Genomic DNA, 57,671 nt, shown 5'->3' with positions numbered 1-57,671 from the left:
ATCTGAAACAAGTAGACATATTTTTCACAAAAATCGATTTCTTCTTTTAAGGTCTTCGTCTTTTCTTGCGTCGTGTTGTTCCGTAGCAGTGCCGAAAAGGCATAGACGACATCCGCCAGCTCTTCTTGGTTGCGGCTCAAGGCATACATTCGAATGTATTCTAAGGTGTTATAGAGAAAATGCGGATTGATCTGGGCTTGCAATGCCCGCATGTCGGCATCCCGTTGTTTGATCTCCAGTGTGTAAATATCTTTGATGTACTCGTTGATACTGTAGGTCATGTGATTGATGGCTTCTGCGATTTCTTTCAGTTCTTGTTGGACATTGGCGGTATCGATCCGTTTGTTAAAATTCCCTTGGCTGACTTCTTTCGTCGCATAGACGATCTGCTCTACTTGCGATGTATAGCGCTTAAAGGTGCGATGAAGCACCCATAGGACCAACAAGAGAATCCCGATTCCAAAACTAAAGATCCATATGGCACTGGAAAAAATATCCCGCCAAATCACCCTTTTTGACAACAAAACCAGGGACACTTCTCCGCTGACAGTGGTTTGTTTTTTGATATAAAAGTCTTTCGAAAGAGTGTCGTGAATGGTTCCGTGAGCAACCGCCTGATCAATTTTGGCTAAAGTTTCCTTGCTGAGGTTCGTGGCATCCTTGTAAAGGCGCTGACCATTTGAGGTATACAAAAAACTATTGATTCCATGAACTTGGTTGTCTTCTTGTCGATTGGCTAAAACATCGTCTGAACGAAAGATCACGTAGACTTGGCCTAAGGGCTGGGCATAATTACTTGGTTGGGCGATCGAACGAACAAAAAACAGACGATTTTTTAAATCAATCTGTTTGCCGCTGTGTTTTTCTCCGTAAGGTGTATCCGGCGTTGCCACTAGTGTCTCATTGCTTTCATCCAACTGAATGATGATCTCTTCGATACTAGGATGATTACGAATCAAACGATAGAGAATATTTGGTAAGTAAACACTTTGTCCCGTCTGGCGAAAAATATCATTACTATAGGAAAAATAATCTGGCAATGAAAGCTGCAAATAGTTGCGTAAAGATTCAAAGGCGGTATCTGAACTAGTAAATTCGCCAAGTACCGTTGAAACAACGGTATTTTGGTCTTGTACATAAGCATCCAGCTGCATGCTTGTGCTCTCCACTAAACGTTCACTCGTAGTAAAACGATCCGCTCCGGTATAAGCGGTCAGGACCAGCATAATAATGATGGAGATGATCACCAAGAGCACACTGTACAGCTGCATCAACTGATTGATCAAAAAATCATGTTTGAACAAACGAAAACGCCACTTAGTCATGTGCCAAATCCCGATCAATGACGTTTTTTTCCTGACTGATCGCCACATGGCACCATAAAATCAGTAAGCTGAATGTTCCAAAGAGCAAAAGCCCTTTCATCATCCAAGTAAAAACTAGAATACTAGCGATCCCAACCAGTAATTTTAGAAAGGTCGCCATATGAAGAAACAGACACACAAAGGACAATTTCAGGTTATTCCACAAGGAAATCTCATAAGACGTGTCAAAAACTACACTTAACAGGTACAGTAAAACACTCAATCCACTGACCACAACTAAAACAAAAGAGATCATCAACCAAATCAAGCCTTGGATCTGGGTAGCTAAATACAGGTTATACACTAAGAACCCTGTCAGTAGGAAAAACAGATAAAACTGCTTGTTGGCCTTGACAAAGACGTTGCGCCAAATGCGCCATGCGCTGCGAAAGCTTTGATTCTCATAATTTAGTCCATCTTCGTGGATCAAAGCACTGATGGTATGAAACGCTGGACCGATCCCTAAGATTCCACCACCGGCAAACGTCAATACGACAAAAAACAAATTCAACTTCACGATCGCCCAAATCAAGCGAAAGCCCTTGACCAACCCGCTATTTGCTGTTTCTTCCATTTAAAATTCCTCCCTTATTTGTTCCCTACCGAAAATGTAGCATGATTCCAGCTTCCTACTCAAGCTACCTGAGAATCTTTTAATGCTATGTACGTTTTAGATGCAACATGCTTGAGATTTAAAAGCGAAAAAATAAAAGTTGCGTTTTTTGAATAAAATCCCTCTATTCACTTAAAAGAAAAAGCAGCCAGAAGCTAGACGTGGGAACCATTGGTCCTGATGCGTTTAGCCTCCGGCTTGCTTGATCTATTGATTTGTGAGAACCACCTGTTGCTTATTCTTGGCTTGCACGGTACTCATCAAATTGTTTTTGCATTTCATCGCGGACCTTCTCCCAGCCAGCGGTTTTTAATTCTTCGTTTAGTTTCGGAACATTTTCTTCTGGATCGATCGTTCCGGTTGCTAAACTTGCTTTGTAACGGTTCATGACATTGGCGATATTCGTGATTTCTGTTTTCACATTATCAGTCTTGAAGTTGAACCCTAAGATTGGTGATGCTTCCGCGTTAGCAATGTTTTCATCACGCTCTTTGATCATATCGTCTGTGATGGATTCTTGTGTATAAAGGATCATGTTGTTCCCAGTGTTCCAAGCAGCCATGCGGGTATTTGGCAAGTAGCCATCAAGGAGGCGGATTTTGTTGTCTTGGCCTTCGATTTTTTCCCAGGCTTCGCCTTCAACACCCCAAACCAATCCATTCAACAATTCAGGATCGCTGTTCAACAAGCCCAACACTTCCACTGCTTTTTCTTTGTTTTTCGAAACATTCGCTACAACAAAGTTTGCCATTTGCGCTTGTCCGGTTGATTTTAATTGTTTCGTGATTGGACGTGAAACCAATTCATGACCTGCGGCATTGCTTAAGATCGTATCGCCGTAATCCATTGGTCCTTGAGTTTCTTCACGCATGAACCATGTGTTGCCTTCTAATGGGTAACCAGTTGTATTGGTGGCTGCATCGGTTGGGATCAAACCTTCGTTGTACCATTTGTGCATCAATTTCAAGTTTTCCATTTGTTCATCATCTTCGTATTGATTGATGATCTTCGTTGTATCGCCATCCAATTTAACAGCAAATGGGTAATCTTTCCCAATCACATAATCATAGTTTCCAGAAACATTAAAGGTTTGTCCGATCGCAAACGGTGCGATGTTTGGTTCTTCTTCTTTAAACTTCTTCAACACGTCTTCGGCATCTGCATAAGATTCGATCCCGCTGATATCCAAATCATATTTGTCTAAATATTGTTTATTGAAGGTCAAGACTTGTTGGGCATAAATATTGCCATTGACTGGAAAGGCATATAATTTTCCGTCGATCGTATTGCCTTTGATATAAGATTCGTCTAATTGATCATACGCTTCTTTGGCATATTTTGGTGCTAACTCCGTCAAATCTGCATACGCGCCTTTTTGCGCATTCGCAACGTAATTTGAGGCAAAGGAAATATCGTAGTTTTCACCCGATGAAATGATGGTGCTCATTTTTTGATCCCAGTCTCCCCAGCCGATGTACTGCAGATCGATGCGAGCGTTGGTTTTTTCTTCAATGCGTTTATTAGCGATCTCCATTAATTGATCAAAGTTTTCTGGCTTGTCCCCGACTTGATACATCAATAAAGTCGTTACGCCGTCTGCATTGTTCTCTGAATCGGATGTTGCGCCGTTCGACCCACAGGCAGCCATTCCCAAAGTTGCCGCTGCGGCCATCCCAGCAAAAGCTGTTTTTTTCCACAAATTCATTTTTGTTTCCTCCCTATACTTATTTGATTATTCTTTGACGCCACCAATTGTCAGACCACCGACAAAATACCGTTGGAAGAATGGATAGGTGATCGCAATCGGTAAGGTTGCAACAACAACGATTGCCATGCGAGCAGTTTCGCTTGGCAAAGCGGCCAAACCGCCTTGGATCTGGGCAGCCATGCCGGAGCTTTTGGCTAGATAGTCCAAGTTGCTTTGAATCCGCATCAAAAGTGCTTGTAACGGCACTAAAGAGTCTTTTTGAATATACAACAATGCATTGAACCAGTCGTTCCAATAGCCAAGAGCGGCAAATAGACTGATCGTTGCGATCCCTGGAACCGCTAACGGCAACACGATGGACAGAAAAATCTTCATTTCGCTGGCACCGTCGATCCGCGCAGATTCTATAATACTATCTGGTACCGTCTTTTTAAAGAAGGTCCGCATAACAAGGATATTAAAAGGCCCTAAGGCAAGGGGTAAGATCAATGCCCAAATCGTGTCTTTCAATTGGATCAAGTTGACCATCACTAAGTAATTGGCAACCATCCCTGGCGCAAATAACATGGTGATCAAAGCGAAGATCGTAAAGAACCGACGGAATGGAAAATTTGAGCGAGAGATGACATAGGCATATAGCGAAGTCATCGTTGCATTGACGAAGGTACCAAAAACAGTGATAAAAATAGATACGCCAAATGCTTGGAAAATTTTGCTGCTCATTTGTCCGCTAAACAGGTAGGTATATGCTGCGAACGAAAATTCTTGTGGCCAAAAGCGATAGCCGTTTTCTGCCAAAGAGGTTTCACTGGTCAATGAGATCGCAATCACAAAGAGAAACGGCAAGACACAGGAAATCGCGAACAGACCGATCACGATATTAAAAATCAGGTTGACCGTTGGGTTAAAGGAGCGGATCTCGACTTTCGTTACTTTTTTCTTCATTTATCCATCCTCCTTAGAATAATGCTGAATCTGGTTCTAGTTTACGAACAACCAAATTCGCTGTTAGTAATAATAATGCCCCAACAACTGATTGATAAAGGCCGGCAGCTGCGGTCATCCCGAAGTCGCCTGTGGCAGTCAGTCCATTATAAATGTACGTATCTAAAACGGAGGTGACTTGGTACAACGCCCCAGAGTTTCGTGGGACTTGATAGAAAAGTCCGAAGTCGGCACGGAAGATCCCACCGATGTTCAAAATCAACAAGACGGAAATCATTGGAATCAGTTGTGGCAACGTCACATTTTTGATCTGCTGCCATTTGCTGGCACCATCGACCATCGCGGCTTCGTAATACGTTTGATCGATCCCGACCACTGACGCATAATAGATGATGCTGTTGTAACCTAAGCTCTTCCAGACATTCATAAAGACGAAAATAAACGGCCACCATTTCGGATCAGCATACCAGTTGATTCCTTCACCGCCCATACCCGTGATCCATTGGTTGATGATCCCTTTGTCTGGACTCAAAAAGGCATAGACAAAGTACGAAATAACCACCCAAGAAAGGAAGTACGGCAACAGTGACATCGTGTGATAAACTTTTACCAAACGCTTATTGCGTAGCTCACTCATTATAATGGCAAAGGCAATCGCAAAGAATAGGTTGAATGCTAAAAATACGATATTGTAGAGTAACGTATTTCTAGTGATCAGCCAAGCATCATTGGATGCAAATAAAAATTTAAAGTTATCAAAGCCGACCCACGGGCTTTGTTTCAAACTGGCAAAAAAGCCGTCTGGTGAAATGTGGAAATCTTTGAACGCCACCACATTTGCGAATACAGGTATATAGAAAAAAAAGATAAACCAGACAACACCTGGTAAAGCCATCAATATTAACGCTTTGTATTGCCAGACATTCCTCCAAAACCCCTTTTTCTTCACATCTCATCATCTCCTTCATGCTACTAGAATAACGCTTTCATCCCTAAAAAATAAGGAACAAACTAAAGATAAAATGAAACAAATTAAAGGTCTTTGTTTATATTTTGTTTTTATTCTCTAAAAACCAGAAAAACGTCCTACCTTTTGCAAGATAGGACGCTTCATTGAGTTGTTTTTTATGAATGTTCAGTCGACAAAGCCGTTTTGCTGAATCACTTCACGGAACCACTCACCTGACTTTTTGATGGTGCGTTTTTGGGTAGCCAAATCAACGGCAATAAACCCGTAACGATTTTTGAATTCATTCAGCCAAGACCAATTGTCCATGCAAGTCCACATGTGATACCCGCGGCACCGGCTGCCTTCTTGGATTGCTTGGTGAACATACCGCAAATGATCTTTGATAAAGGTGATGCGGTACTCATCTTGGATCTGACCGCTGGCATCGATAAAGCGTGTTTCATCTTCGACCCCCATGCCGTTTTCTGAAATATAACAGGGGATATTGCCATAGTTGTCTCGTAGGTTGATCAAGGTATCATAGATGCCTCGTTCATAGATCTCCCAGCCTCGATGGGGATTGATTTTCTTTTCTGGCCAATCATAAACATCGAAGTAATCTTCTGGCATTGGTGTGTCCGCTGTTTTGGCAGAACGCTTTTGCTGCACCCGCCTTGGCTGATAATAGTTGACCCCCAAGAGATCGACCGTGTTTTCTTTAATGATCTGTAAATCTTCGGCTCTGGTTTCTGGCATGATCGCCAACTCGTTTAAGACAGTGATCAATTCTTCCGGAAAGGTGCCCTTGACGGCAGGATCTAAGAAGGAACGGTTGAAAAAGGCATCTGCCAGTTGCGCCGCTTGGCCATCTTTTTCGTCGTTCGGATCTTTCGGATAAGTCGGTGTCAAATTCAAGATGATGCCGATTTCGCCTGGTTGCTGAGACTGACGGAAGCGTTGGATCGCTAAGGCGCTGGCGAGTGCTTCATGGTAGCCAACTTGCACCGCGTGAGCCAAATTGATTTCTGCTGGGTAATGCTGCTGATACAAATACCCCATCTCCACTGGCACGATCGGTTCATTTTGCGTGAACCAATGGCGGACTTGATCACCGAACAATTCAAAACACAAAGCGGCATAATCTGCAAATGCTGTGACAGTCTCGCGATTGAGCCAGCCGCCTTCTTTTTGCAGTGCCATCGGCATATCAAAATGATACAAATTGATGAAAGGCTCGATGCCATTTTCGATCAAAGTGGCGAAGTACTCGCGATAAAATGCCACCGCTTGTTGATTGACCGCCCCTCTTCCTTCTGGCAGCAAGCGACTCCACTGGATCGAGGTTCGAAAAGAATTAAAGCCGATCTCTTTCATCAACGCCACATCTTCTGGGTAACGCTGCAGCAGTTGGACGGTATCTTTGGGTCCCCGTTTTTGATAAAAACGTTCTGGCTCCGTTGCGTACCAATAGTCCCAAATCGAATCGCCTTTGCCATCATCGGCCATTCGTCCTTCAGTTTGTGGACCGCTGGCGGCGGCCCCCCACCAAAAATCTTTAGGAAAATGCAGGTTAGTCATGGGCAGTCACCTGCTCTTTGCCTAACAAGAGACAGCCGATGATGCCGCTTTTGTTCGGCAAGCCCCAAGTGACGATGTAGTCTTCCACTGGTGGTGTCTCCATATAGCCTGCCATTTGTTTCAGGAAGGCTTGTTGGATTTGAGCGAGTAAATGCGGCTGATTCATGACCCCACCGCCTAAAATGATTTTCTCAGGTGCTAAAGTCAACGTGATATTGACCAGCGCTTGCCCTAGATAAAAGGCCTGCAACCCCCAAATCTCGTGATCTTGCGGCAAGTCTTGTCCTTTGATCCCCGTGCGTCCTTCCAAAGAAGGCCCTGCGGCTAATCCTTCCAGACAGTCGCCGTGATAGGGGCAAGTACCCGCATACGTATCTTCACTGTGGCGTTTGACATAGGTATGACCGATTTCTGGATGACCGATCCCTTCGAAAATCTTTCCTTCACGAACGACCCCGGCGCCAATGCCGGTTCCTACCGTCAAATAGACACAGCTGTCTTTGCCTTGCGCCGCCCCTTGGCGTAATTCTCCATAAGCGGCAGCATTGACATCTGTTGTCCAAGCAAATGCTGTCTCTGGGTAGCGCTTCTTTAACGCACCGAGAAAATCGAACTGCTGCCAGCCCTTTTTCGGCGTGGCTAGTATGTGGCCATAGGTCGCTTGGGTTGGATCGATCCCGATCGGACCAAAGGAACCGACCCCTAATGACACGAGATCGTAGGGATCGAAAAAGGCAAAGATCGCCGCTAACGTTTCCTCTGGTGTTTTCGTTGGGATCGACTCTTGGGCGATGATCGTCAGCTGGTCATCGGCAACGGCACAAATCATTTTTGTGCCGCCGGCTTCAATTCCTCCGTAAACCATCATTTCTCACTCCTTTACTCCAATGGTACGAATTTCATATGGGCGTAATTGCTCATTGACGCTCGATGCTTGTTCTTCCTCTAAAAGATTCAACAGACAAAGTGCCGCCTGCTCTTTTTGCACGTGAAAGGCAGTGGCTTGATCCGCCAAATTATAGCCCCGCAAAACGATTTGTTGGTCTTGGCGATTGCGTTTTAAGGCGGTGATAGCTACCGTCGATCCATGAGCTTCCATGTATTGGTTGCTGCTGGCTAGCTTGCCTTGGTGCTTGTCGGTCTGGCTTGCCGTCCAAGGAACTTGGGCAGCTTGTGCTTGGCGATACGTTTCATAACGTTCTTCAGGAGCCCCATGACAGGCTACGCCGTATTCAAAGGTGTGGCTGCCTAAGCATTGCGCTTCTGGTGTTGGGAAGTAGCCCCAATCGCCTAGTTCTCCCGTACAGCGCAACAAGGTCAAGCAGATCTGATCCTTCACGATTTCATATTCGTTCAAACCAAAATTAGAAACCGTCATGCCGCTAGTTTCATCATGCAAGTTGACAAAGGCGTGCTGATGCTGCGGATTTGTTGGGTTTTCCCAATGACTGGAAACCTGATTTGGCCGTTTTACGACTTCATAAATGCTGTCAGCTTCATGGAAATCCGTGGTGATCCCTGTTGGGAATAACACCCGCAGTCGGTGATCTTTGCTTTGGTTGTTGACGGTGGTTTTAAATGCCAGGCGGTTGCTGGTTCGTTCTAAACGAATCTCCGTCTCGATCTTGAAAGCAACCAATTCTTGACTCCGCTGTGCCTTACGGAAACGGAAATCGACGACAGCTTTTTGTTCTTCTAACAAACGGTCATCTGCTGAAACAGGAATCTGTAATTCTTGCGTCAGTCGCACGACTCCCACCAGCGGATCGTTTTGTTCGATCGTCACGTGATACGGAAATTGCGTCGATAAGATTGCTTGATCTCCTTCTGGTTGTTTGAAGATGTACTCATTGGCGATATCCCCCACATCCTCGAAAACCAGTAAATTGCGATAGGTTTTTTGGGTTGCTTTGTCTGTAATCGTCAAGCTGCCGTTTTCAGTAATGACGGCTTCCAAATGTGCGTTGGCAAGTTTATGCCCTCCTTCTGAAACGATCGGTGCGCTCTCTACTGGCATAGCGGCTTTTTCCACTAGGGCAAAGGTCTGCCATGAAAATTCCGGCAACTGGTTTGCTTCTACTTGGACCGTGACAAAGCGTTTCATGAAAGGAATCCGAAAGGCATCTTTAGGCAATTCATAGTCAAAAAGCACCTCTTCTTCACTGATGATCGCAGCAACAGGGTTCCCCTGTTCATCGATCACCGAATAAGAACCTTTTGGCTTCGCCAACAATTCGTGGTAAAGCTTGCTTGGCAATCCTTCACGGAATGTTTTACGCTCAAGTTCGATCACCACTTCCACTAAACCAGAACGAGTGCTGCCAGTGGTGTTGAAGACCACGAAGGGGCGACTCTCCTCAGGAAACTGGCTCGTGTCGATGGCGGCTACTAAATTGCGTAACGCTTCATCTGCCACAAACTTGCCGATTTCATTGGCTTTTTCAAACCGCGGCATCATTTCTCGGTGTACTTCGTCCACTGAACAGCCGCAGATGCTGTCGTGGGGATGATTTTGCATCAGGGTTTTCCACGCATGATCCAACATATCGTGAGGATAGCTGCCGCTTGCTTCATAAGCCATAGTTGCTAATGGCTCCGCAACATTTTCTAATTGGCGGGAAACCTTTGTATTCCATTGTTTTAAATAGACTCGGGAAGAGGCGGTATTGGCTAAAGTATACCAACCATCGGTTTCTTGACTGGTCAATTCACCTGTAACAGTTCCTAGGTCATCTGGCAGATCTGCTTGCACTGCTTCAAGGTATTCGGTAAAGCTGGCGTGCTTGAATTCATACTCTGGGAAAAGCTCGTTGGCTGTACGAATCGCTGCCGAAATGTCTTTTTGGACAGGTTGATGATCGACCCCATTCATCATTAAGTAATGATTGGTGGCACCAAACTTTTCTACATCTTGCAGTTTTTGTGTCCAAAAAGCTTTGGCTTCTGCTTTATCCACTGGAATCTCATTGCCATTGGAGTACCAGTTGGCAAAGAGTAGACCAAAGATTTGACTGCCATCTGGACCTTCCCAATGCATTTCAGAATATTGGGAAGTAAATTGATCATCGGGTAAAACTTCGTTGTCAAAGCCGATCGGTTTGACGCCACGCCCAAATGCAGCACTTTCAAGATTGGCTTGCAGCATCATTTGCGGGGTTTGCCCCATATTACCGAAAGTATCTGGGAAATACCCCAACATAACGGGGGTACCCCACTTTTTGCTTTCTGCCATTCCAATCAGCATGTTACGGGTGTTTGATTCAGCACTGATCAAAAAGTCATCTTGCAAAATATAAAACGGACCGATCTGTAATTTTCCTTGTTGGATGGCCGCTTTGACCGCTTCGCGTTTTTCAGGTCGCACTTCTAAATAGTCATCCAAGATGATCGTCTGTCCATCTAGATGGAAGCTGTGGAACTCAGGGTCATTTTCAATTAATTCTAAAAGATCATCCATCAATTCCACTAGCCGCATGTGATGCTGTTCGTAAGGCATGTACCATTCTCGATCCCAGTGGCTGTGTGAGATGATATAAACTTGTTTCTTCATTGATTTTTACTCCTCGCTGTTTGCGTCGTTGGACTGCTTTTTGTGTCACTCGAATGGTGGTGAGTAGTGCTGCTTATTTTTCCACTCGGATATCGAAATAATCCATGACCAATTCACAAAACATCATGTTCGCCCACGAGAACCATTCTCTCGTGTATTGCGAAGGATCATCGACATCGAACCCTTCATGCATCAAATTGGTACCCGCATCTGTCGCCACTAACTGATCCAAAATTCGTTTCTTTTCTTCTTTGTCAGTGGTGGTCATACCTTCCATTGCCATGGCGATCGGCCACACATAATTTTCTGGCGTATGAGAGCTGCCAATGCCTTTGGCGTATTTGCCTTCATAGAAATACGGATTTTCACTGCTCAACAACGTTTTACGGGTCTGAAGATAAAGAGGATCTTCCATGCTGCCATACCCCAAGTAAGGAGCGGCGATCAAATTCGGCACATTGCTGTCATCCATCAGGGTGCTATTGCCGAATCCATCCACTTCATAGGCGTAAACTTCTTCGCCAGCTTGGTTTTTGGTCAACCCATGCTCTTTGATGCCCGCTTCGATGTCTGCTTGTAATTTTTTTGCTTGTGTCACGATCGCTGCATCTTCTAAAACCGTCGTAAAGATTTCTTGGATATAGCCTAAGACCACCACCGCAAACATATTGGAGGGAATCAAATAGCCGTATTTGCAGGCATCATCACTTGGTCGAAAGCCTGACCAAGTCAAGCCAACGGGTTTCACCGGTGCTCCTTTGCCGTCATGAGTCAAGGTATCTTCTTTTCGCCAGGTATCCCGTTCAAAGCGATACGGGGATTCCGCATGGTTTTGTTCTGTCACAAACACCTCCAAGGCTTTTTTGATGCCTGTTACAAAATCATCATTGAACTGATCGGTTCTGCCTGTGTTTTTATATAGCAGATAGGCCAGTTGGATCGGATAACACAAAGAGTCGATCTCATATTTGCGTTCCCAGATCCAATCGTTCATTTCTGTATCGTCTGTTTGGTGGCCAGCGCCATTGGCTGATTCGTTAAAAGCATTTGCATAAGGATCGATCGTAATATAGTAGAATTGCTTCTTGACTAACCCGCTGATCATGCTTGCTAAGTCTTCGTCTTCTTTGGCGATCACCAAATACGGACGAACTTGCGCAGTGGAATCTCGCAGCCACATCGCTGGAATATCCCCCGTCAGTAAAAAGGTCGTGCCATCCTCATGACGCTTGACCGTCGTTAATAGTGTATTGGCAAAAGCTGCGTTAAAATTTTTCGCCCAATCGGCATGCGTTTCTCCGCATAGATCCGTAATCGTTTCCATAAATGTTGCTACTGAAGTTGGTATTTCTTTATAAACCATTCCATCACCTTCCCTGATTTGATATATCAATTTACGAACCTAGTATATCATGAATCATGTGAATGTCTAGCGCTTTTTCAAAATAATTAAAGGGTTTTCATTTTTGTTGGTTTATGGTATGCTAACAAATATGATATATCAAAAGGGGTTTTCTTATGAAACAACCATTATATAAAAAAATTTACGCGGAACTTCACGAAGCCATCATTGAAGGCCGTTTGGCTCCGGGCAGTCGTGTCCCTACTGAAAAAGAACTATCTGAACAATACCAAGTCAGTCGGATCACCTCTAAAAGAGCCTTGACGGAACTGGAACAAAATCAGCTGATCTATCGCGTGCAAGGCAGCGGCAGCTTTGTCCGGGAATTGAAGGAAAAAAAAGCGACTGGACGAATTTTGTTTGTCTTGCCCTTCGCCAATGATCTTTCTTTAGGAAACTTTACCGAAGGCATTTACCCAGTGATGCAAGAACACGGCTTTGAACTATTGATGACACCAGTGGATTATTTGGAAAAAACGACGGCAGCTGAGCTGATGCAAGAATTCGACGGCCTGATCTATTACGCCAGCAATACGTTTTCTTACTATGACTTGCTGTTCGAATGTGCTGAAAAACACTTTCCTATCGTGACCTTAGATAAAAAGTTGCATGAGTTTGAATTTCCAGCGGTCATGCCAGATAACTTTCAAGGTGGACAGCTAGCTACGGAGCATTTACTTGCGTTGGGGCATCAACGGATCGCTTATATTTTTGGTGATACCCATCATCCACAATCCGTCCGTCAGCGTTATCTAGGCTACATCGATGCACTGAAAAAAGCCCAAAGAACCTTTCGCACCAAGTTAGACGACGCGACTGCCAGCATCGCAAATGCGCTTGACTACCTGGAAGAACATCAGGTCACGGCAGCCGTCTGTGAAAATGATTTGATCGCCATCGAATTGATGCGGGCATTGCGCCAAACAGATCTGCATGTCCCTACCAACATTTCCCTGGTTGGTTTCGATAATATCCAAGCCGCTGCCCTCGTTGATCCAGCCCTAACGACCATCGGGCAGAATTTTGCGGAGATGGGGCGCTTGGCAGGAAAGCAAGTGATTGAGAAAATCAACGCTGCGAAGGCAGCAACCCCAGTACCAACGGAGACGACCACCCATTTAGTGGCGGTTTCTTTGATCAAAAGAGAATCAACCCAATTAAAGGAGTGAACCAAGTGAACGTATCAATGATCGACACACGACACGGAACAGACAACCAATATAGTTTTTCCCATGGCAACTGCCTGCCTTATACAGGGGTTCCTTTTGGCATGAACTACTTTGCCCCGCAAACCAGTGATCAACGCGGCAGTTGGTGGTTTCATCCAGAAGATCGAACCTTTCAGGGCTTTCGCATCACCCATCAGCCTAGCCCTTGGATGGGGGATTTCAGCCATCTGACGATGCTGCCGATAAACGGCACGCTTTCTGAAAATACCCTTTTCCATGCGCAAAGCTCGTATCGTCCTGAAGAAAGCACCTTTAATCCAGCCTTTCTTAGAATCAAGACGCAGCGGTATTTAACAACAACGACTTTGATCCCCAGCATGTATGGCGGTGTGCTGACTATTGAAAACTGTGGGGATCAGCCAGGTCTTGGCTTGTCGCTGCCGGGTGACTATGTCTTAGAACAGTTGGACGAACAGACAGTGGCTGGTCAATTGATCGTATTTTCCGGGTGCGAAGATGAACGCTTCACCTTCCATTTCGTCTATCGTTTTGAAACACCCATCACGGCGATCGAAGGTGCCTTGACAGGCAAAGAAGCCTTCGTCGTTCTCCGCTTTGATGATTGCCAAACACAGACGATCCGTTTTGCGACCTCGTTTCTCAGTCGCGAACAAGCTTGTTTGAACTTGCAACGGGAACAGCAATGGGCTCCTGCCGATTATCTGGCTTCTGTCCAACAGCAATGGAATCATTTTTTGCAAAAAATCGAGATCGAGCATCACGATCAAACACAAGTTTCTACTTTTTATCATAATTTTTATCGCTTATTCTTGTTTCCTCAAACCTTCTTCGAAATCGATCAAGAGGGCCGCAAAATGCACTGGGATACCTTGGCAAAAGCGATCAAACCAGGACCACTGTATACAAACAACGGCTTTTGGGATACGTATAAAACTGTCTACCCGCTCTTTTCACTCTTGGCTGTCGAACAATTGGAAGACATGCTGGAAGGCTTTTTGAACAGTTATCGCGAAAGCGGCTTTTTACCAAAATGGCTATCACCTGATGAGCGGGGGTTGATGCCCGGTACGCTGATCGATGCCGTGATCGCTGATGCCGCAGTAAAAGGTATCCGTCCCGATTTGATGCCCGAATTTTTAGCAGCGATGAAAAAAGGCGCCACCGTCCAAAGTGAAAATCCCAATTATGGTCGGCGTGGCACAACGGACTATTTGACTTACGGGTATGTGCCATTGACGCATCATGAATCGGTCAATCACACCCTTGATTATTGTTACAGTGATTTTTGTATCTCACAAGTCGCGCAACAGCTGGGTGACGAGCAAGCAGACTATTATCAGCAGCAATCGCAAAATTACCGCAACATTTTCGATCAGGAGACCGGCTTTATGCGGGCAAAAGATCCCGATGGCGCTTTTCGTCCAGAGTTTAGTGACACACGCTGGGGCTTGGATTATGCAGAAGGCAGTGCGTGGCAAAGCAGTTTTGCTGTTTACCATGATTTCGCTGGTTTGATCGCCGAACATGGCGGCAAAGCGGCCTTTGAAGCAAAACTGATCGACTTGTGCAATCAAGAACCTCGCTATACGACAGAAGGCTACGGCTTTGAGATCCATGAAATGAGTGAGATGGCCGCACTCGATTTTGGTCAGCTGGCGATCTCCAATCAGCCAAGCTTCCACTATCCGTATCTATTCAGCTATTTGGGCAAACCAGAAATGGCACAGCCCTTGATCAAGCAGCTATTGACACAATGCTTCAACGACTCGCCCAAAGGCTTTCCTGGCGATGAAGACAACGGTAGCATGGCTGGTTGGTACATCTTCAACTCCTTGGGCTTTTATCCAGTCACACCAGGGACGGGGGAATATGTCATCGGCATGCCATTATTTGATCAAGCAACCCTGCATCTTGCTTCAGGCAAAGACTTAGTGATCAAGAGCACGCCCAATGCGCCGCAACAGCTCTTCGTGGATAAAATTAAATTGAACGAAGAACCCTTCGAGCGATTGTTTTTCACCCACCAAGAATTGACTGCCGGTGGTACATTGAACTTCCAGCTAGGTATCGTCCCTCGCAGCAAAGAGTGGTCAGCCGATGCCTATCCTTATAGCGTCAGTCAACCACATGCATAACGAAAAAACCGCTCCTTAGCAACAGGCAGCAGTCTACTTTCAGTCAAATGAAAGGACGCGCTGTCCCTGCTAGGGAGCGGTTTTTTTATTGGTTCATTTGTAGCGGTAACAGACGTTCGATAGTTTTCAGCACACCATTTTCATCGTTTGATTTGGTCACAAACGCTGCCGCTGCCTTGACTTCCTCAAAGGCATTGCTCATGGCGAAACTAAACGTGCCAGCTGCCATCAACTCCAAATCGTTCAAGCCATCACCGAAAACCATTGTCTCCTCTGGTGTGACGTGCAGCAATTCTTGCAAGTGTGCCACAGTCGTTCCTTTGTGGACGCCTTGATTGGTGATATCGATCCAAGCGGCTTCCGAAGCCACGATGTAGGCGTCGTTTGTAAACTCGCTTAACTGTTGAACATGCTCAAAGCAACGTAGTTTTGGATCAAAAATAGTGAGCTTCACAAAATCTTCTGTGATGGTTTGATAATCCGCCACCGTTTTGACCACCCGATAAGAGCCACGCACTTTCTGGGCATCTGCTTCATTGGTCGTTTCAGCAATGTACGCCGCAGTCGGTGTACAGGCGATGATCACATGATCTTGTGCAATCGCAGCGAGCTTCGCAATGATCCGCCGCCCTAATTCGTTTGGCAGCAGTGATTCAAAGATGTATTCGCCTTGATGTTTGATGCGGGTCGCGCTATCCCCAAGAATCCAAACATCCGCTGCTGCTTCACCAAACAGTTCTTCCACTCGTTCACACTGTTTGCCGGTACACGCCGCAAAAGCAACCCCCGCTTCTTTCATTTGTTGGCTGACTTGTTGATAATAAGGCCGATCAAAACTGCCTTGGCTGTTCAAAAATGTGCCGTCTAAATCTGTGATGACTAATTTGATCATACGTTTCTCTTCCCCTCTACCTCGTGTCCTCTTTATTCCAAATCACTTAATTAACGTTATTAATTAAGTATACTTATTTTCAAATTTTCCGTCAAGTCAGTCTTTTAAAAACTTTACATCGTTTCATCCCGTCGGTATACTTAATTAAATCACTTCATTAAGGAGAACACCTATGGCTTCTACCACTCATTCCATTCGCCAGCAAAACAAACAGCTGGTTTTAAAAACCTTATTTCAAAACGGGGCATTATTCGCCTCCGATTTAGTAAAGAAAACCGGCATCAGCATGGTCACCACTAACTCATTATTAAAAGAATTGTTGGCAGAGGAAGAAATCACTAAAGGTCCGCTGGAGCAAAAAGAGCTAGGGCGGCCTGCTGTGACCTATCAGCTCAACCAAGACCGAGGCCATTCTCTTTTGCTTAGCTTTATTGATCACGATGGTTCCTTGGCTCTTTGGTCCATGCTGATCGACCTCAAGGGGAAGGTTTTGGCAAAACACGACCAGCCGTTTCCTGATGTTGCCCCTCATCGCTTTCAAGAATGTGTAACGAACGAGCTAGCATTATTTCCCTCTGTGGAACAGATCGCCCTCTTTTTACCAGGAAAAATCAGTGGAGGAACCGTGACTTCCAGCTGGTATGAAAAATTCAATGGCTGGCAGCTGGCAGCTCTCGTGGCAGAGGTCACTGCCCTGCCCTTCTACTGTCAAAACGATGCCCATATTTTAACGATCGGCTATTGCATCGCCCAACAGATCTCTTTGCAGCAAACCATCGTCGGCATGTACAATCCCGAAAAAAGCATGCCTGGTATCACGCTCCTGGTCAATGGTGCACTTTTAGAAGGAAAAGATGCCCTAGCAGGAGAGGCAAAATTTTTGCCCGGCTACTTGGATCAAGGGGCACCGCAAGACCGCAGGGCTTTGGTCCAGCGTCTGACAAGCTTACTGCCATTTTATAATGCAGCTTTTGCCCCCCACTGTATTATTTTAGCCAGCAGTGATGCAGTAAAAACCGATCTCTTAGACGCGATCCAAAAAAATCCATTGCTGCAGCAACAACCCAATCAGCCTGCTTTTCATTATATCGATGCCATCGAGGAAGCCATGGTGCTAGGCATGCACTGGCTGATCTTCCGCAAGACACCTTTTGACTTAGCCCGTTGATGACACAAAGACCATAGAATAATTGAGGCGGTGTGATATGAAAATAGCTATCATTGGTGCTGGTCCTCGTGGACTTTCACTTTCAGAACGACTGATCGCTCATAGCAAACAAAACAAACAAGCCATCGACTTGCTGCTGTTTGATCCCTTTCTTCCTGGGGCAGTTTGGCGCACGGACCAATCGGCGGATCTGCTATTGAATTCTGTAACCAGTCAAGTCACCCTTTTCACGGATGACACATTAAGCACCGGCGGTCCCGTGGTCAAAGGACCTACCTTATACGAATGGGCAGTGACAGAAGGGAAACATTTCGCAGCCACGCATGCTCCTGAGCTCGTTACGGAATGCACAGCACTTGATTCACTTGATCCTAACGGGCATTGCTCGCGGGCGTTATATGGCCTCTATCAGCAGTGGTTTTATCAGCAGCTATTAAAAGAGCTGCCTGAATCCATTACCGTCAACCATCTGTCAGACAGGGTCAGCTCCTTGACCCCTCTTTCCAAAAATCGCTACCAGTTGACGACGGCTCACCAAACATTCCTTGTTGATGCCGTCGTCTTAGCTACAGGCCATTCACAGACCCAGCTGTCATCAGGGGAACAACAATTGGCGAATGCTGCCGAAAAAAATGGCTGGTTTTATGCACCGCCAGCCAATGCGGCAGATACGGATCTAACGGCTGTAAAAGCCGGAAAACCTGTGATTTTACGGGGACTAGGACTTGCCTTTTACGATTACGTCACCCGCTTGACCAGCGGTCGGGGCGGCACCTTCGTCAAAGTCAATGAATCCCTCGTTTATCAACCTTCTGGTGAAGAACCGCAAATCATCGCCGGTTCTCGTCGGGGTATCCCGTATCATCCTCGTGGCCGCAACCAAAAAACACCAACGCAGCAGCGAAAGCCCGTTTTTTTGACCCCTGAACGCCTCGCTGCTTGGCAAGCAGCCAAAACGGTTGCTGGCAAGACCCTGCTCTTCTATTTAAAAAAAGAGGCAGAACTCGTCTATTATCAGACGCTGCTTTTAGAAAAACAACGGCTGGACAAAAATCAGCTTGCCGCTTTTACCACCGCCTTTGTTGCCATGGAAGAATCTGAAGACTTGCTAAAAAAATGGCAGCTTCCTACGACGGAGTGGTGGTCATGGCAACAACTAGCCGATCCCTTTGCTCAGAAAAAGCAGCAGTCGTTGCAAGACTTTTTCATTGCGCTATTACGTACCCAAATCCAAGATGCCGAAAAAGGCAATCTGACAGGACCTATCAGCAGTGCCTTGGAAGTCTTCAAAGATCTGCGGGACCCGATTCGGTTTGTTCTCGATCATCAGCTAATGCCAGCACAAGACCTGAAAACACTCTTTTGGCAGTCTTTCGTTCCCTTGAACAGCTTTTTATCGATCGGTCCGCCAGTTCAGCGCCTGCAAGAACTGGTGGCATTGATGGAAGCCGGAGTGGTGACCTTACTAGGTCCTGACATGACTGTTGAGATCGAGGAGGCTTATTGTACGTATTCAAAGCGATTTCCCGACACACGCTATCACGCGACGCAACTAATTGAGGCCCGCATTCCATCGACAGCGATTCGTCGAACCAACAATTCCTTGTTGCGGCAACTGCTAAACGATCGGATCATTCACCCGCACCAGTTGCCGATCCCCAATGAGGAGCCTTTTGAGACGGGGGCTATCGCCATCGATCCAGAGACCAATCAGGTCCTTGGACCAGATGAACGCCCCTACACTACCCTCTATTGTTTTGGGATTCCCACAGAAGGCATCCACTGGCTGACGGCTGCCACTGCTCAGCCGGGAACTGATGCTTGGAATTTACGGCAGGCAGATCAGATCGCCGCTGAGCTTTTGCGCGCATCCCTTTAACAAATGGGTCCATCATTTCCATGAAAAGCAGACACCTGATGAACCATTTGGGGGTCTGCTTTTGTTACGTCTTCCGTCACACTGATTTTTCTTCATTATTTAGAATATTCTTGAAATTTTCTTTAATTGTTACACGAAAATTGCGACAGTTCTAGAAAACCGTTACAATAGAAGAAAAGAACGCAAGGAGGTTGTTTCATGACCGCTGAATTACAAAAAATTGATGCCTTGATCGCAGAAGTGGAAAAAGTGATTTTAGGCAAACGAGATGTGATCCAATTTACCGTAGCTGCGCTGCTTGCTGGCGGGCACGTTTTATTCGAAGATATTCCCGGTGTCGGGAAAACAATGTTGGTCAAGTCGTTAGCAAAAGCCATTCAGAGTGACTACAAACGGGTACAGTTTACCCCTGACCTTTTGCCTAACGATATATTAGGTGTCTCGATTTTTAATTCCCAAAGCCATCAGTTCGAGTTTCGTCCTGGTCCGATCTTCACCTCCGTCCTCTTGGCAGATGAGATCAACCGCACCACACCAAGGACGCAAGCCTCACTCTTAGAAGCCATGTCAGAAAATCATGTCACCATCGACAATCAAACGTACCCATTGAGCCCCCACTTTTTTGTGTTAGCTACCCAAAATCCAATCGAATATGAAGGAACGTATCCCTTGCCCGAAGCCCAATTGGATCGTTTTTTGTTCCGCCTGCATATCGGTTACCCAGATTTTCAAGATGAGCTCGCCCTTTTGACTGGAAAACGACAGCAAAGCTTGGATCAGATTCAAACTATTTTACATGCTGATGAAGTGACTGCTTTAAAAGCGATGGTCGATGACGTATATGTCGATGAGCAAGTCGCCCGTTATGCATTGCAGCTGGTGCAAGCAAGTCGACAGCACAATGCCATTGACCTTGGTATCAGTCCACGTGGTGGGATCGCCTTCTTAAAAGGCGCTAAAGCTCTAGCGTTGACGGAAGGCCGCACCTTTGTCACGCCGCAAGACTTGCAGCGAATTTTACCAGCAGTCTTCGGTCATCGTTTATTACTGAAAGGCGGCGTTCATGCTAGCACGGAGACCCTTTCAGATTTGATGAAACAGATGATCCAGCGGGTGCCTGTCCCAACGAGGAAATAGCGATGAAAAAAAAGAAAATTGAACGCCTGCTGCGCATCCTGCTGTTTGGTGCTGTTTATTTTTTGCTGCTGGCTTATTGTGTGATCTTCAATAATAATGCTGGCTGGAGCCTTTGGTTTTTACTGACTCTGTTATTGTTGCTTGACGCAGTATTCTTGCTGCCCTCCCTCAAGAAGGTCCAAATCATTTTAGAAGAATCGATCCAAGCTGAAACACACACAGCGATCACCTTACCGCTGCAAGTCTTCAAGTATCGCCCGACGCTGCTGCCGCTGGTCGATTTCACCTTACAGTTTGACGATCGTTTCAAGGAAAGTCATCACAGCGCCTTTTATCGAGGCAATCTGATCCGGCTCCAGCTGCCTTGGACCCCAAAGGAGCGCGGCAGCTATGAAGAATTGTCCGTTCAACTGTCCAGCCATGATCTCTTTGGCTTTTTTGAAAAAAGCTACGCTGCAGTTGCGAACCAAACGATTTTGATCCTGCCTAAATTGACGCCTGAAGCCGTTACCCTACTGCCTTTTATTAAACAGCAAGTCCGCAGCCAAAGCCACGGGGAACCCAATTTTTCTATTCGACAGTTTCGTCAATACCAGTTAGGGGATTCCTTAAAAAATATCGATTGGAAATTATCCAGCAAACAACAGGAATTGATCTATCGCGAACGAGAACACGAAGAAGAACAAGACATCTTTCTGCTCTTTTGGGGAGAAGATCAGCCTGCTTTTGAAGAGACTTTGACACTGTTTTATTCGCTCCACCATTTCTCGCAAAATCAACGACTTTTTCAGCCGCTCTTGATTGGTGACGGATTAACTTCTCCTTACCAAACGGATGCCGCTGCCTATGCCCAGATCCTTCCCTTCGAGAAAGTTCCTGAAGGGGTACCGCTTTTGACTGGCAGCCATCTTATCTTCATTACCCCGGTTTTCACCCCACAACTGGAAAACTACCTCAGTCAGTTGGAAGCAAAAAACAGCTGCCAAGTGTTTACCTACGCTGATTTAATGAGGCAGTTGAATGAACTTGAGGAGGCGGTAGGATGAGATTTATTAAGAAAGCGCTGATTGGTCTTCTGACCTTTCTCAGTCTATCACTGGTGATCTTGCCGTTTATCGCAGTTTATGACCTTGGCAATCAGTTCACCCTTTTAACTTATGCCTTTAGTGTCTGTTTGATTTTGACCGTCGTGCCGAAAGTCCGTTACAGTTTGCCTTTGCTGGCAGCCGCTTGGCTGATGGTCTTGTATTGGATCTTTCCTTATGGGACTGCCTTTTCTTTTGATTGGCTGCTGCGTTTTTGGCTGGACCTGCACCGTGCCTTTCAAGAGATCCTCAGCGGTGAAGTCGGCTATATCACCGAACTGGCGGCGGTGACATTGATCGTTAGTTGGGTCTTGTTTTTAGCGATCTTACCGATCGCTTATCAACGCTTTTTCTTGATTTACGCTACCATGATCGGCTACTTGCTAACAGTCGTGATTTTTAACCAATTTGATCTGACGTGGCATTTGATCGGTATTTTTCTTTGTGCCTTGGCTTCTTCACTGATCCAGCGCAGCGCCTTTCAATCCAGTCAAATGATCGCCCCCTGGTTCGCCGTGATGCTATTGATTGGTGGATTAGCCGTCACTGCTGTCTACTTGCCGCAAACGAGCCTGCGGGATCAGTTGGCAGCCCGTTCCACGCCTATACGGACAAATCTGAATCAGCTGGGTTTTTATCAATTTATTGAAGAACATGGCACCCCCACTGGTTCTCGCACAGGATTCAGTGAAAACGACCGTCAATTAGGCGGACCACTACTGGATGATGCGACGATTTTATTTGAAGCGCAACAAGAAACCCCACATTACTGGCGGGTGGAAAGCAAAGATTTTTATTCTGGTAAGGGCTGGATCAGTACGAGCCGCGAAGAGGCTCGCTTAGAGGCAGAGGGCGTCACGATCGCGGATCAAAGCTATCAGCAAGCCTATCTTGAAAACGAATCCGTTCGGGTCCAATTTCAAAACCATGGAGACTATGTCCCATTGCCCTATGGGCGCAGCACGTTGTCCCTTGAAAACGGTGCTCGCGGTTTTCAAATCAGCGATGCCATCCAGCGGGTCGATCTCATTGATCCACTCCCCGACACCACCTTGACCTTCGATTGGGACCATCCAGATTTTGCCGCAGAAAATCTCCAAAATCTGCCTTTGATCTATCCGGATTCTCCGATCGATTATATCCAGTTACCCGATTCTTTGCCGCAGCGGGTACGTGATCTCGCTGCTGAGATCACCACTGACAGCAACAGTCTGTTTGATCAAGTCACGGCGGTTGAAAGCTATTTGAAAGATCCACTCGTATTCCGCTATTCCAAGACCGATGCCGTCGTGCCTGCAGAAGAGCAAGATTACGTTGATCAATTTTTATTTGAGTCACAAGTCGGCTACTGCGACAATTTTTCCACGGCAATGGTCGTGCTACTACGGAGTTTAGAGATCCCTGCTCGCTGGGCTAAAGGCTTTTCTCCTGGATCCCCCGTGACAGAAAACGGCATCACTACTTATACTGTCCGTAACTTGAATGCCCACTCATGGGTGGAAGTCTACTTTGACGGATACGGCTGGGTGCCTTTTGAACCGACACCTAGTTTCCAAAATCCAGATCGTCCCGTGTTGACGCAAGAATCTACTAGCTCCGAAGAAACACCGACCGTTAGCAGCGAGACAACACCAACGAGCAATACGGAAACAGAAAGTAGTGAAACCACGACCAGCAGTTCTGCAACAGCCGCGGTTACCGATGATGTTTGGTTGACTGAGGAGCTGAAACAAACGCTGCGCAATGGCTTCTTTGGAGGCTTAGCTATCTTAGGACTTGGCCTGCTTTTCTATTTCCGCCATTCGTTTTTCCGTATTCATTTATGGTTGATCTGCCGCTTTAACAAACAGCCGCTAGTTGCTGCCTATCCTTTGTTTTTACGACAAACGACGAAAGTTCTGTACCGTAACGAGGCGGAGCCGTTGATCGATTATGCCCAACGACTCGAAGCCTTCTATCCACTGTTCCATGGTGATTTTATCCGCTTGACGCAGCAATACGAAGCCTATCTTTACAGCCAAGAACAGTCGGCTGGTCAAGAAGCCTTCTTAAAGCAAGTCGCTGCCCAAATCAGTCAGCTGAAAAAACTCAACTAAGCAGTGAGGAGAAACGACAAAAAAACGTATCGATCAAAGGATCGATACGTTTTTTGCTTTAGGCGTTTCCTTGACGTTTTTGAACGGCAATAATAATCAGTTTCGTGATTTCCATCAAAACAACTGCCACAGCAGCCATTGCGATACATAGACCGACATGGCCTAAAGTGAAAGTTGCTGGAATCGCAAAGACTTCACGGATTCCCGGAATCAAGGTAATGCTGTATAGTCCACCACAAACGACGATCGCCAACCATACCATTTTATTGGCAAAAAGGCCAGCTTGCCAAGCAGTCTCAGTGTTTGAGCGTGCTGGCAATGTTTGCAATGTTCGGCTCCAGATAAGTGTTGAGAAGGCCATCGCTACACCTAATTCTGGTGATTGGCTCATCCCTAACCATTGTGCCAAAATCACGACAGCGGCAATCAAAATACCGCGATACGTTACTGAGATCAATGTTTTTCCAGTGAAGATACCAGCATTTGGATCTCTTGGCTGGCGCTGCATGATGGTTGGTTCGGCTTTTTCCATTCCAAGAGCAATCGCTGGTAATGAGTCGTTGACTAAGTTGATAAAGAGCAGCTGCAAGGCAGTAAATGGATTGTCCCAACCCATCACTAAGGCAAAGACGATCGCAATGATCGCACCTAAGTTTCCAGCAAACAAATACGAAATGGCTTTTTTGATGTTGTCAAAGACGTTTCGGCCAACTTCTACAGCACGAATAATCGAGGCAAAGTTGTCATCCGTCAAGACCATCGCCGCTGCATCTTTGGCAACGTCCGTTCCGGTTCCCATTGCGATCCCGATATCCGCTTGTTTCAAGGCGGGTGCATCATTGACCCCATCTCCGGTCATGGCAGAAATCTTGCCTTTGTCTTGCCAAGCCCGCACGATACGGATTTTGTTTTCCGGCGAAACACGAGCATAGACTGTGATTTTGTCTAATTGATCCGCTAGTTCGGTTTCAGAAAGAGCATCCAATTCCGTACCAGTCAAGGCTAAATCGCCCTCGGCTGAAATACCGATCTCTTGTGCGATCGCCACGGCTGTCGTTTTGTGGTCCCCTGTGATCATCACTGTTTTGATACCAGCAGATTTAGCATCCGCTACGGCTTGTTTGACTTCTTTACGAGGAGGATCGATCATTGCCATCAAACCAACCAAAATCAGCTCGTTTTCATCCTCTAGTGTCAATTCTCGTGATTGGGCATCGGTCAATGGACGGTAAGCAAACGCCAAGACTCGTAATGCCCGTTTTGAGAATTCTTCGTTTTGATGCTGCAACTTATTTCTGATTTCATCTGTTAAAGGCACGACTTGATCATCGATCAAGACTTTAGTACTGCGGCCAAAGACGATGTCTGGACCACCTTTGGTCAACAATAAATGTTCGCCATCGATCTCATGTAAGGTGGACATCAATTTACGATCAGAATCGAAAGGCAATTCTTGCAAACGAGGAAACTGTTGACGAATCGCCCGATATGGCTGATTTAGTTTCTCACTGTAATCCAGAAACGCAATTTCAGTAGGGTCTCCTAGCTTCGCCCCATCTTCACTGATGGCAGCATCATTTGCCAAGACACTGATTTCTACCAAGCGTTTTTCAGGCAATGTCCAGGTAGTTGGCTCATCGGGGAACGTGCCCGTTTGCCCATTTGGTAGATAGTAGTCAACAACGGTCATTTTGTTTTGGGTCAAGGTCCCTGTCTTATCGGTACAAACGATACTCGTTGAACCCAATGTTTCAACCGCTGGTAGTTTTCGAATGATGGCATGACGCTTCGCCATTTGTTTTGTTCCGATGGAAAGGACGATCGTCACGATCGATTGCAAGGCTTCTGGGATCGCTGCAACGGCTACGGCTACCGCAAACATAAAGGCGTTGACTAAATCTTCCGTCATATCACCTGTACCGTCACCTAAGAACAGCCGTGCTACTTGAACCCCTAAAATAATCAATGAAAGGACCAAGATCGCCAAGCTCAGTTTCTTACTGAAGCTGTCTAGTCCTCTTTGCAATGGCGTTTTGTGTTCAACCGTACTTTCCAATAAGCCCGCCACTTGACCGATTTCCGTCACATTACCAGTTGCGGTTACGATAAACCGACCACGCCCATAAGTGACGATCGTTCCACTGAAGACCATGTTGTCACGGTCGCCGATCGGTGCGGTACGATCGATCACACCTAATTCTTTTTCCGCTGGCGTTGATTCCCCAGTCAGCATTCCTTCATCGACCTTCAAAGAACCCTCTTCGATCAATCGACCATCTGCTGGTACATAGTCCCCAGCTTCTAAAATAACGATGTCGCCGACAACCAATTCTTTCGCTAGCACACTTTGTTCTTTGCCATCCCGAATGACGTTAGCATCTGGTGCCGACAGGCTTTTCAAAGCGTCTAACGACCCTTCGGCTTTTTTCGTTTGAATCACACTGACGACGGAATTCAACAAGAGTACTGCGAAGATAACGATCGACTCAACGTGGGCACCCATAACCATTTGGATGATTGCCACGATCAGCAAGACGATCACCATCGCATCTTTGAAGGTATCTAAGAATAAGGCAAAGCTAGATTTCTTAGGTGCTTCCTTCAGCTGGTTCAGGCCATTTTCTAAGCGCTTGGCTGCCTCTTGCTGCGTCAACCCCTCTGGACTGCTCTGGACCTCTGCCATAATTTCCGAGATTTCTTTTTGATACATTTCTTTCGCCAATTTTTTTGCCCCTTTTAATTTTATTTTCCTTAGGCACTCTGCTAGAAAAAAAGAGACCTAAGACAAGTATACGCTTGTCTTAGGTCTCACCATTTCAAATAATACCAGAAAGCTGTCGCCAGCTTACTTACTGTTGATATTATCGCAGCTTGCGCCACCGGTTACTCCCCTAAGGAATAATAATAAGAATGTATCATTATCATAACGGAAACTGTTATGCTTGGCAACTATAAAACATCAATTTGAAAATTTTTTGAAAACATTCTTTTAGTTCCCATTCCTTTTTTTCTGTTACACTAAGGAAGAAAGAAATTTGTACGTTACAGGAGGAAAAACGATGGATCTTTTTGATACTTTTACCCACCACAGCTCTGTCAGAGATTTTCAACCCCGGCCACTATCAAAGGAACTCAAGCAAAAACTAGTAACGGTGGCCCAGAGCGGTTCCAGTTCGAACTTTGTTCAAGCCTATTCGATCATTGAGGTCAGTGATCCCGAAAAGCTGGCTGAGATTGAAAAGCTCGCGGGTGCCCCAAACTATATCACTCGAACCGGAGTCTTCTACCTTTTTATCGCCGACTTACATAAGCATCAGCAGCTGCTGACCCAAGCAGGATTGCCGGATACCCACTTAACCACGATGGAACCATTTATTGTGTCAGTCGTTGATACGACCATCGCTGCCCAAAATATGGTAGCTTACGCTGAAGCGCAAGACTTAGGAATTTGCTACATCGGCGGCATCCGCAATGATTTGCCTCGTATCGCAGAGCTCGTCGGCTTACCAAAATTGACGTTTCCGTTATTCGGCTTGACGATCGGTTATCCGCAACACAGAAATGAGCCGAAAGTCCGCTTGCCCCAAGAAGCGATCGTAAGTGTCGATCAGTATCAACCGCTGACGCAGGAGCAAACAGCCCAGTACAACCAAGCGACAGAAGCCTATTATGCACAGCGCAGCCGCAATCAACAGCAAACCAATTGGCAAACGAAAATGACGGAATTTTTCCGTGAACCGCGACGTCCAGATGTCGCTGCCTTTATGAAGCAACAAGGCTTCTCAGACCACTTCGGCGAATGAGGACACTAATCACCACGGGAAAATAAAAAACGATCGCTGGCAAGGAATCTTGTCAGGATCGTTTTTTTTCTTAGTGTAAAAATCAGGTTCAGGCGGCTCTTGTATCTTTGTCATGGTAATTAACGTGTGGCTTCTTGTGCGGCTTCGTTGACGGCAACTGCCTGCTCACATGTTTCCATTAATGCTGCTAACGCTTTATCTAACACTGCTTCATTTTCGGAGGTTCGCTGACTGATTTGCGTCATAGGCTGCGCCGCAAGATCCAGCAAATAGGTAGGGATTGCTTCTTTTTCAGCAAAAGTGCCCTTGATCAGCGGCTGGTAGACAGACTCGCCACAGGGGCCGGTTTTGATAAAGGCTAGTTCGAACTGCGCCTTCCCTGACAAACGCAACCGATAGACCCCTTCTTTGGTCAGCAGTTTTTCATCGGCAAAGCGTGCCTGTAATCGTGCGAAACGTTCGTAATCCATAGTATCTGCTCCTTTTTGATTTCTTCTTTTCTCTAGTGTAGCAAATTTCTTGTTAGCAAAACATCTCTTTCATAGAGAACGCCCCCTTTTTCCTCGTTTGGTGATTTTCCACTTTACAAACAGAACAAACGTTCGTATAATTCAAGTGAGGTGAATGCGTATGCCCGCTGCAAAAATCGCTTATGCAAAACAAGAAACCTATGCATTTGAAAAACACTATTATGAATTGGTAAACTTTCCCACACCAGTGGCGCTTTTGTTTGATGAATTCGCACTGACGATGGAGCGCAACCAAAAATCGTATATTGCGATCCCCGCGCGCTATTCCGTCTTAAAGGTTCCGCTCGTCTTTGTTTTTCGACTAGAGACTAAGGATGCGCCTGTTTATTATTATGAGCACGTACTTGCTGAAAATAAGATCATTCGCCGCTACAACCCCGAGCGTAATTATTTGCCCGGCGGAAGATAGACCAATGGTTCACCCCGTTTACTGTACTAAGCAACTGCACCCTCCTGTTAAATATCACTGATCAGCAGTTCGAATGTTTGTCAACAAAACAAAACCCTTCTATACTAAAAAGAAAGGGGTTTTTCACAATGACGAAAAAACCGCCGCAAACGTCTGAAGAAAAAGAAGCCGCTTCTAACAATATGGGACTGGGGATCGGTGTCGGAATGGCCTTAGGTGCTGCATTTGGGATGCTGTTTTTTGACAACCTGGCATTAGGCATGGGTTTAGGCATCGCACTAGGTGTAGCGATCGGTGCCGGTATGGATCAAAAAAGCAACAAAGACCAGAAATAGTCGTAGCAAAGAGCTGTGCTTATCTGTCACAGCTTGCTGCCAAGTAAATAACAAAAAAGCCTAGGTTCTGCACTTGTTGTACAGGACCTAGGCTTTTTGCTACTTCGAGCAATATTCCAGAAAGCAGTTGCTTCACAGTTGGTTACAGCAGATCTCTTTTCGCCATTTCTGCGCGATACAGTTCATAAACCGCATCACTTTGCTTTGCATGGCTGCGGTAAAAGAGCCCATAAGAGAAAATCGCTTGGAAATTGCTTCCTTGATTTGCTCGTGCTACAGCGTGGTACAAATTCGCCAACTGCTGATCAGACATCTTCCCGCTTTTGATTCGTTTGGCAACTGCTTTTTGGGAAAGGGTAAATAAAATCGTCGTAAATACTTGATAAACCACCCAAATCGCCAGAATAACCAAAATAAATTTCATCAAATCAGGCATCACTTTTCAACTCCTTACAAAAAGTAAATCATTCGGATGATTTGATGTCAATAATAAAATAGAACATTTTCATTAATAATAGACACAAAGATTTTTAAATTACCACAAAAGATGATGTTCTTTCAATCATCAGAATTTCTGAATTGATACTCTCCTCTTAAAAAAAATTGCCTATTGTTCAGTATTTATGACACTGGTACAATAAAAAAGCAACAACTCTTGCTTAAGACTACTAGGTACTAGTGAAAAATAAGAGCGCTACCATTATGATCAGATCTGTAGAGAATCGCGAAAAAGGAGTTGTACACTATGTTAGCAAGTTACCCTGCATTGTTTTATTACACCGATACAGACGAAAGCGTAGTGAAGTATTTTATTTCCTTTCCTGATTTTCCTGAGCAAGTCGGCACTCAAGGCTTAGACATCGCCGATGCTTTATTCATGGCATCCGATTGGCTCGGAATCGTTTTGGCAGATTGTATTGAAAATAATCGGGAGATTCCGCTCTCTACACCCATTAATTGTTTATCACTGGAAGCGAACAATCCATTTATAGACGATTTAGATTTTGAATTCGATTACGATAAAGAAAAATCATTTCTATCGATGGTCCTTGTCGATGTTTCAGAATATTTAGAGAATCAAACCTTCGTCGAGAAAAAACTGGCGATTCCTCAATGGGCGGATAAACTAGGACGAACTATGCATTTAGATTTTTCAGAAATCCTCACTGACGCAATCCTAAAGAAAAAATGTAAAGACTGATTGCTTCTACACCTCATCACTATGAGGTGTTTTTTACTACTCAGCCCGCTATTCTATACTAAAAAAGTGCGGCATTCTCTCACATGAAAAAGATACGAGAATGCCGCACGAAACGTTCAATTGTATTTATTTAGCGAGTGAACAGACCCAATCAATGTCTCTTTATTTCGCCAAACGGTAGATAGCATCTGCATAGATCACCGCTGCGTTGAATAGGTCATCCAAGCTCATGAATTCATTGGCTTGGTGCATGGTGTCGACATAGCCAGGGAACATTGCGCCATAAGCAACGCCGCGTTTCAATAGACGGCCGTATGTGCCGCCGCCGATGATTTGTTCGAAGCCTTTTTCGCCAGTATGTTCTTCATAAACCGCCAATAAAGTTTCTACCAATGGATCATCTGCTGGCACGTAGTGAGGTTCCATGTTGCGGTCATTGCGGGTAACGGTGGCCCCTTCCATACCGACGGTGCGTTCCACACCGATTTCAAGTCCTTCCGCAGTTACCCCTTTAGGATAACGGAAGTTCAATGCGATAAAGTTGTCTGCTTGCGTTCCTGCTTGGTTCGCTTTAAAAGCAAACAAGCCAGCATTCATAGTCAATTTACCCATTTTTTCGTCTTCGTACGCCACACCTAATTTTTCACCGTAGAAATCTTCATGGACATAGGCTGCTGCTGCATGGATGAATTGTTTTGCGCCGCCGCCAAAGGCATAGTTATCTAAGAAGACTGCTAAGAAGGTCCCTGCATTGATTCCTGATTGTGGGCTGGCACCATGGGCACCTTTACCGACTAATTCAATCGTCACTTGTTCATTTTCTGTTTCAATCGTGCCCGTCACTGGATTGGCTTCAACGTAATCGAAAAAGGCTTTTTCGATCGCTAATGCTTCTTCTGTTGATGGAGCAATGAAGCTTGCTGTTGCCGTTCCTGGTACCATATTTTCCCGCAAGCCAGCAGTAAAGCTTTGTAGCGTGAAGTCTCCTTCATTGTTGCCTTGGAAATGGATCCCTAATGTCACATTTCCTTTTTCTCCATTGATGATTGGGAAATTGGCATCTGGTGAGAAGCCAAAATCAGGCTTTTCTTCATGCTCAAAGTAGTAATCCATATCTGCCCAGCCGCTTTCTTCATCAGAACCAACGACAAAACGGATTTTTTTCGATAATGGCAAGCCCAATTCTTTGATGATCTTCATCCCATAATAGGCAGCCATTGAAGGACCTTTATCATCAGAAGAACCACGAGCATAGATTTTGTTGTCATTGATGACTGGATCATAAGGATCGGTTGACCAGCCGTCACCTGCAGGAACAACATCCATGTGGCCGAAGATCCCTAATGTTTCGTCTCCTTCACCAAATTCGATGTGACCAGCGTAGTTATCGACGTTTTTGACTGTGAAGCCATCACGTTCGCCATAAGCTAGCATGTGTAGCAACGCATCACGAGGTCCAGGACCAAATGGTGCATCCGCAGTCGCTTTATCATCTTCTCTTTCACTTTTCACTTTCAATAGATCAATCAAGTCGTTCAGCAAATCGTCTTTGCGGGCTTCGACCTCTTTTTTCCAATCGATTGTCATAGTGTTCCCTCCATTTCTGTTCTCGCTATTTATGATAACACTCTTAAACCAAAAAAGGAAAAAAAATTGCGCCTTTTTCCATGGGTCTTTTCTAGGAAATTTCTAGGAAACAGGTATAATAAATATAACTCGATTTTGATTAACGAAAGGAGTCATTGCATGGAGCAACTTGATTCTGCGATTTTATCCAAAGTGATCCAACAGCGCCCGACAAAAAGCCACAAAGGCACCTTTGGCCGAGCCGTTTTAGTAGGAGGCAACCGCCAATTCGGTGGGGCGATCTTAATGGCTGCGCAAGCCTGTGTGTATGGGGGAACTGGTTTGACCACCGTGATCTCCGATGGCGTTAACCGAACCGCCCTACACGCCCGCTTGCCTGAAGCGATGTTTGTCGATTGGCAGCAAACAGAACTGATCGATACGGTCACTGAATCGGCGGACGTCCTACTGATTGGTCCTGGATTAGGCGAAGGAAAAAGCAATTTTGATCTGCTGCAGCGGATCGTTTCTGCCCAAAAAGAACACCAATGGTTGGTGATCGATGGTTCGGCGATCAATTTGGCTGCCAAATATCCGCTGATCATCCCCTTTCCTGAACAAGTCGTCTTCACGCCGCATCAAATGGAATGGCAACGGCTCAGCGGACTGGCAATTGCCGATCAGACCGAAGAAAACAACCAACAAGCCCAACAAAAACTCGGAAGTCTGGTGGTCTTAAAAAGCCATCGCACGCAAATTTACGGCAGCAGCATCGCCCAAAATCCCCTCGGAACACCCGCAATGGCGACTGGCGGCATGGGGGATACGCTGGCAGGCATGATCACCAGCTTTTTGGCACAGTTTGAAAAAACAGAGGAAACGATCCAAGCGGCTGTCTATCTCCATAGCCTGATTGGCGAAGTATTGGCAAAAGAGCACTATGTCGTGTTGCCGACACAAATCAGTGCCGCATTGCCTCAATGGATGAAAAAGTACCAAGCATCCGATCCAGAATGATTTCTGATAAACCATTCATCAAAAAACCGTCCCTTTCTGTGTTTGTCGAAAGGGACGTTTTTTCCAATGGTCAGCTAATTGTTAAAATAAACCACTCGCACTTCATACGGCGCCAAGGTTACTGTTGGAGGGACTGCTTGATTGGTCTCTAAATCAACGACTTCTTTGATCAAGTCCAATGTCTGCTCTTTCCCAGAAAAATTCATGATGAAAAAGTACGTTCGTTCCGGACTGATCCTGCCTTGGATCGAGACTTCAGGGTTGGCATGCGCGATCCTTTCCTCTGCCAAAGACAACTCACGGACCAAAGAGGCATAAAACTGTTCGAAAAAGTCATAGTTGGTGCGAGCTGCCAGATAATAGGCGGTGCCGGCACCAAAGGCATTTTTGGTAATCGCAGGGGTTCCTTGGTAAAAATCCGCTTGATATTCCCCTAGTACCTCCGCTGTTTCGGCTTCAATGATTGCAGAATAGTCCCGTGTTTCAAAGGGCTGTCCTTGAAAAACCACTTGGTTGTGTTCAGTGTCAAAAAGAGTTTCTAGCTCCAGCACGTTGATGCCTAATAACCCTCGCAACGGCTGTGGCAAGCCCCCCAGATACAACAGGTCGGTTTCATTGACCATGCCGCTAAAGTAACTGGAAATCAAGGTACCACCAGCTTCCGTGTACTGGCAAAGTTTTGCCATCGTCTCTGCTGTCATCAAGTAAAGCATCGGAGCGATCACCAACTGATAGTCAGAAAAATCTTGCTCTGGGGTCAAAATATCGACCGCTATGTCTTGTTCCCAAAAATAACTATAATGCTCCTGCAACGTTTGGGGATACCGTCGGGTTGGTCGTCCAAACCCGCCACCTCGCTTCAATGCCCAGTTGCTTTCCCAATCAAAAAGGATCGCCACTGCTTTTTTTCTGGTGGTTCCTTGAATCTCTTTGATTTTTTCCAAGCGCTTGCCGTAAGCCGCAACTTCTTTGAAGACCCGATTCTCCGTGGAATCATCATGTCCCACGACTGCCCCATGGAATTTTTCTGAATTGCCGCGGGATTGGCGCCATTGAAAATACAAGGTACTATCTGAGCCATGGGCGATCTGCTGCATGGCACTCAACTGATGAACACCAGGCTTTTTCGCTTTATTGAAGGAATGCCAGTTAACAAAACTCGGCGTGCATTCCATCACTAAAAAGGGCTGTTTCTTCAATGACCAGTACTGGTCATGCACATAGGCGGATTTCATCGCTGTCGCTGCCAAGGATTCAAAGTTGTTGTTCCAATCAGGGTAACTATCCCAGCTAACGATATCCACATGACGAGCGAACTTGCTGTAGTCAATGCCTTCTAAAGGAATAAAATCTTGGGTAGCATGTCCTTCCGCCATAAAATTCGTCGTCACAGGAATGTCCGGTGTCAGTTGACGGATCGGCGCACATTCATGCAAATAAAAATTGATCGTCCTATCTGTGACAAATCGTTTCCAATCAAGATCCATGCCATGCACTTTGTGTTCCCCTAAAGGTGAAGGCGGTAAAACCTGCGACCAATCAGAGTACGTACCGCCCCAAAAAGAAGTCCACCAGGCATGATTCAACGTGGCTAAATCACCATATTTTTTTTGCAGCCAGCGGCGCCAGTTTTCCTGACAATAGGAGCAAAAGCATTCCCCAGAGTACTCATTGGAAATATGCCACATGGCTAATGCCGGATGCTTGCCGTAACGTTTTGCCAACTGCTGATTGATTTGCGTCACCTTTTCCCGATAGATCGGTGAAGAGTAACAGTGATTGTGGCGAAACCCATGGGTATGTTTTTGCCCTTGGGCGTTTGTCCGATTGACTTCAGGATACTTTTGGCTCAGCCATTGAGGCCGACCACCGCTAGGAGTGGCCAAAATGACTTTGCCGCCGATGCCATGGATCTGATCAAACACACGATCCAACCAGTCAAACTGATAAACGCCTTCTTGCGGCTCTAAGGCACTCCAAGCAAACACCCCTAATGTGACGGTGTTGACATGGGCTTGCTGCATATAAGCAAGATCCTTTTGCAAGATTTCTGGATAAGCCAGCCATTGATCGGGGTTGTAATCCCCGCCATGCATAAACTGCTGATCAAACAATTGATTGCTCATCATTCTACTCCTTTTTTGGCTTGTAACTGGTAGACAAATGATTGAAAATCGCCAGTGACTTGCGCCGTTCCATGGTTGACGGCATTAAACTGATAGGGTTTACGCAACCCTAATTGCCTTAACAACTGACCAGAGACGGGTTCGCCATTGACCTGATATACCTGTTGGCCATCGAGAAAGGCTACGGGCAAAAAGTCTTCCGCCGTCGGATTGGCTTGTGCCAACACGCGAAAGAAAGCAATCAATGCTTCTTCGTTTTGCGGATCATACACCGCCCAAGTTTTTTCATTGCCATGGTCCAACTGCTGCAGCTGGTAAAAAGTGCCAAAGGTCAGCAATTGCCGCTGTTTTTATAAAAACGATTTGGGATTTGATTGCCTGCTTTTCAGCTTCAGACAAATGAAAGAGATCGAGTTCATACCCCAAAGGCCCAAACATTGCGACGGTTTGCCGAAAGTCTAAAGAAGTTGCCCGACCGACTTGGTGGTTTGGTGCCGCCGACACGTGATTGCTGAAGGAGGACAACGGATACCCTAGCAACGTTCCGCTTTGGATCGCTAAACGTTCCACTGCATCACTATCATCACTAGGCCAAATCTGCGGACTGTAAAACAAGATCCCCAAATCGTATCTGCCCCCGCCGCCAGCACAGCCTTCGATCAAAAGGGTCGGAAACGCCGCTAAGATTTTTTCATATAAGCGATAAAGACCTAAAATATAGCGATGATAAAACTCCGTCTGAGAAATTCCCTGTTCTGCTAAATAGGGAGAGTAAGCTTCAGTGATATTGCGGTTCATATCCCATTTGATGTAATCCAGCTTGGTTTCAAGGATCACTTTTTGCATCGCTTCGAAAATTGCCTCAACCACTGCTGGATTGGCAAAATCCAACACGTATTGTCCGCGCCCCACAGAGATCCGCTCATAAGGATGCTTGACTACCCACTCAGGATGCTCTTGGTACAACTGACTATCTGGCGAAACCATTTCCGGTTCAAACCAAATCCCCAGTTGCAGCTGCATGGCATGAATTTTCTCAGCAAAAGAGCCGATTCCTTTTGGAAATTTGACAGGGTCCGCCACCCAATCGCCTAATGAACTGCGATCATCGTTGCGTTTCCCAAACCAACCATCATCCAGCACAAAGCACTCCATCCCTAACGCCTTGCTTTCTTGGGCTAAGGTCAACAACTTCTCTTCATTAAAATCAAAATATGTCGCTTCCCAGTTATTAAAGACAATCGGCCGCTGCCGCTTTTGCCAATAAGGAGCAATCACATGCTTTTCGATAAATTGGGCGGATTCTTGACTCAAGCCATTCAGACCAGCAGCGGTGAAGGTGAAGAGACATTCTGGTGCTTCAAAGGTTTCTCCTTGTGAAAGCTGCCAGCTGAAATGCTCAGGATGTATCCCCAACATCAATCGAACGTTGTCCCATTCATCCATTTCCGCTTGCGCCAAAAAGTTGCCAGAATAAATCAGGTTGGCACCATAGACGTGACCAGTGTCATTGGTGGCTTGCTGTTCTTTTAAGGCGACAAAAGGATTGTGCTGATGACCAGACGCTCCTTTTAACGAGCCGACACTGATCGTCCCTTGGGTCAAAGGGACCGTCTTGATATGCCGTTCTTTCAGCCAGGCGCCTGACAGATGCAGCAGTTCAAAATTGCGATTTTTCAGCTCCAAGACACCACTCAAAAAGCGCTGAATGGTTCTAGGCTTGCTCCCCGTATTGGTCAATGTTTGCTGCCGCGTGATGGTTCCTGATCCTTTGAAGATCGTATAGGTGATCGCCAGTTCCAGCTGCCGCTCTTGATCTACTAATTCAAAGACGATGCTCTGGCTTTCATCGGCAGCCGCGAAGCTGGCGGGTTGCGCCAGCTTTCGTTCTTTGCCCTCAAAACAGTGAAAAGCCACAAGTTTAAAATCCACATAAAGAGGGGTTTCTTCCTCAAAAACCGATACTGCACCTTCTCGAAAATCAGAAGTCCCATATGTTGGCAATTCTTGAAAACGGTCCGCCAAGGTAAAAAGATTGTCTGCTTCAAAAAATTTGACAGTTCCTGCCGATTTATTCTCTTTTTTCTCAAGGTACGCTTGATCAAATGGCGCCAGTGTGCCTAGCGATGGCCCAAAATAGACATGACCCAGTTGCTGATTTGGTAACACATTGATGATATAACTGATTTTTTCATTGTATAAGTGAAAGAGTTGTTCGTTTCTAATTTCTATCATTGCTATCCTCGATTTTCCCCATTTTTTTCATTTGTCCCTGCTCGTTGACAAGCTGCTTCAAGATAACGCAAGCGTTTTTTGACGCCACGATTGAAAAAGAATTTGTAAAACAGCGCCGCCAGCATAAAACTGTAGGTTGTTTTCTGCTGCTCAAAACGGCTTTGTTCCGAATACGTGACTTGCAGCTTCCCTTTTCGTCCTGGAGCAAAACTGTACCGTTGATCGATCACTCCTTCTTCATGGGTCGTACGAAGCCACAGCTCATCCGCGGCAATTTTTTTGACCGTCATAACGGCAGGTACCAACCGCGGAGCGGTTTTGGTTTGGATCATCGTTTCAATACGGCAGCCTTCCCCGAACGGTTCTTGGGCTTGTTTGGCTCGAAAGAATTTCTCTTGTTCCGCCAATAACACACGGGAAAAGTCCGTAGATGTGGTATTCATTTGATAACTGCAAGACAATGTATCGGTTCTCATCACAAATTCCTTTCTAAAGGGTGCGCTATTGCATTCCTTTCCGTTTCTGGGCTTATCTTTCTTCTACTCTTTGATTGATCATTTCAGATGCCGCTTGTTCATTTAATGCCGCTTCTGCTTTTTCTTCTTTCAAGTACCCGCGATCCATTACGATCAAGAATGGCACCCAAATCAAGGTCATTACGGCAACCGTCACTAACTGTAAGATTGCGCCGGCAACAGAACCCGTGCCTAACCAACCAGATAAGAAAACAGGGGTCGTCCAAACCACCGTTGCTCCAATTGGTCGTGGCACCAAGCCTGCGGCGATCGCAAAGTAAGAGATCGTCGTACTGGCTAATGGCGCTAAGATCCATGGGACAAAAGCGATTGGGTTCAAGACGATCGGCAAACCAAAGGTCATCGGTTCAGATACGTTGAAAACAGATGGAGCGATCACCGTCTTCATTAATTTTTTCATCCGAATCGAACGAGCGATAAAGAAGGCCATTGTAATCGAGATCCCCAGCTGCATTCCTTGATTGACGAACACGCCCATAAACGTAGTGTTAATGATATGGGGCAATTGTTCAGCCCCTGCTTTGTAAGCTTCATAGTTTTCAATCGCTAACGCATTCATGATTGGATCGATCACCGCATTGACCACTAGTGTCCCGTGAATCCCAAACCACCAGAAGAATTGGGTGAACAAGACGGCGATCAGTACTGCTGGCAACGTACCACCTAAGCCCATCAATGGTTTTTGCAAAATCTCATAAACGAAATCAACGGCATTGCCCCATGAAGTAAAGGTGAACAAGTAGCGGATCAAATTGAAAAGGAACAACGGTGCCGCACCAGGAATGATGGCGACAAAGGATTCTGCGATCATTGGCGGAACCGAATCTGGCATTTTGATCGTCAGCCCAGCCGCACTGATTTTGCAATAGATCTGCGTAGCGATAATGGCCGTGATGATTCCAACAAACATGCCCTCAGCCCCTAATTTCGACAAGGGGATCACTGTACCTAACTCTTCGGATGAGCCAAAAGGCAGCAGCATCAAAAACGAAGACAGTGAGATGGCACCCGCAAATAATTTGGCTTGTCCATACTTGCCAGCCAACTGATAGCCGATCCCAAAAACAACGAAAATAGCGGTGATACTCATGGTCGCATTTCCGATAGGACCAAAAAAGTCGTTTAGAAACGTGATGAATCCCTCTGGAAGTTTTTCCGAGAGTCCGAAAGTAGCAGGCAGATTTTGAATAATAATCATAATTGACGCAAACATTGTTGCAGGAAAAGCGACCATAAACCCATCACGAAGACTTAACAAGTATTTGTTGTTGGCAATGATCTGAGCAAAAGGCACCATCTTTTCGGCTAATTTATCAATAAACTTCATTTCGTTTTCTCCTTTATTTTTAACTGTAAACGTTTACTACAATCAGTATAGTTGTTTAGTTAATGTTTACACAACCCCTAAAATAAAAAAAGATCAGACGTCACTGATCTTTTTCGGCAATCGATTCTCTAATGATCAATTCACTGCCACAAACGACGCGAACCGGCATCGTCCGCACCCCAAGGATTTTATTTTTCGCTAATTCGACACTCATCTGCCCCATCTCTTCAGCTTTCATCTTGACGGAAGACAGTGCGGGCGTCATAAATTGCGCCATTTCGATATCATCAAAACTAACGACTGACACATCTTTAGGAATAGATAGCCCCGCTTCAGCGAGTGCCTTGTAAACCCCGACAGCCATAGGATCGCTGGCAACGACGATCGCTGTGGGGCGAGGATTCATTTGCGCGATCTGCTGACCAAAATGCAACCCAGTCTCTGGTGACCATTTCCCCTGCAGCACGGTTGTGAACTTTTCCAATTTATTGAGCAGCATCCATTGGCGATAATTTTCTGCTCGAATCTCTTGTTCATCGTAAACGACTTCGCCAGAAATCGTCACTCGGCTGGCAACACCACCCACAAAGGCGATATGCTCATGACCCTTCTCTTTTAACATCGTGAGGATCTGGTGGGTCTTTTGGGCAAAATCGGTTTGGATGCAATCGTAGCTGGGTGCTTCACTATAATTATCCACCAGGATAATATTGGCATTTTGCTGACTGATCTCTGCCAAAGCTTCGCTGGTCATCTCTCCAATAATAATGACTGCGCCATACTTCGCCAATTGTGCCAAATCTTTTTGAGGCTCCCGCATGGAAAAGGCCCGAATCGTTTTTAAGCGCCACTTCGCCGCTTCTTTTTCGATCCCGTTGCGGATCATCATAAAATACGGATCGTTTCTTTCCGACTCTCGATCGTGGCGGGTAATGATGGCAATCGTGTTTTGGTCGCCGACTTCACGGGAATGGGGTTGATTTTTTTCTTTTGAATAATTCATTTGGTTGGCGATCTCAATGACTCGCTGACGCGTATGTTCATTGATACTGAAGGTTTCATCATTGTTAAGGATTCTAGAAACACTTGCTACCGACACCCCGGCTAATTTCGCGATATCTCTCATACTTGCCATAGCTGCACCTCATCTGTTTACTGTTTACTAAATTTACATTCAGCATAGGCATAATTTTTGACCCTGTCAACCTTCTTTTCACAAAAAAACCGAAACTCCTTAGCTTTTCACTAAGGAAGTTTCGGGATACCCGTTTGTTTTCTATTTGAGCGCTTGGTCACAGAGCAAGACATTGACTAAATACAAGGTGCTGATCCCTAAGACCAATAAGTAGACTGGACCAAACAGCAAAAAGGTCAAGACAAGCGTCACTGTTGCTAAAAGATGCGCCAGTACTCGTTTGGGTGAACGAGCAAACTGGTAAAAACTATAAAACAATGAGCTGGGCTGCTGCGGATAGGTGTGAAGCAGCCTCGTTTGATAAAGTAAGACCAAGCAAAACAAGCCAAAGGTGAACGCTAACGCGTAACTAGCGATCTGAAACAGCGGGTGCTGCAAACGGCTAAAGATAAAGCTGTCCGCCAAAAGCAGCAGGAAGAATAGACTGAGCAAACGGTCTTGCCCTTTTCTTGTTGCCCACTGCTGATGAAATGCTTGCTGAAAATGAGCTTTGCTGCTTGCCACCAAGCCATCGTTACGCAGTTCCGTCAACGTCTCGATCAATGCTAGACTAGCGGTGGTACTGGTGATCAAAGGCAAGGAATACAACAGCCACATGCCTTGTAAAACCAGTAAATGCGGAAGCCAGTTGATGCCAGTCAACAGCGCTTGGTTCAAGCGTTGCGGGGTAACTTTTGTTCTCATCCTTTGGAACCTCCCGTCAGATCCATTCCCTCAATAAAGTAGCGTTGAGCGAGGAAGAACAGCAAGATCGTCGGCAATAGCACAAGCGTTGCTCCTGCCATCAAGTAGTTCCACTGAGTCGTTGATTGGTTTTGGAAAACTTGCAGGCCAATCTGCAGCGTGTACTTTTCTTGGTTTTGAATATACAGTAATGGTCCTAAGAAATCATTCCACGCCCCATTGAAGGAGTTGATAGCAATCGTGATCAGTGCGGGTTTCGTCAATGGGATCATCAGATGGCTCCAAATATAAAGATGATTGGCGCCATCGATCTTAGCGGCTTCGATCAATTCATTGTTGACGGACAAGTAAAACTGCCGCATCAAGAAAATGTTAAAGGCGTTGCCGAAAAACGCTGGAACGATCAGCGGCAGATAGGTACCGACCCAGCCGATTTTGGAAAACAAGACATATTGCGGGATCATCGTCACAAAGCCAGGAATCATCATCGTAGACAAGACGAGGGCAAAGATCAGATTTTTTCCTGGAAAGGCCAATTTTGCAAACCCATAAGCAATGAAGGAATTTGATAAGACATTCCCGAATACCACTAAGACGGTAATGAATAACGTATTTTTTGCATACTGCCAAAATGGAAAGGCGTTGATAGTCTCCAAATAATTGCCAAGATTGATTTCTTCTGGGAAAAAGGTCGGCGGGTAGCGCACGATCTCCTCCATCGGTTTCAATGACGTAAAGACCATCCACAGCAACGGAATCAGCAGCACGATCCCGATGATCGACATCACCACATAGCTGATGATTTTTTTGACTCGCTGTTGGCTTGATTTGCTTCGTGTTTTTGTCGTCATTTCCATTAGCTGCCACCTCCGGTATAGTGAACCCAGCGTGGTGCCAGCTTGAGATTGATAAAGGTCAAGACTAAGACGATCAAGAACAAGATCATCGACATGGCCATCGCATAGCCCATATCAAAGGCGACGAAGGCTTTGTTCCACATGTGCAAGTTATAGAAGAGCAGCGAATTCGCCGGACCACCGGTACCATTTTTGGTCATCACGTATGCTTCTTGGAAAATTTGAAAAGAACCGATCGTAGAAGTAATCACATCATAAAAGATGATCGGTGTGATCAACGGGATCGTAATATTTTTGAATTTCGCCCAGACTCCCGCCCCATCGATCTCAGCCGATTCATACAGTGTCGGCGAAATATTTTGCAAGGTAGCTAGATACAAGAGCATCGCGCCCCCTGAACTCCAAATCTTCATCAAAATCAACGCTGGTTTCGTCCATTCGGGATCAAACAGCCATGCCGGACCTTTGATATTGAACCAGCTCAAGAAGGTATTGATCAATCCTGCGGAAGGAGATAATAATTGCATCCATAAGACGTAGACGGCAACCCCTGAAAGAATCGCTGGCAAGTAAAAGGTCGTTCGGAAAAAACTGATTCCGCGGATTTTTTGATTCAATAAAGTGGCTAGAAAGACACTGAACAACGTTGTCAAGGGAACATTGAAAAGTACAAAATACGCCGTGTTATAGAGAGATTTCCAAAACAGGGTATCTTGCGTGAACATGCGGGTAAAGTTCTTAAAGCCGATAAAATTCATTTTCGAAGTCAGATTGTAATCGGTAAAGCTTCCTACGAAGGAAAACAGCATGGGCCCCAACATAAACACCACGAACCCAAGCAAAAATGGCGCTACGAAGAAGTAGCCCCAAAGAGCTTCTTGCCGTTTACTTTTTGAACGCTTCTTTGGCATTCCTTCCACTCCATTCTATTTTTACTCATTGTTTGTTCAAGAAAACATGTCCGCTTCGCAAAGCAGAAAGCAAAGCCCAGTCCGCTAACCGACTGGACTTTCCTTCTTTTTTTAAAACGCTCGTTTTGAAATTTATTTGTTTTGCTCAACAAGATCTTCCACCGCTTTTTGCGCATCTGCCAACCCTTCAGCCGGTGTTTTACTGCCTAGCATGATTTGGTCGATTTGTTCATTGACAAGACTGCTGAAGTCAGGCGCTGTCAATGGCACAGGCGTGATCACCGTGTTGGCAAAGTTTTCATCCGCCATTTGGTAGATCATTTGACCATTTTCATCTAGATTGTCGTTGTTGACCAAGTTTTCGTTGGCTGTCCGATTCGCCATGATATCAAAGCTCTTCTCACCAAATTTCTCTTGAACTTCTGGTGTCGACAAGTATTTGATAAACTCATAGGACGCTTCAGGATCTTTGGCACCGTATGGCACTTCTAAGACGAACCCGCCACCCCATGACCAGTGGCCAGAGCCACTTTCTTTTTCAGGAATTTGAATGACCCCAAATTCAAAGTCATCTGGTGCATTTTCCGCCAAACTTGAGTAGTAGTTGATGTTTTGCGCACGCATCGCCACTAATCCAGAAATGAATGGATCGGCAACCCCTGAACCAAATTCAGCTTCTAAGCGATTGATGGTATCTTGACCATAATACTCTTGCCAGTCTAAGATCCATTCCAACGCTTCGACTTTGTTGTCTGTATCGATTTTGACGTTCTCATCCTTGTCAAACCAGCTGACGCCATCGTCGGCATTCAACGCCCACACGTCAGCGCCTAAATTCCACAATGGGTAAAAACCGATCCGCTCAAAATCATCACCGTTTTTGACATCTAATTTACGAGCAACTGTTTCTAACTCCTCCCACGTTTGTGGCAGTTGCTCTTCACTGATACCAGCCTCTTTAAAGAGTGTCTTATTGTAGAAAATCACTTGCGTATCTGTATTGAAAGGAACGGCATAGGCATCCCCTTCGTACTCCACTGTATCCCATAATTGCGGATAAAATTCATCAGAAAAGCCCTCTTCAATATACTCGCTTAAATTCGTTGCTTGCTGCGCTTCTGCCCGCTGAGCAACAGAATTGATATCTTGTACAATAACATCAGGCGGATTACCAGCAGTGATTGACGACAGTGATTTTGTCCAAATATCGCCCCAAGGCTGGTAGCTGTATTTGACCTCGATTTTATCTTGTGACGCATTAAAATCATCAATAATTTCTTCAATTACTTCTTGTCTTGCACCAGACCCCCAGAAGGACCAAAAATCCAATGTCGTTTTGCCATCTGCTGACTCATTCCCCGAGGAATCAGCGGTTTCACTGTTGCCGCATCCTGCCGCCAGTACACCAACTGAAAAAAGCAAAGTCCCCATATAAAATAACTTTCTCATTTAACCTAACCTACTTTCATTTATTTTTAATGTACTATTTAAAAGCTATCACTACTTCTTCTTTTCAGCAAACAAAAAGCATCGTTATTCGAATAAAAAAATAACATTTTTGCCGTTTCACGATAAGAAGAGCGTTTTCTTTGAAAATATAAAAAAAGTGGGGCATCATAGAAATAGCACCTATTTTTCAACCTCACGTCAGACCATTAAAAAACGATGTTTATAGAAAGGGAGTAACCACATGCTAGTCATTGTCGATATGCAAAACCAAATTCTCGATGAAGAGAACGAAGCGTATGTGCCAGATGGCGCTGCTCTCGTCAAACGAATCGCCAAGCGCCTAGAACAAGCGCGGGCGGATGGGGAGTACATCTTACACACCCGCGACATCCCAATCGAAGTCAAAGGAACGCCTGATGAAGAAGCCGCTGCCCTGCAGCTGATCCCAGAACTTAAGCCTCTCGAAAATGAAAAAGTCGTCAAGAAATACTATTACAGTATTCCACCTGAAGTCTTGATCGACATCAAGAAAAATCTATTTGAACCTGAAGAAGAAAAGAAAATCGAAATCACTGGTGTTGAAACCAACATCTGTGTCCTTTCCAATACGATCGAGATCCAAAGCGCCTTTCCTGACGCTGATTTCACCATCAATAAAACATTAGTCGCTGGTAAAAACCACGAGTCGCAAGGACTCGACATCTTACGAGATTTCAATGTCCAAATCATTGATGGCACAAAACAAACCAATGACCAATAGGTAACGAAAGCTCCCTGTTCAAGGAACAGAGAGCTTTTTCAATTTGATTATTGATTTAATTCATTGAGCCATCTAATAGCTCGGTCGGAATTTCAATCCGAACCTCATTTTCAGTCTGACAGTTTGGACATACGAAGGTTCCTTCGATGGCTTCCTTCACTTCCCCATAAGCGTAATGAATAGCGATTTCATCTTCTGCCAATTCATTCGTTTCCAACGGTGGTACCATGGTTAATTGCCCCTCGCTGTCTTCTTGTAAATGAACGACCAGCTTCCCATCAAAGTTTTCATTGCAATTGGTGCAGGAAGCTTTTCCTCGAATCGTTAGATCCATGATCATCCCTCCTCATTTCTTGTCACTGGTTGATGCAGGTTCCGTTAGATACTCGTAACGCATGCATGCTTCACTTTAATAGTGTCACGCTTTCACTTTTTTAGCAAATCATCTGTTTTTCTTTTTTTAAACCATTGATGAAGAAAAAACAAATCAACCGTTTTGAGCGTTTTCGTTGTCAAATCGTTAAAATCCTTGCAGAATTAAACTATCTGTTACTGAAAAGTAAAAACATGTTGTTGAAAAAATTAGTGATTGTCCGAACTTATCTGAACAAACAAGGAGGAAAAATGATGCAAGCAGTAACCTGGCAAGGAAATCAAAAAATGGACGTTCGCCGTGTAGAAGATCCAACGATTTTAGAACCGACGGATGCGATCATCCGAATCACCGCAACTGCAATCTGCGGCTCTGATCTCCACCTTTACCACCATGGCGGCTCTGTTTTGGAAGAAGGCTATGTTGTTGGTCACGAACCAATGGGTATTGTCGAAGAAGTCGGCAGTCAAGTACAGAAACTAAAAAAAGGCGATCGCGTCGTCATCCCTTTCAATATCGGTTGCGGCCATTGCCACTTTTGTCAAAATGAAATGGAAAGTCAATGCGACAATTCTTCAGAAGATACATTGTATGGCGGCTTATTCGGTTTTGGAAAAATGAACGGCAACCACTGGGGCGGTCAAGCCGAATTCTTGCGCGTCCCTTTCGCAGATTTCACCTCGTTTATCGTACCTGAATCCACGATCCCTGATGAAAAAGTATTGTTTTTATCTGACATCTTACCTACAGCGTATTGGAGTGTCCAAAATGCTGGCGTCAAAAAGGATGATACCGTGATCGTCTTAGGCTCAGGACCAGTTGGCTTGTTTGCCCAAAAATTTGCCGTGATGGCAGGCGCTAAGCGGGTGATTGCCGTAGACCCTGTTGCTCATCGCTTAGAAAAAGCCAGCAGCTACAATCAAGTCGAAACATTCCAATTGGATGATTTGGCTACTAGTGCTGATGAACTGTATGAGCTGACCAAAGGTGGCGCTGATGTGATCATCGACTGTGTTGGGATGGATGGTTTAGAACCCGTCAAAGAAAAAGCCAAAAACCTAGTCAGCTTACAAAGTGGCACGATCTCACCGATCCAGATGGCCGCTAAGGCAGTCAAAAAATTTGGTACCGTCCAAATCACTGGCGTTTACATGACTCCAGCTTCTTCTTATCCATTGCAAGAATTCTTTATGCGCAACATTGATGTCAAACACGGGCAAGCACCTGTGATCCATTTAATGCCGAAAATTTATGACATGATTGCCGATGGTTTGTTTGACCCGTCACAGATCATCACCCACACGATGCCTTTAGCAGATGCTGCCAAAGCGTATGAGATTTTTGACAAAAAAGAAGACAAGAACATCAAAGTTGTCTTGAAACCTTAGCACAAATAAAGGAGCAGTGATAGCACCTATGCCAAAAATCAAACGGAGTGAACATCAATTCGATCCGGGAAAAGAAGAAGATGTGATCATCAAGGCAAGCCGCTTTCGCATCTACTTTCAAAATCGCTACATGTTGATCTCACTTACGAATGATATTTTGACGGGCTTGTTTTATATTTTCGGAAGTATCGTTTCATTAACTAGCTTGCCTGCGATTTACGGAACGATCGCCTATTTGATCGGCGGAGTCTTTTTGACCATTCGCCCGCTGATTAAAATCGTTCGCCATGTCTATATCTATAATGATCGCAATCAACAAGGGGAGAAAGAAAAAGATGTCACCATCACCGACGATGAAAGTTGATGGGACGACAACTAGAGAGGAGTTTCCTATGTTAAAAACATTTGATGGGATCGCACTGACCCTATTGATCATCGGTGGGATCAATTGGCTGCTGGTCGGCGCCTTCGAGTTTGACCTTGTCGCAGCGATCACCGGCGGCAGCACATCGATCATTGCCCGCGTCATTTATATTCTAGTTGGGATCAGCGCATTGTATAGCCTGAAATTCTTTCCAGCTATCGCCCGCCAACAAACACTCGACTAAATGAAAATAAAACCTGCATCTGCGGTGTCCTGACCCAAAAAAAGTTAGATTTTTGGTCTAACTTTTTGAGGTCGCATCTATGGATGCAGTTTTTTTGTCTACAATCATTGAAAAAAAACATCAGTTGTACTACTCTTGTATTTAACCTACTATTTTCGAAAAAAATAAAAAGGACGTGACTCATGACCCCACCTACTAGACCCTCGCTGATACGTCGGATACTCGGTCGGATGCTTTTGCTATTGATTTTCTTATTTATTCTAAGTATTATTGGCGGAATTATTGTTTTAAATAACCTCACCATCGCAGAAAATTGGTTTGGTCTGAATGAATACCAAGTCGTTGAAACCAGGCATCAGATCATTCGTTTGTTCCCCTACTTTTGGGTAGCAGGGATCCTGCTGGTCTTTTTGATCGGTCTGATCATCGGCCTCAAAAAACGCAAAAAATCGCCATTTTACTGGTTATTCTCATTGCTCTTGCTGCCAGCGATCCTCTTTTGTATTGGAGCAGTCTCTACGTTTTTGCCAGTGGATCGCCAACTTTTCCGAGAAGAAACCAGTGCCAAAGAAATTATGGCGGCGCTACCGAATCAATCCTCATTCAAGGACAAAGAGCTGCAACTGGTCAGCTATAGTTTTCACATCCGCAATGTCCCGCTAAAAAGCGGCATTTATGCAGTTGCGCGAGTGATCAATCCAAACACAGGCCTACAAGACGAGTATTGGTATTACCCAGAAAATCTGTTGACCAAATGGAAAAAAGACGACGATACGATCGGGCTCTCGATGGAAGATACCATTGCCTTTGATGCCATCGACTGGGGTGTCATTCCCAAGATCATCAAGGATTCTGAGGCGCGAGCAGCTCAGCTGGATCACTATGTTCCTGGCGTCAGCATCGTCATTTTAAACGGCTTCCAAGGCGAATGGACTTGGACCGTTGGGTTAAATGGGATTCGTAATCGCACCGAGATCAATTATGTCTATGATCTCAAAGGAAATTATCAATCCGAATGGCAATAAAACAAGCGGCACCTATCCACGAGGAAAGGTGCCGCTTTTGCTTTTATCGGTTTACTGATCCAAGTCTTTGACACAACGAAACCCTAGATTATTAGCTGCCGACATCCCAGAATTACCATTTCTAGCGGCAATTCGGTATCGTTTGCAATAGGATTCATGGCACAAAAATGAACCGCCGCGAGTCGCATACATTTGATCATCTTGTGTTTGATTCCTTATCCAAAAGGTTTGTCCCGTCTGTTGTTGAAACTGCGTCAGCGGGATGCGGGCAGGATTGACGCACCATTCCCAGACATTGCCGATTACTTGATAAAGACCAAAGCCATTGGGCTCATACCATTTCGCAGGCGCTGTATTGGCAAAGCCGTCTGCTCGCGTGTTGCTTTTTGGAAACTCGCCTTGCCAAATATTGCAATGATAGGTATTTTCTGCCAAAAATTCCCTTCCCCAAGGATATTTTTCAAAACTTGTCCCGCCTTTTGCAGCGATCTCCCACTCTGCTTCTGTTGGGAGGCGTTTTTTTGCCCATTGGCAATAGGCGATCGCATCGTTGCGAGACACTTGAACCACTGGGTGATCCATCCGCTGGGCAATCGTTGAATCAGGTCCTTCCGGATGACGCCAATCTGCGCCGCTAACCGCGTACCACCAAGCCATATTCGGTACCTTTTGACTGCGGTGTTTCGTTTGCTCACTTAAAAAATAGTGAAAAACGAACGACCAGCCAAAGCGCTCGGCTTCTGTGACATATCCTGTTGCTTCCACAAAAACTTGGAAAGCTTGGTTCGTCACCGTCGTGGCATCAATGGCAAATGCTGGGCTGTCGAGGCTGATTTGCGGTCCCTCAAGATCCTGGGCAAAGCCGTCCATCGTATTCGTGCCGATTCGATAAGTTCCTGCTGGAATCGTGGGCATCTGCTTGCCTCCTTTTTACAATAATTGATAGCCATTGTACAGATTGATCAGTAACACCAGTACGATCACTGTTTGGAATACCAGTGTCACTCGCTGTGGTGACAGGACGTTGCTGGCCTTGGCGCCTAAGAGTCCTCCCACGATCGCGGCTGGAATAACAAACCACAAAATTTGCAGATCATACGCACCAAAACCGGTCGAAAAAGCGATCGTCAAAATTTTTGCCAGCTGTGAGAAAAAAATCGTACAAATTGAATAGATCGTCGCCTCTTTGATCGGCATGGCAAACAGCAACATTAATAAAGAAACATTGATGGGTCCGCCGCCGATCCCCAGCAAACTGGCTAGAAAGCCGAGAATCAAGCCACAAGCTGCATACCAGCCGACTTTTTTCAACGCAAACCCGCGCCAGTTATATTTTGTATACAAAAAAGCAAACAATAGTGTCAGCACGGTCACAAGGATTTGGATCAGCTGAACCAGCTTGTCGTCTCGAAAGACCAGCAATAGCTGTTCGAAAGCAACATTGCCTAAAACACCGCCTAACACAGCGCCGCCAGAAACCCACAAGGCAATCGACCAATTGATTTTCCGTCCACTGGCTAATTGTCTAGCTGTCGAAACAATGGACATCGTAAAGACCGCTGTCGCCGAGTAAAAAGAAATCGCAGCAACAGAATGGGCGCCGATAAAATCAAAAATCGGTTTGATCAGCACGCCACCCCCCATGCCAGAAACTGCACCTACGGCATTTGCTAAGACGATCACGAGAAAATAAATCAGTCCGATCATCGTCTCACCCCTTGCAAAAGCCCCAGTATCTCATTGATTCTAGGTGTGAAGTCTTTTAACAGCTCCTGATAGCCGCAAAAACCCTCACTATCCACGTACATAGCATCTTTCATTCGTTTACAGCCTCCTCGGCACATTTTTTGGAAAGGACATTGCGTACACTTCGAAGGCATGTCTTTTTTCTGGCACAAAAACTGCTGCGAACAGTCTTGAGAAAACAATTCCCGCAATGTTTGCTCTTGGATATAGCCCATGCGAAACTCATCTAATACATAGAAGTCACAAGGATAGACACTGCCGTCGGCTTCGATCACATACTGCACTTGGCAGTTGCCTAGAATCCCGCAGGCAGTTACTTGCTGCCGCACCAATAGATTCAGTAAATCATCGAACAGCTTGATACTTAGGTAGCGCCCTTGCGTCAATTCCTGCAGCCAAAACGCCAACAGCTGTTGATAAAAGCCAGCAAAGTTTCTTGGTGTCAAGGCATAGTCGTTCGTTGATGTGGCATCCAAATCAGCCAAACAAGGAATGAACTGCACAAAGGCAATCTGCTCTTCCTTGAGAAAATCAAACACACGCTGGGCTTCCTTTGCTAACGGATTTGTCAACACGCACAAGACATTGTACTCAATCTGATAGGCGTCCAATAATCGCTTGGTCTGCAAAACCCGTGCAAAGGTCCCCCGTCCTTTGGCGTCTAATCGATGCCGATCGTGCGCAAGCGGATGCCCATCGATCGACAGCCCGACTAAAAAGCGATGCTCTTTCAAAAAACGACACCATTTATCATTGTTCACCATGCCGTTGGTCTGGATTGCATAGTGTACTGTCACTTGCTTTTTTTGCGCCGCAACAAAAGCCGTTAGTTTTCGAAAATAACTCAGCCCCGCCATCGTCGGCTCTCCGCCTTGAAATGCCAACGTCAAATGATCACCAGCTTCTAGGTCTGCATAGATGTTTGCAATCATCTTTTCCATTACATCCTCTTTCATTTTGCCAAAGGAACGTACTTCGCGCAAGGAACTGACGTTGGCATAAAAGCAATAGGTGCAGCGCAGATTGCAAAGAGAGGATGCTGGCTTGATCAATACGGAGATGTGTTTCATTTCTTGTTCCTCACTTCTTTATTTCTTTCGTTCGATTGTCTGCCTCTGTGTATTTCTTAAACCTAAACGCTGATACTCGCTTTCAGGGGCTTCAATCTGATCCATTACTTTAATCAATTTCTGAATCATTTCTTGTTCAATCAGTGGGTCATGAAGCGATGTTAATTGCTTTGGATCATTTTTTAAATCAAACAGCAAGTGGCCCACTGAATAAGAATCGATATAGGTGGAAACTTCGACTTCTGTGTATGGAAAATGATTTGTAAATCGATTGCCCTCTTTCAAGACCATACTGTCTAAGACTTCTTTATTAAAAAAACCTCGCAATGAAGCATAACTAAGCGTCTGCATGGTGATTGGTCCATTCGAAGGGTGAACCGATGCACGCATATACACATAACGACCATCGTAGATATTGACATGACCGCCGTTTGTGCCAAAAATAATTTCTTGATGAAGTGGTTGCGAATGCTGTTTTTTCAACACAGGCAGCAAAGATTTGCCATCCATATCTAAGGTGTTCTCAATTTCAAAATAATCCAATAAAGTTGCTGGAATGTCGATGGTTTGACTCAATACTTGAGTATGGGTTCCCGATTCAGCTTCCGGGTAACTGATGAAAAAGGGCAGATGAATGATTTCTTCATACATCGGTGCTACGTTTTTTCCTAACCAGTCATGTTCCCCTAACAAAAAGCCATGGTCGGTATTCACAATGATCAAGGTATCCTCCCACATATTATTTTTTTCTATAAAGTCCAGCACTCGTCCTAAGTGATGGTCACACATACTGATCAACGCTGCGTATTCTTTTTGCAGCTCAATCAAATCCTGCTCGCCAACGTCTTCTGTTACACGACCATATTTTGGCCAAAAGTAAGGTGATTCATTTGGTGTCTCCTGGTACAATTTGCGATAGGTTTCTGGCACATAAAATGGTTCATGGGGGTCAAAACATTCGACTTGCAAAAACCATTGATCTTCATTTTTGTACTGTTCCAAAAAATCCAAGCCGGCTTGGATCGTTTGAACCGTGGACAGGTCTTCTTCTACTGCTTGCCGTGTTCGATTCGCAAAATGCTGTTCCACAGAAATACCACTCTTATTTAACGGATTCAGCGGTGGATGATTCTCTGCCTGTTTTCTTGGAACCCATCGGTCACCTTCTTGTCCTCTAAATCCTTCCCATGTGGAATAACGGTTATGATAAGTGGCACCGCCATCTTCAAAGTAATGGGAATGGTCGGTTACCAAATGACAATAGACACCATTTTGCTGCAGCGTATCAAAAATTGACGAATCAAAGGGTTCTAATTGTCCCCATGAACGATGCATAAAATTGTAACGACCTGTATGAAGTTCTCTTCTCGCTGGCATACAAGGCATGCTGCCACCATAAAAGTTGTCAAACGTAATCGTTTTTTCTCTTAGCCGTTCAAAATTTGGCGTGTTGATCCAATCGTTTCCGTAGTTTGATAAAAAATCTCTAGCCAGAGTATCAAACATCAGCATAATTGCTCGCATAGCATTCTTTCCTTCTTTCTTTCCTTTTCTTGGTCATTGCGACTACTTGATGATCGTTATCGCCCCTCGATTATCATCAGCGATCACATCTAAGTATGCGGAAGTATTCGTAACGACGACCGGCGTCACTAACGAGTATCCTGCCTCTTCAATTTCTTCTTTATCAAATGTAAGCAGTACCTCTCCTTGCTTGACCTGATCCCCTTGCTTGACTTTTGTTTCGAAAAAACGACCATCTAAGTTCACTGTATCCATGCCGATGTGAATCAACACTTCCACGCCATCGTCCGACTTCAAGCCAATCGCATGCTTCGTTGGAAACAGTGTTTCAACAACTCCGTCAAAAGGTGCTCGAACCAGTCCTTCATCTGGTGAAACTGCTAAGCCTTTTCCTAATAATCCATTTGCAAATGCTTGATCTTCTACTGCCGACAAAGGCAAAACGATGCCTGTTAATGGTAACGAAAAAGTGATTTCTTTCGCTGCTCTTTCTTCTGGGATCAAAGACGAGGCTTCATTATCACTGGCTTTTGCTTCTTGTCGATCTTCTTGCGGATCATACAAGAAAGTAATCGTTAAAATAAATGATAAGACGAATGCTACAGTGATTGCTAATGCATACCCATAAAAGCCGCTTCCGATGCCTTTTGCTGGATCAATGTAGTTGGGTAAACTGAAGATACCCATCCCACCTATAATAAAGGATTTTGTTCCCATTGCACCCATGATTAACCCGCCGATCGATGCTGAAATCAAGGTTGCAATAAATGGTTTTTTTCTAGGCAACGTGATACCGTACAAGGATGGCTCCGATACCCCAAACAGACTGGAAATAAATGCGGGAATCCCGATTGCCCGAATAGAATTATTTCTAGACTTAATAATAACTGCCAGCACCGCTCCTGCGGTCGCAAAAGGAGTCGCTTGTCCTAAGACCATCACTGGGTCGTAACCAAGAACACCGATATTGTTGATTGCGATCGGAATGATTCCCCAGTGAAGACCAAACATGACCAACACTTGCCAAACAGCACCAACTGCAATCCCTGCAATAATTGGGCTGAAGTTATAGATCGCCAAAACAGCCGCACCCAACAAATTGCCGATCCACGTCGCGATCGGACCAATGACAATGAAAGTCAGGGGAACCATGATCAAGACAGTTAGAAACGGAACTAAGAAACTTCGCACAATACTAGGAATGATTTTTGTAATACCTTTTTCTAATTTGGCACCAAAATAGGTAGCAATGACGATAGGAATAACGCTGGAACTATAACTCATTAAAATGACTGGTATCCCTAAAAAAGTGACATAAACAGGCGATTCAAAAACGGTTCCTGCAAACAAGGTATACAACGGTTCGGCATTTGCCGTCAAGCCAGACAAAGCTGGATAAACAAGGGCAGCACCGATCGCCATACCGACAAATTGCTTTAAACCAAATTTTTTCGCTGCGGTATATCCTAAAAAGATTGGAAAGAAGTAGAAGAAACAATCACCTGCTGCTTGCAAAATCGCATAGGTTCCTGAAGTATTCTCAATCCATCCCAAAGAAACAAATAGCGCATTTAATCCTTTGATCATCCCTGTGGCAGCTAGAAGACCCAATACAGGTGTAAAGATACTGGAGATCACATCGATAAAAGCATCCAGCGGACCTTTCTTTTCTCCCGAAGGTGCCGCGTCATTTCCTGCCAATCCTGCATGTTGAACAAATTCTTGGTACACCTCCGGCACATGATTGCCGATCACGACTTGGTATTGACCGCCGCTTTGAACAACTGTCACGATCCCTTTCGTCTTTTTCAGCGTTTCTGTGTCTGCTTGCTCCTCATGTTTCAAATCAAAACGCAGCCTTGTGATGCAGTGGGTCACCCCATTGATATTTTCTTTTCCGCCGACTCCTTTTAAAATTTCATCGACCAATTCTCGATATGCCATCGTCCTCATCCTTTCAATGTAAAAATAAAAAGCAAGACAAATAACTATTCCTTGATGGAATAATTATCAGTCTTGCCTGCATTATCAGTAACAACCTTTATTCGTTCTCTATTAACTTTTGAATGTGTAACGTTAAGTACAGCTTTTCATCATCGTTCAAGGGAACACCTAAATACTTTTCAATCAAAAGCATCGTCTTATAAGCGTCTGCATACTGTCCGCTTACGTGTCCCAATAGTGGATTTGCTTTTACCACATCTGGTCGAGCCTTCAATCGCTGGAAAAAAAAGCGCAAATGGGTGATAAATCGATCGAATGCCAAAGAGTTTTCATCAATTTGTATCTTGTTAGAAAATCGAATAAGTGAAATAATATCGCGAATCTTTTTTGCAATCGATTGGACATCTTTTGGCTGATCAACTTCATCTGTTACTTGTGCATTGATCAAATGCATTGCTATATTTCCTGCTTCTTCTTCCTCAAAGACAACCCCTGTTTCTTGTTCGATCCGTTCTAGTGCTTTTTTACCAACTTCAAATTCCTGCGGATAAAACTTTTTTATTTCCCATGATAATCGGTTCGTAACTGTGATTCCTTGTTCATGCAGTTTAAACAGGTTATACAAATGATCGGTAAGTGATACATAGAGCGTCTCGCTTAACTCCTGGTTAATTTCCGCTTTCGCAAGTGAGATAATATCATCCGCTAAAGACACATATTTTGTCGGAATGGATGACAATAAACTTAAAAATCGCTCGGAAACTTTGTTTTTATGAAGCACAAACACTTTTTCAATTTTTGATTCATCGGCGGTTTGTCCGGGTTTCATTTTGAAGCCAAGGCCGGTACCGATCCAGATAAAATCTTTGCCATCTTGTCCGACCAAAACTGCATTGTTGTTTAAAATTTTTTTGATCTTCAAGACGCTTCTCACCTCCTTAAAATGAAAAAAGGCGATACCTTAATACATGTGTAGGATCCATACACACGTAAAAAGGTATAGCCTGCATTATCAGTAACTACCCATTTGATTGCCTTTACTATACTATTTTTATAGAAACGTTGCAAGCGTTTTATTGATTTTTCTTTTTTTCCCCTCTGTTATGAAACTACACGAACTGCCGCAACCATTCATCAATCGATCATGTTTTTCTAAGATTGTCGGTAACGGCACACCACTTTTTCCAACCAATCGATACTGGCAAAAAGCAGATAGCCCATCAAAGCAATCAGAAGGATCCCGGAAAGCATTTGCGGGTAGTCCATTTTTGACCACGCACTTAAGATCAGATAGCCGACACCGTACGTCGTGTTATAGTTTTCGGCAAAAAAGAGGGAAGCCAACGCGATCCCGATACTGACCCGCACACTGGCAAAAAGCGCTGGCATGATGGCGGGCAAAATAACGAAGCGCAAGACATGGCACCAGTGGTTGGTATAATTTTTCATGACCTGAAAATACGCTGGCGGGATCTTTGCGACTGCATCACGAATCGAGACGATCACTTGAATGACGATCACCGCAAAAATCAAGAGAACTTTTGAGAGATTGCCTAAACCAAAGAAAATCATAAAGACGGGTAAAAACGCAACTTTAGGAATCGGATATAAAAAGTAAAGCAGTGGACCAAGCAGCTGATCCACTCTTTGGGATCGCCCAATCAAGATCCCTAACGGCACCCCGACTAGCAACGCCCCACTCAACGCCGCAAATACCCGCAGCAAACTGGCACCTGCGTGGATCAGCAAGACTTCTCGCAGTGCCCAAAAACGTTCAGCTGTTTCTATAGGATTAGGCAGTGAGCGATTGTTGGTCACCCAGCTTACGCCCCACCAAACCACGACAAACGAACAGAAGCCCCATACAAAAGACTTGATGGTTTTCATTGCCTTGCCTCCCTCATTTGTTCTTTCAACTGCAAGACGACTTCATAAAAAGCCAATGAGTCTCGTTCCTGATGGCTGCCGTAAAAAGGATTACTGATCGGCGTAACGCTCTGATCTTTTAGCAGCAAAATCGTCTGCCCCAAAAACACTGCCTCTTCTGGATCGTGGGTCACCACAATCAAGCTGTTTTGTCTGCGCTGCTGTTGGGCAGCGATCATGGCTTGGGCGTTTGCTCTGGTTTCTTGGTCCAGTGAAGCAGTCGGCTCATCCAATAATAAAACATCGGGCTGTGTGATCAGTCCCCGCCCCATGGCGGCCCGCTGTTTTTGACCGCCGCTAAGCTGATGCGGATAGCGGTCCTGCACCTGCGTCAATCCCAACTCAGCCAAACAGCTGGTGACCCATTTTTTACGGCGCTCACTAGGGGTTTGGTTGATAAGCAGCGGCATTTCCAGGGCTTGGTAGACTGTTTGCCAAGGAAACAAATGCAGTTCTTGGAAAACGACCTCGATGTTGTCAGGGGAACAGCTTTGGTAAGTGATCGTGCCGGATTGCGGTCGCTGCAACCCTTTGATCAAGGATAAAAGCGTGCTTTTGCCAATGCCCGATTCTCCCAGCAGCACATAGGTCGCGCCTTGTTCAAAACAAAACGAAAGGTTTTTAAAAATGGCGGTATCTCCATAGGTAAAGGAAACGGAATCGAATAGAATACTCATCAGAGAATAAACTTCTTTCTTCAAATTATTTGTGTTGGTTTTCACATTTTATGCTATACTATTTTTTGCGTGATTGACAAGAAAGGATGGTTTATGATGTTTCAGACCCTCGTATTTCATGAAATACGTCCCGAAGCAGAACTTTATGATCAGGTTCGCCCGATCAAAGTCGCAGACGGTTATCAAGATGCCTTGCCTCTGCCCTTATTCAATAGCACTTCTCATTTTAAACAACAAATCGACTTTTTGAAAGCAGAAAATTACCATACGTTGACCCTTGCAGAAGTCAAAGATTTTTATTTCCGGCAGCAGCCGCTACCAGAAAAATCCGTGTTGCTGACCTTTGACGACTGCTATCAATCGATGAAAGAATATGCCTACCCACTGTTGAAAGAAGCTGGTTTCAAGGCAACTGCCTTTGTCGTGACCGGCTGGCTTTTTGATGCCCCTCAGCCTTACGAGCCAGAAGTTTCACGGACATTGAGCAGCGCCGAATTAGCCGAAATGAGCGATGTCTTCGAATATGCCAATCATACCGATCATTTTCACGAACGCAAGGACCAGCAAGGGCGTTCGATGTGGGAAACACCAGCCGCCTTTGCGCAAGACTTACGAAGCTGCAATCAGCATGTGGCCATCCAGGATGTTTTTGCCTATCCTTTTGGCTTCTATGATCAGCAGACGATCGCCACCTTGGAAAAGGAAGGCTTTGTTCTAGCATTTACCACCAAACCAGGGATCAACACGGCACAAACCAA

Annotated in this window: 49 protein-coding genes and 1 pseudogene (2 of these 50 cut by a window edge); 18 read left to right on the top strand and 32 right to left on the bottom strand. The window is 45.1% G+C overall.

Going from position 1 to position 57,671, the window contains the following annotated elements:
* The 9 genes from FJU10_RS10325 to FJU10_RS10285 form a co-directional block, all read right to left on the bottom strand.
* Positions 1-1,325: the 5' portion of a sensor histidine kinase gene (locus tag FJU10_RS10325; protein ID WP_140965841.1), read on the bottom strand. The gene continues 424 nt to the left of window position 1, outside the view; only the first 1,325 of its 1,749 coding nucleotides appear in the window; its start codon is at positions 1,323-1,325; its stop codon lies off the left edge, out of view.
* On the bottom strand, positions 1,318-1,938 hold the full coding sequence (locus FJU10_RS10320) for a YesL family protein (RefSeq protein ID WP_140965840.1): 621 nt from the start codon (positions 1,936-1,938) through the stop codon (positions 1,318-1,320). Before FJU10_RS10320 ends, FJU10_RS10325 begins: the two co-directional genes overlap by 8 nt.
* A 274-nt stretch (positions 1,939-2,212) precedes the next feature.
* Complete coding sequence (locus FJU10_RS10315) at positions 2,213-3,682, bottom strand: ABC transporter substrate-binding protein (protein ID WP_016613578.1); 1,470 nt, start codon at positions 3,680-3,682, stop codon at positions 2,213-2,215.
* A 27-nt stretch (positions 3,683-3,709) separates the two neighbouring features.
* Positions 3,710-4,630 carry a carbohydrate ABC transporter permease gene (locus FJU10_RS10310; RefSeq protein ID WP_005225516.1) on the bottom strand — a complete coding sequence of 307 codons (921 nt, stop codon included), beginning with the start codon at positions 4,628-4,630 and terminating at the stop codon, positions 3,710-3,712.
* A gap of 13 nt (positions 4,631-4,643) precedes the next feature.
* Positions 4,644-5,525 carry an ABC transporter permease gene (locus tag FJU10_RS10305; RefSeq protein ID WP_086294872.1) on the bottom strand — a complete coding sequence of 294 codons (882 nt, stop codon included), beginning with the start codon at positions 5,523-5,525 and terminating at the stop codon, positions 4,644-4,646.
* Positions 5,526-5,765: 240 nt separating this feature from the next.
* The gene (locus tag FJU10_RS10300) at positions 5,766-7,157 is read right to left on the bottom strand and encodes a glycoside hydrolase family 1 protein (RefSeq protein ID WP_140965839.1); all 1,392 of its coding nucleotides are present in this window, start codon (positions 7,155-7,157) and stop codon (positions 5,766-5,768) included.
* Positions 7,150-8,025 (bottom strand): ROK family protein, encoded by an 876-nt coding sequence (locus FJU10_RS10295; RefSeq protein ID WP_140965838.1) that lies wholly within the window; start codon positions 8,023-8,025, stop codon positions 7,150-7,152. Before FJU10_RS10295 ends, FJU10_RS10300 begins: the two co-directional genes overlap by 8 nt.
* A gap of 3 nt (positions 8,026-8,028) precedes the next feature.
* Positions 8,029-10,707 carry an alpha-mannosidase gene (locus tag FJU10_RS10290; protein ID WP_140965837.1) on the bottom strand — a complete coding sequence of 893 codons (2,679 nt, stop codon included), beginning with the start codon at positions 10,705-10,707 and terminating at the stop codon, positions 8,029-8,031.
* A 73-nt stretch (positions 10,708-10,780) separates the two neighbouring features.
* The gene (locus FJU10_RS10285; protein ID WP_140965836.1) at positions 10,781-12,070 is read right to left on the bottom strand and encodes a glycoside hydrolase family 125 protein; all 1,290 of its coding nucleotides are present in this window, start codon (positions 12,068-12,070) and stop codon (positions 10,781-10,783) included.
* 155 nt (positions 12,071-12,225) lie between these two features.
* Here FJU10_RS10285 and FJU10_RS10280 point away from each other — a divergent pair, with 155 nt between their 5' ends.
* Complete coding sequence (locus tag FJU10_RS10280; RefSeq protein ID WP_140965835.1) at positions 12,226-13,278, top strand: GntR family transcriptional regulator; 1,053 nt, start codon at positions 12,226-12,228, stop codon at positions 13,276-13,278.
* Between the two features lie 5 nt (positions 13,279-13,283).
* A complete protein-coding gene (locus FJU10_RS10275) occupies positions 13,284-15,434 on the top strand; it encodes a GH92 family glycosyl hydrolase (protein WP_140965834.1) in 2,151 nt (716 codons plus the stop codon).
* Positions 15,435-15,519: 85 nt separating this feature from the next.
* On the opposite strand, the gene FJU10_RS10270 is transcribed toward FJU10_RS10275, so the two are convergent.
* Positions 15,520-16,326 carry a Cof-type HAD-IIB family hydrolase gene (locus FJU10_RS10270; protein ID WP_140965833.1) on the bottom strand — a complete coding sequence of 269 codons (807 nt, stop codon included), beginning with the start codon at positions 16,324-16,326 and terminating at the stop codon, positions 15,520-15,522.
* A gap of 172 nt (positions 16,327-16,498) precedes the next feature.
* Between FJU10_RS10270 and FJU10_RS10265 the strand changes: the two genes are divergently transcribed.
* The 5 genes from FJU10_RS10265 to FJU10_RS10245 all read left to right on the top strand — a co-directional run bounded on the left by FJU10_RS10265 (position 16,499) and on the right by FJU10_RS10245 (position 23,691).
* Positions 16,499-17,494 (top strand): ROK family protein, encoded by a 996-nt coding sequence (locus tag FJU10_RS10265; protein WP_140965832.1) that lies wholly within the window; start codon positions 16,499-16,501, stop codon positions 17,492-17,494.
* Positions 17,495-17,531: 37 nt separating this feature from the next.
* A complete protein-coding gene (locus tag FJU10_RS10260) occupies positions 17,532-19,373 on the top strand; it encodes an FAD/NAD(P)-binding protein (RefSeq protein ID WP_140965831.1) in 1,842 nt (613 codons plus the stop codon).
* A gap of 198 nt (positions 19,374-19,571) precedes the next feature.
* Positions 19,572-20,510 (top strand): AAA family ATPase, encoded by a 939-nt coding sequence (locus FJU10_RS10255; protein ID WP_077452765.1) that lies wholly within the window; start codon positions 19,572-19,574, stop codon positions 20,508-20,510.
* Between the two features lie 2 nt (positions 20,511-20,512).
* Positions 20,513-21,556, top strand: coding sequence for a DUF58 domain-containing protein (locus FJU10_RS10250; protein ID WP_140965830.1), 1,044 nt, complete (start codon positions 20,513-20,515; stop codon positions 21,554-21,556).
* On the top strand, positions 21,553-23,691 hold the full coding sequence (locus tag FJU10_RS10245; RefSeq protein ID WP_140965829.1) for a transglutaminase-like domain-containing protein: 2,139 nt from the start codon (positions 21,553-21,555) through the stop codon (positions 23,689-23,691). The genes FJU10_RS10250 and FJU10_RS10245 overlap by 4 nt, the downstream gene beginning before the upstream one ends.
* Positions 23,692-23,749: 58 nt before the next feature.
* Here FJU10_RS10245 and FJU10_RS10240 read toward each other — a convergent pair whose 3' ends face one another.
* Complete coding sequence (locus FJU10_RS10240; protein ID WP_016613591.1) at positions 23,750-26,401, bottom strand: cation-translocating P-type ATPase; 2,652 nt, start codon at positions 26,399-26,401, stop codon at positions 23,750-23,752.
* 349 nt (positions 26,402-26,750) lie between these two features.
* Here FJU10_RS10240 and FJU10_RS10235 point away from each other — a divergent pair, with 349 nt between their 5' ends.
* Complete coding sequence (locus tag FJU10_RS10235) at positions 26,751-27,494, top strand: NADPH-dependent oxidoreductase (RefSeq protein ID WP_140965828.1); 744 nt, start codon at positions 26,751-26,753, stop codon at positions 27,492-27,494.
* A 119-nt stretch (positions 27,495-27,613) separates the two neighbouring features.
* On the opposite strand, the gene FJU10_RS10230 is transcribed toward FJU10_RS10235, so the two are convergent.
* Positions 27,614-27,964, bottom strand: coding sequence for a hypothetical protein (locus FJU10_RS10230; RefSeq protein WP_081118215.1), 351 nt, complete (start codon positions 27,962-27,964; stop codon positions 27,614-27,616).
* A gap of 160 nt (positions 27,965-28,124) precedes the next feature.
* Between FJU10_RS10230 and FJU10_RS10225 the strand changes: the two genes are divergently transcribed.
* The gene (locus tag FJU10_RS10225; RefSeq protein ID WP_008378984.1) at positions 28,125-28,433 is read left to right on the top strand and encodes a DUF5960 family protein; all 309 of its coding nucleotides are present in this window, start codon (positions 28,125-28,127) and stop codon (positions 28,431-28,433) included.
* Positions 28,434-28,561: 128 nt separating this feature from the next.
* The gene (locus tag FJU10_RS10220) at positions 28,562-28,768 is read left to right on the top strand and encodes a glycine zipper family protein (RefSeq protein WP_081118216.1); all 207 of its coding nucleotides are present in this window, start codon (positions 28,562-28,564) and stop codon (positions 28,766-28,768) included.
* 142 nt (positions 28,769-28,910) lie between these two features.
* On the opposite strand, the gene FJU10_RS10215 is transcribed toward FJU10_RS10220, so the two are convergent.
* Positions 28,911-29,204, bottom strand: a complete 294-nt coding sequence (locus FJU10_RS10215) for a hypothetical protein (protein ID WP_140965827.1) — start codon at positions 29,202-29,204, stop codon at positions 28,911-28,913.
* Positions 29,205-29,513: 309 nt separating this feature from the next.
* On the opposite strand from FJU10_RS10215, the gene FJU10_RS10210 reads away from it, so the two are divergent.
* Entirely contained in the window at positions 29,514-29,969 is a 456-nt protein-coding gene (locus tag FJU10_RS10210; protein ID WP_140965826.1) for a type II toxin-antitoxin system HicB family antitoxin, read from the top strand.
* A gap of 162 nt (positions 29,970-30,131) precedes the next feature.
* Here the strand turns inward: FJU10_RS10210 and pepV are convergent, their stop codons facing one another.
* A complete protein-coding gene (gene pepV, locus FJU10_RS10205; RefSeq protein ID WP_005225493.1) occupies positions 30,132-31,556 on the bottom strand; it encodes a dipeptidase PepV in 1,425 nt (474 codons plus the stop codon).
* A gap of 159 nt (positions 31,557-31,715) precedes the next feature.
* Between pepV and FJU10_RS10200 the strand changes: the two genes are divergently transcribed.
* Positions 31,716-32,552 (top strand): NAD(P)H-hydrate dehydratase, encoded by an 837-nt coding sequence (locus tag FJU10_RS10200; RefSeq protein WP_140965825.1) that lies wholly within the window; start codon positions 31,716-31,718, stop codon positions 32,550-32,552.
* A 74-nt stretch (positions 32,553-32,626) separates the two neighbouring features.
* Here FJU10_RS10200 and FJU10_RS10195 read toward each other — a convergent pair whose 3' ends face one another.
* The 9 genes and pseudogenes from FJU10_RS10195 to FJU10_RS10155 form a co-directional block, all read right to left on the bottom strand.
* On the bottom strand, positions 32,627-34,681 hold the full coding sequence (locus FJU10_RS10195; protein ID WP_140965824.1) for a beta-galactosidase: 2,055 nt from the start codon (positions 34,679-34,681) through the stop codon (positions 32,627-32,629).
* Positions 34,678-36,913, bottom strand: a pseudogene (locus FJU10_RS10190) (alpha-galactosidase). Before FJU10_RS10190 ends, FJU10_RS10195 begins: the two are co-directional and overlap by 4 nt.
* A gap of 2 nt (positions 36,914-36,915) precedes the next feature.
* Complete coding sequence (locus FJU10_RS10185; RefSeq protein ID WP_140965823.1) at positions 36,916-37,389, bottom strand: hypothetical protein; 474 nt, start codon at positions 37,387-37,389, stop codon at positions 36,916-36,918.
* 52 nt (positions 37,390-37,441) lie between these two features.
* Positions 37,442-38,776: a PTS sugar transporter subunit IIC gene (locus FJU10_RS10180; protein ID WP_005234719.1), complete on the bottom strand. Its 1,335-nt coding sequence runs from the start codon at positions 38,774-38,776 to the stop codon at positions 37,442-37,444.
* Positions 38,777-38,876: 100 nt separating this feature from the next.
* Positions 38,877-39,911 carry a LacI family DNA-binding transcriptional regulator gene (locus tag FJU10_RS10175; RefSeq protein ID WP_140965822.1) on the bottom strand — a complete coding sequence of 345 codons (1,035 nt, stop codon included), beginning with the start codon at positions 39,909-39,911 and terminating at the stop codon, positions 38,877-38,879.
* Positions 39,912-40,052: 141 nt separating this feature from the next.
* Positions 40,053-40,655: a hypothetical protein gene (locus FJU10_RS10170; protein WP_140965821.1), complete on the bottom strand. Its 603-nt coding sequence runs from the start codon at positions 40,653-40,655 to the stop codon at positions 40,053-40,055.
* Positions 40,652-41,512: a carbohydrate ABC transporter permease gene (locus FJU10_RS10165; protein ID WP_005225484.1), complete on the bottom strand. Its 861-nt coding sequence runs from the start codon at positions 41,510-41,512 to the stop codon at positions 40,652-40,654. The genes FJU10_RS10170 and FJU10_RS10165 overlap by 4 nt, the downstream gene beginning before the upstream one ends.
* A complete protein-coding gene (locus FJU10_RS10160; protein ID WP_005234717.1) occupies positions 41,512-42,423 on the bottom strand; it encodes a carbohydrate ABC transporter permease in 912 nt (303 codons plus the stop codon). The genes FJU10_RS10165 and FJU10_RS10160 overlap by 1 nt, the downstream gene beginning before the upstream one ends.
* Positions 42,424-42,555: 132 nt before the next feature.
* A complete protein-coding gene (locus tag FJU10_RS10155) occupies positions 42,556-43,872 on the bottom strand; it encodes an ABC transporter substrate-binding protein (RefSeq protein WP_008379010.1) in 1,317 nt (438 codons plus the stop codon).
* 241 nt (positions 43,873-44,113) lie between these two features.
* Between FJU10_RS10155 and FJU10_RS10150 the strand changes: the two genes are divergently transcribed.
* Complete coding sequence (locus FJU10_RS10150) at positions 44,114-44,632, top strand: isochorismatase family protein (RefSeq protein ID WP_081118224.1); 519 nt, start codon at positions 44,114-44,116, stop codon at positions 44,630-44,632.
* A gap of 55 nt (positions 44,633-44,687) precedes the next feature.
* On the opposite strand, the gene FJU10_RS10145 is transcribed toward FJU10_RS10150, so the two are convergent.
* On the bottom strand, positions 44,688-44,972 hold the full coding sequence (locus FJU10_RS10145) for a hypothetical protein (RefSeq protein ID WP_026008050.1): 285 nt from the start codon (positions 44,970-44,972) through the stop codon (positions 44,688-44,690).
* Between the two features lie 287 nt (positions 44,973-45,259).
* Between FJU10_RS10145 and FJU10_RS10140 the strand changes: the two genes are divergently transcribed.
* The 4 genes from FJU10_RS10140 to FJU10_RS10125 all read left to right on the top strand — a co-directional run bounded on the left by FJU10_RS10140 (position 45,260) and on the right by FJU10_RS10125 (position 48,026).
* Positions 45,260-46,393 (top strand): alcohol dehydrogenase catalytic domain-containing protein, encoded by a 1,134-nt coding sequence (locus FJU10_RS10140; protein WP_074534994.1) that lies wholly within the window; start codon positions 45,260-45,262, stop codon positions 46,391-46,393.
* 28 nt (positions 46,394-46,421) lie between these two features.
* Positions 46,422-46,757 (top strand): YrhK family protein, encoded by a 336-nt coding sequence (locus FJU10_RS10135; protein WP_077452782.1) that lies wholly within the window; start codon positions 46,422-46,424, stop codon positions 46,755-46,757.
* Between the two features lie 28 nt (positions 46,758-46,785).
* Entirely contained in the window at positions 46,786-47,001 is a 216-nt protein-coding gene (locus tag FJU10_RS10130; RefSeq protein WP_008379021.1) for a DUF378 domain-containing protein, read from the top strand.
* 182 nt (positions 47,002-47,183) lie between these two features.
* On the top strand, positions 47,184-48,026 hold the full coding sequence (locus FJU10_RS10125) for a hypothetical protein (protein WP_140965820.1): 843 nt from the start codon (positions 47,184-47,186) through the stop codon (positions 48,024-48,026).
* A 51-nt stretch (positions 48,027-48,077) separates the two neighbouring features.
* Here the strand turns inward: FJU10_RS10125 and FJU10_RS10120 are convergent, their stop codons facing one another.
* The 8 genes from FJU10_RS10120 to FJU10_RS10085 form a co-directional block, all read right to left on the bottom strand.
* Positions 48,078-48,941, bottom strand: a complete 864-nt coding sequence (locus FJU10_RS10120; protein WP_077452785.1) for a formylglycine-generating enzyme family protein — start codon at positions 48,939-48,941, stop codon at positions 48,078-48,080.
* A gap of 15 nt (positions 48,942-48,956) precedes the next feature.
* Entirely contained in the window at positions 48,957-49,733 is a 777-nt protein-coding gene (locus FJU10_RS10115) for a sulfite exporter TauE/SafE family protein (RefSeq protein WP_140965819.1), read from the bottom strand.
* Entirely contained in the window at positions 49,730-50,842 is a 1,113-nt protein-coding gene (locus FJU10_RS10110; RefSeq protein ID WP_140965818.1) for a radical SAM/SPASM domain-containing protein, read from the bottom strand. The genes FJU10_RS10115 and FJU10_RS10110 overlap by 4 nt, the downstream gene beginning before the upstream one ends.
* Positions 50,843-50,860: 18 nt before the next feature.
* Positions 50,861-52,366, bottom strand: a complete 1,506-nt coding sequence (locus FJU10_RS10105) for a sulfatase-like hydrolase/transferase (RefSeq protein WP_077452788.1) — start codon at positions 52,364-52,366, stop codon at positions 50,861-50,863.
* A 42-nt stretch (positions 52,367-52,408) separates the two neighbouring features.
* Positions 52,409-54,310, bottom strand: coding sequence for a beta-glucoside-specific PTS transporter subunit IIABC (locus FJU10_RS10100; RefSeq protein WP_077452789.1), 1,902 nt, complete (start codon positions 54,308-54,310; stop codon positions 52,409-52,411).
* Positions 54,311-54,407: 97 nt separating this feature from the next.
* Positions 54,408-55,232 carry a PRD domain-containing protein gene (locus FJU10_RS10095; protein ID WP_223273017.1) on the bottom strand — a complete coding sequence of 275 codons (825 nt, stop codon included), beginning with the start codon at positions 55,230-55,232 and terminating at the stop codon, positions 54,408-54,410.
* A 230-nt stretch (positions 55,233-55,462) separates the two neighbouring features.
* Positions 55,463-56,197, bottom strand: a complete 735-nt coding sequence (locus FJU10_RS10090; RefSeq protein ID WP_140965817.1) for an ABC transporter permease — start codon at positions 56,195-56,197, stop codon at positions 55,463-55,465.
* Positions 56,194-56,913: an ABC transporter ATP-binding protein gene (locus FJU10_RS10085; protein ID WP_223273016.1), complete on the bottom strand. Its 720-nt coding sequence runs from the start codon at positions 56,911-56,913 to the stop codon at positions 56,194-56,196. The genes FJU10_RS10090 and FJU10_RS10085 overlap by 4 nt, the downstream gene beginning before the upstream one ends.
* A 96-nt stretch (positions 56,914-57,009) precedes the next feature.
* On the opposite strand from FJU10_RS10085, the gene FJU10_RS10080 reads away from it, so the two are divergent.
* Positions 57,010-57,671, top strand: the 5' portion of a protein-coding gene (locus FJU10_RS10080; protein ID WP_170924030.1) for a polysaccharide deacetylase family protein. The gene runs 91 nt beyond the window's last position; only the first 662 of its 753 coding nucleotides appear in the window; the start codon lies at positions 57,010-57,012; its stop codon lies beyond the right edge, outside the window.

The sequence above is a fragment of the Enterococcus sp. OL5 genome, from assembly GCF_006491895.1.
Classification (GTDB): domain Bacteria; phylum Bacillota; class Bacilli; order Lactobacillales; family Enterococcaceae; genus Enterococcus_D; species Enterococcus_D innesii.
The sequence above is the reverse complement of the archived record's forward strand: the minus strand, read 5'-3'. Positions and strand labels throughout refer to the sequence as shown.

Excerpts from the sequence above, each read along its gene's own strand:
- FJU10_RS10115 (WP_140965819.1), bottom strand. The coding sequence starts at position 49,733 with ATGATCGGACTGATTTATTTTCTCGTGATCGTCTTAGCAAATGCCGTA.
- FJU10_RS10090 (WP_140965817.1), bottom strand. The coding sequence starts at position 56,197 with ATGAAAACCATCAAGTCTTTTGTATGGGGCTTCTGTTCGTTTGTCGTG.
- FJU10_RS10280 (WP_140965835.1), top strand. The coding sequence starts at position 12,226 with ATGAAACAACCATTATATAAAAAAATTTACGCGGAACTTCACGAAGCC.
- FJU10_RS10300 (WP_140965839.1), bottom strand. The coding sequence starts at position 7,157 with ATGACTAACCTGCATTTTCCTAAAGATTTTTGGTGGGGGGCCGCCGCC.
- FJU10_RS10165 (WP_005225484.1), bottom strand. The coding sequence starts at position 41,512 with ATGGAAATGACGACAAAAACACGAAGCAAATCAAGCCAACAGCGAGTC.
- FJU10_RS10210 (WP_140965826.1), top strand. The coding sequence starts at position 29,514 with ATGTTAGCAAGTTACCCTGCATTGTTTTATTACACCGATACAGACGAA.
- FJU10_RS10255 (WP_077452765.1), top strand. The coding sequence starts at position 19,572 with ATGACCGCTGAATTACAAAAAATTGATGCCTTGATCGCAGAAGTGGAA.
- FJU10_RS10250 (WP_140965830.1), top strand. The coding sequence starts at position 20,513 with ATGAAAAAAAAGAAAATTGAACGCCTGCTGCGCATCCTGCTGTTTGGT.
- FJU10_RS10270 (WP_140965833.1), bottom strand. The coding sequence starts at position 16,326 with ATGATCAAATTAGTCATCACAGATTTAGACGGCACATTTTTGAACAGC.
- FJU10_RS10155 (WP_008379010.1), bottom strand. The coding sequence starts at position 43,872 with ATGAGAAAGTTATTTTATATGGGGACTTTGCTTTTTTCAGTTGGTGTA.
- FJU10_RS10285 (WP_140965836.1), bottom strand. The coding sequence starts at position 12,070 with ATGGTTTATAAAGAAATACCAACTTCAGTAGCAACATTTATGGAAACG.
- FJU10_RS10240 (WP_016613591.1), bottom strand. The coding sequence starts at position 26,401 with ATGTATCAAAAAGAAATCTCGGAAATTATGGCAGAGGTCCAGAGCAGT.
- FJU10_RS10215 (WP_140965827.1), bottom strand. The coding sequence starts at position 29,204 with ATGCCTGATTTGATGAAATTTATTTTGGTTATTCTGGCGATTTGGGTG.
- FJU10_RS10195 (WP_140965824.1), bottom strand. The coding sequence starts at position 34,681 with ATGATGAGCAATCAATTGTTTGATCAGCAGTTTATGCATGGCGGGGAT.
- FJU10_RS10180 (WP_005234719.1), bottom strand. The coding sequence starts at position 38,776 with ATGAAGTTTATTGATAAATTAGCCGAAAAGATGGTGCCTTTTGCTCAG.
- pepV (WP_005225493.1), bottom strand. The coding sequence starts at position 31,556 with ATGACAATCGATTGGAAAAAAGAGGTCGAAGCCCGCAAAGACGATTTG.
- FJU10_RS10295 (WP_140965838.1), bottom strand. The coding sequence starts at position 8,025 with ATGATGGTTTACGGAGGAATTGAAGCCGGCGGCACAAAAATGATTTGT.
- FJU10_RS10120 (WP_077452785.1), bottom strand. The coding sequence starts at position 48,941 with ATGCCCACGATTCCAGCAGGAACTTATCGAATCGGCACGAATACGATG.
- FJU10_RS10175 (WP_140965822.1), bottom strand. The coding sequence starts at position 39,911 with ATGGCAAGTATGAGAGATATCGCGAAATTAGCCGGGGTGTCGGTAGCA.
- FJU10_RS10150 (WP_081118224.1), top strand. The coding sequence starts at position 44,114 with ATGCTAGTCATTGTCGATATGCAAAACCAAATTCTCGATGAAGAGAAC.
- FJU10_RS10110 (WP_140965818.1), bottom strand. The coding sequence starts at position 50,842 with ATGAAACACATCTCCGTATTGATCAAGCCAGCATCCTCTCTTTGCAAT.
- FJU10_RS10315 (WP_016613578.1), bottom strand. The coding sequence starts at position 3,682 with ATGAATTTGTGGAAAAAAACAGCTTTTGCTGGGATGGCCGCAGCGGCA.
- FJU10_RS10235 (WP_140965828.1), top strand. The coding sequence starts at position 26,751 with ATGGATCTTTTTGATACTTTTACCCACCACAGCTCTGTCAGAGATTTT.
- FJU10_RS10230 (WP_081118215.1), bottom strand. The coding sequence starts at position 27,964 with ATGGATTACGAACGTTTCGCACGATTACAGGCACGCTTTGCCGATGAA.
- FJU10_RS10160 (WP_005234717.1), bottom strand. The coding sequence starts at position 42,423 with ATGCCAAAGAAGCGTTCAAAAAGTAAACGGCAAGAAGCTCTTTGGGGC.
- FJU10_RS10225 (WP_008378984.1), top strand. The coding sequence starts at position 28,125 with ATGCCCGCTGCAAAAATCGCTTATGCAAAACAAGAAACCTATGCATTT.
- FJU10_RS10130 (WP_008379021.1), top strand. The coding sequence starts at position 46,786 with ATGTTAAAAACATTTGATGGGATCGCACTGACCCTATTGATCATCGGT.
- FJU10_RS10135 (WP_077452782.1), top strand. The coding sequence starts at position 46,422 with ATGCCAAAAATCAAACGGAGTGAACATCAATTCGATCCGGGAAAAGAA.
- FJU10_RS10265 (WP_140965832.1), top strand. The coding sequence starts at position 16,499 with ATGGCTTCTACCACTCATTCCATTCGCCAGCAAAACAAACAGCTGGTT.
- FJU10_RS10140 (WP_074534994.1), top strand. The coding sequence starts at position 45,260 with ATGCAAGCAGTAACCTGGCAAGGAAATCAAAAAATGGACGTTCGCCGT.
- FJU10_RS10145 (WP_026008050.1), bottom strand. The coding sequence starts at position 44,972 with ATGATCATGGATCTAACGATTCGAGGAAAAGCTTCCTGCACCAATTGC.
- FJU10_RS10260 (WP_140965831.1), top strand. The coding sequence starts at position 17,532 with ATGAAAATAGCTATCATTGGTGCTGGTCCTCGTGGACTTTCACTTTCA.
- FJU10_RS10100 (WP_077452789.1), bottom strand. The coding sequence starts at position 54,310 with ATGGCATATCGAGAATTGGTCGATGAAATTTTAAAAGGAGTCGGCGGA.
- FJU10_RS10105 (WP_077452788.1), bottom strand. The coding sequence starts at position 52,366 with ATGCGAGCAATTATGCTGATGTTTGATACTCTGGCTAGAGATTTTTTA.
- FJU10_RS10200 (WP_140965825.1), top strand. The coding sequence starts at position 31,716 with ATGGAGCAACTTGATTCTGCGATTTTATCCAAAGTGATCCAACAGCGC.
- FJU10_RS10305 (WP_086294872.1), bottom strand. The coding sequence starts at position 5,525 with ATGGCTTTACCAGGTGTTGTCTGGTTTATCTTTTTTTTCTATATACCT.
- FJU10_RS10170 (WP_140965821.1), bottom strand. The coding sequence starts at position 40,655 with ATGAGAACAAAAGTTACCCCGCAACGCTTGAACCAAGCGCTGTTGACT.
- FJU10_RS10185 (WP_140965823.1), bottom strand. The coding sequence starts at position 37,389 with ATGAGAACCGATACATTGTCTTGCAGTTATCAAATGAATACCACATCT.
- FJU10_RS10085 (WP_223273016.1), bottom strand. The coding sequence starts at position 56,913 with ATGAGTATTCTATTCGATTCCGTTTCCTTTACCTATGGAGATACCGCC.
- FJU10_RS10320 (WP_140965840.1), bottom strand. The coding sequence starts at position 1,938 with ATGGAAGAAACAGCAAATAGCGGGTTGGTCAAGGGCTTTCGCTTGATT.
- FJU10_RS10245 (WP_140965829.1), top strand. The coding sequence starts at position 21,553 with ATGAGATTTATTAAGAAAGCGCTGATTGGTCTTCTGACCTTTCTCAGT.
- FJU10_RS10125 (WP_140965820.1), top strand. The coding sequence starts at position 47,184 with ATGACCCCACCTACTAGACCCTCGCTGATACGTCGGATACTCGGTCGG.
- FJU10_RS10220 (WP_081118216.1), top strand. The coding sequence starts at position 28,562 with ATGACGAAAAAACCGCCGCAAACGTCTGAAGAAAAAGAAGCCGCTTCT.
- FJU10_RS10310 (WP_005225516.1), bottom strand. The coding sequence starts at position 4,630 with ATGAAGAAAAAAGTAACGAAAGTCGAGATCCGCTCCTTTAACCCAACG.
- FJU10_RS10290 (WP_140965837.1), bottom strand. The coding sequence starts at position 10,707 with ATGAAGAAACAAGTTTATATCATCTCACACAGCCACTGGGATCGAGAA.